Consider the following 57671-nt stretch of genomic DNA (forward strand, 5'->3'; position numbering starts at 1 on the left):
ACCTTGCTCTAGGTGTGTTTTTGGGACAGAATTTATTTGATTTTTTTCGCTTTGGCGAAAATAGATAGCAATGTATCTCTTAAGCATCCGCTAAAGCCGCATGCGGAGGCAGCAGTGCCGGGAGCATGCGAGCGCTTTGCTTGAGAGATGAGGTTTTTTGTCTACTTTTTTGCCGGAACAAAAAAGTAGGTATAGTTATTAGTTCCCGAAAAGCGCTTCGAGTGAACTAAGTCCCTCTTTCTTCTCTTCCTGAGCTTTTTCACCCATTTGAGCCGTTCCGCCCACTTCATTGAGCTCGATGGTATACCCTGTCAACATCGATGCAAGACGGATGTTGATACCGCTTTTCCCGATCGCTTTGGATTTTTGGTCGCTCGGGAGGGTGACGATCGCTTTTTTCTCATCGCCCTCTTCAGAAACTACAACGGCACTGATGATCGCCGGTGACATGGCACGGGAGATAAACAGTTCGGGAGAGGCGCTGTATTCGACACAGTCGATGTTTTCGCCGCAAAGCTCTTCGCTGACCGCATTGATACGGACGCCGCGTACCCCGACGGTTGCACCGATCGGATCGATCTGAGGGCGGTTGGTGTAGAGGGCGATTTTCGCACGCTCACCCGGGATACGGGCACATTTTTCAATGACCACGATCCCGTCTTTGATCTCCGGAACTTCGAGAGCAAGAAGCTCTTCGAGGAATTTGGGAGCCGTACGGGAAAGTTCCATGGTAATGCCGTTAGCTTTGTCCACATGGACACGGCGAACGATGGCGCTGACCATATCACCCACTTTGAATTTTTCACCTTTGATACGGCTTTTCATCGGGAGAATCGCCCGGATCTCATCGATTTCGATCGTCGTGTTTTGATCGCTGTCTACGCGTGTAACACGGCCGGAGACAATTTGGTTGATTTTACTTTTGTATTTGTCGAAAAGAAGATTTTCAACCAGGCGCTGGATATGAAATTCGATTTCGCGGTGCAAGGCGGCAAATGCGCTCCGTCCGTAGCTTTCGATGTCATGTTCCATTTGGAGCTGATCGCCGATTTCGGCTTCGTCATCAATCTCCAAAGCATTCGTGATACCCATATAGGCACCCGCTTCTTCCCCTTCGAGTTCGGGGGCATCGTCGGCGACGACGGTAATGATTTGGCGCAGTTTGACCTGTTTGGTCCGGTCATCGATATCGGCTTCGAATGCGAAGGTCGGATTGATGATCCGCTTGGCAGTTTGGATAAATGAGGTTTTGATCGCCTCTTGGACGTTTTCTCGGCTAAGCCCTTTTTCATTGGCAATTGAATCAATAATATCTAAAATATTTTCCATAGAAATATCCTCTTGAGCGTTTGGTAAATCATAAAAAATCGGGTTGGTTGGGAAAGCTTTTTTTATGAAGAGAAGGTATTATACATAAATTTCTCTTAATAGGATATTTATCATATCACCGCTATAATCCCCCTAATATCACCGATGTTACCCACTTTTCGGGCAAAGCCCGCAAAGTGGCAGGGACAAATGTCCCTACAACCCCCTAAAGCTTCCCGCATCTTTCGGATGCGAGAGAAAAATAATATCAGATACAGAAGGACATATTCATGGAACTCAAAATCGCACGCAGCGAACACGACGCCAAACCAAAAAAAATCGACCTCAAAAAAATTACCGAAATGGTTGAAAAAAGCAATTCACTGATCCTCTATTTTGATCGTGAAAACTCCCATAAAGATCTCCTTGCGCTCCAAGACCATTTTGAAGGCGAAGGAAAAAGTTTTTACATGCGCGAAGTCCGTTACGGCCTTTCTGCGAATGAATATATGTACGAGGTTCACATTTTATAATGTCTAAAAAACTCTTTATCGAGACGCTCGGATGCGCCATGAATGTGCGTGATTCCGAACACATGATCGCCGAACTTAACGCGCACGAGGGGTATGAACTCACCGATGATGCCACATCGGCCGATTTAATCCTCATCAACACCTGTTCGGTCCGTGAAAAGCCGGTCCATAAACTCTTCTCCGAGCTGGGTGTCTTTAACAAGCTCAAAAAAGCGGATGCCAAAATCGGCGTGTGCGGATGTACCGCATCGCATTTGGGCAAAGAGATCATCAAGCGCGCGCCGTATGTCAACTTCGTCCTCGGTGCCCGAAATGTCTCTAAAATAGCCGATGTGCTGCATCGTGATAAAGCGGTTGAGATCGAAATTGATTACGATGAATCGCAGTTTGCCTTTAAAGATTTTCGTAGCAGCCCTTATAAAGCCTACATCAATATCTCTATCGGATGTGATAAGCAGTGTACGTTTTGTATCGTCCCGAAAACGCGGGGAGACGAGATCTCTATCCCTGCCGATCTGATTGTTGCCGAAGCGCGTAAAGCGGTAGAAAACGGAGCACGTGAGGTTTTCTTGCTCGGTCAAAACGTCAACAACTACGGTCGCCGATTTTCGGGTGAGAATGAAAAAATGAACTTTACTGAGCTTCTTCGCCGTGTGAGTGCAGTCGAGGGGCTGGAGCGTATCCGATTTACCTCTCCCCATCCGCTTCACATGGATGATGAGTTTATCGAAGAGTTCGCCCGCAACCCTAAAATCTGTAAATCGATGCACATGCCGCTTCAAAGCGGATCGACTGAGATCCTCAAAGCGATGAAGCGCGGGTATACCAAAGAGTGGTTTTTGAATCGCGCGCGCAAACTGCGCGAACTCGTTCCCGATGTGAGCATCAGTACCGATATCATTGTTGCTTTTCCGGGTGAGAGCGATGAAGATTTCGAAGATACGATGGATGTTTTGAATCAGGTTCGTTTCGAGCAGCTGTTTAGCTTTAAATACTCTCCACGTCCGTTGACCGAGGCTGAAAAGCTCGAAGAGATCGATTCCGAGGTAGGTTCAGAACGGTTGAATCGACTACAGGCACGACATGATGAGATCCTCGATGAGATGAAGTCGGTCAATTTAGGCAAGATTGTAGAGGTTTATTTCGAAGAGTTGCGCGAGAGCGGGCATATCGCGGGTCGCAGTGATAATAATCTCTCTATTAAAGTCAAGGGGAGCGAGGAGTGGCTGGGTAAAATCGCCCGGGTAAAAATCACGGAGGTTTCGCGTAACGTCCAGTATGGAGAGATTATTGCGTAAAAAGCTCCTTCGCAAACTTGCGTTGTGGTTTATCCCCCCTATCGGAACCTTGCTTATCCGCCTTATTTACCTTACAAACACTAAGCGGTTCCATCTTCCCAAAGTTATCCCCACCGAACCGGTCATTTTTGCCTTTTGGCATGGGGATCTGTTGATGCAGCCCTATCTCTACTATCAATTCCGCAAACATCCTAAAGCCAATGTTTTGATTTCCGATCATTTTGACGGGCAGATTATCGCCCGGATTATGCGCTATTTTAACCTCGGAACGATTCACGGCTCTACGACACGCGGCGGGGCAAAAGTCCTTATTCAAGGGCTTAAATCACTCAGCGAGGGGTATGATATCGGCATCACCCCTGATGGACCCAAAGGGCCGCGCCATGAGATGAGCGACGGGGTGGTGATTATGGCGCAAAAACGGCATGCGAAGGTCATCGTCTACAGCTGTGTCCCCTCAAAGTTCTGGCAATTGCCGAGCTGGGACCGCTTTAGTGTCCCCAAACCGTTCGGAACACTCAATTTTTACGCCTCAGAGCCGATTGATCTGGAAGGGCTGGAGATGGAAGCAGCAAAAACGGTGATTAAAGCGAAACTGATGGAGCATGCTCTCTAAAGTGCTGCGACGATGAATGAACTCTATCGCAGCAAAGAAGCATTTTTAAAATATCTTGACGCTATCCGGGGGTATTCGCCTCTGACGATACGAAGTTATCACGATGCCATCGATGAGATGCTTCGCTATGCGGAAATCAGCAATGAGGCGGATGAAATCGCCATCAATCTGATGCCGCTGCGTCTTCGGATCGCTTCGTTAAAATCCAAAACGATTGCGGCGAAGCTCAGCGCTGTTCGTAGTTATGTCAAGTATCTTCGAAGTGAGGGACAATCGGTAGAACTGCGGGGGGATGAGAGTGTGAAAATCCCCAAAACCCTCCCTAAACCGATTAGCCATGACCATATTCTTCATGCCCTTCAATACGCGGAACCGACAGCAAAATTGGCGATCACCTTGCTCTATACCCTGGGGCTTCGTATCTCTGAACTTACCCATCTGCGTCTTAGCGATATGGGCGACAGGTGGTGCCGTATTCGGGGAAAAGGGGATAAGGAACGGGATATTCCGATGTTGGAGCATATTGCCCTCATGGTAGAGGCGTATCAACGTATCCACCCCTCGAAAGAGTATGTTTTTGAGGCTTTGGGTGAAAAATTAAGCGAAAATAGTCTAAGATATACCATTATCAAGGCATTTGCAAAGGTTGGACTCAAAGTGACCCCTCATCAATTGCGTCATACGTATGCGACCGAACTGTTAAACAACGGGGCGCGGATTGCCGATGTTAGCGAATTATTAGGCCATGCAAGTATGGCTACTACTCAGATTTATACTAAATTGGGAAACGCTCTGAAAATGGATCATTACCGTCAATCACATCCGTTATGTCGTAGAGATGAGGCATCTGAGTGATAGCGTGGTTGTTCCAAAAAATATTTATCGCCATTATTCCCGATGGGGGAGCGCTTGATGTTCGGGTTGTTGCTCTTAAACAAAAAAAACTGCTGTATAAAAAGAGTCATCGTTTCGAAGGGGAATCCGCCCATCGGGAGATGAGTACTTACCTCCAACAATTTATCGAAGAGTCTCCCTACCATTATATTGCTGTTTTAAATCCGGACACGAACCAAGGGACTGTATTGGGGTGTTCATCGGATGAGGCAGGGGAGACTTTAAACGGTGTAAAATCCGTTTGCCGAAAGGGAAAATGGCTTCTGTATACCTCGATCAAAGAACTCGATTCTCTCAAAAAAACGTATGCTACCGTAGGGCTTGATTTTGTATTTTCACCTTTTTCGGTGATCGAACATTTTTTCGAAGATAAAATCGGTACGGGCTTTGCGTTGTATGCATTGGCACAGAAAGATTCGTTCAGTGTCGCGTTTTTTGATGAAGGAAAGCTTGAGTATTCGCACCATTATCTGATGCACCAACACGAAGAGAGAGTGGGTGAAGAAGAGGGATCTGCGGGTGGATTTTCAGTTGGTACCGAAGAGGCAGAAGAGGTTGAAAAAGGGATCAGTCTCGATGATATTGAAAGCTTGGATGATTTGGATATTATTGATGCGTTGGACGATTTGAGCGATATTGAGGATCTTGACGCACTCGAAGATATTATGGAGTTTAGCGAAGATGAGCCGACCCAGGAAGAAAAACGCTTCGTTGCTCCACAGGCAAATGAGATAAAGCTGGATATGGACCGTTTCAATGACGATTATGCCCGATTTGAATTTATACAAAAAATATTATCCCATTTTTACACGACGGAAGAGTGCAATAACCGCTTTGTTGAGACGGTTTATATTGCCGATGCCTATGGAAGCGGAACCGAGCTTAAGCGCTATCTTGAAGAGGAACTTTTTTTAAACGTTTTGATCCGTCGTATTGATTTGGGTGATGAGGTTATTTCCCTCGCAATCAGTGAAGAGGAGGGGCGGTGAAGCACAGTTTTATTGCCCCAAGACCCAAACGGATCATTAGCGGAGAATTGCGCCTTGTCCTCTTCTTTTTTATCGTCACCATCTTGATGCTGGTGGGAACCTACCTCTTTTTGGGGTACAAAACATTTCAGTTTTCCCATGAACGAAAATCGATCGCGCACAAAGAGATATCCTTGAGAGACTCTATCGTTCACATGGAAGAGCAGATCAAGACGATTGACGCTGAAGTCAAAATAGCCGAAAAGATAACGACAGACAACACCGTGATGAAAGAGAGTATCCGAAATCTATTCGATTTGGTTCCGGATGAAATTACCCTGGACCGAGCGGAATTAGAGGTTTCCTCCCTTATTCTCTACGGTACAACCCCCAATAAGGATACCTACGAATATATGCTTCATGCGCCGCTCAGGTCGATTTTTCACCGTACGTACACCAGTTTTTACCCTGTGGAAAACGGATGGTATCGTTTTGTATCGTCGAATTATTTGGATAATGAAAACAGTGAGGAGATGGAATGAATCGTCAAACACTTTTTATGATCATCCTCTCACTCCTCCTTTTAATCGGTGTGGTCGCTTTCTCCTTTTTCTTCCTGATCCCTAAAGGAAAAGAGTACCGTGCTCTGCGGCTTGAGAGCAAAAAAGAGTTTCAGAAGCTCGACCTTGCACAGCGTGAATACGATTTTACACTGAACCGTCTCAAGGAGCTGGAAGGGCAAAATAAACATACGATTACCGCTTTTAATACGCCGTTTAATCCGGACCGTTTTGAGAAGCTTTACAAAAAAGAGTTTTCTGATCTTTATTTGACCGAAGTGACCACGTTTGAAACTAACGGAACGTTTAAAATCTATGAAGTCAATGCGACATCAAAAATCAGATCACCGGAAAGTTTTTACAATTTTATTGACGGGGTGAACAAAAGCAAGTGGATTATCGGCGTTAATTTCCCTATCCATTTTGAGAGGGACGGTGAGAAGATCCGTGCATCGTTTACGATGAAGGTGCATAACAGTGAGGAGAAAAAAGAGGAGAAATAATATTATTTCATCCCTTTAGCCCGTTCGTGCGCAGCACGTATCGCTTCCATACACCCATCACGCACTTTCCCTTTTTCCATAGCCCCATACCCTGCAGCCGTGGTTCCGCCCGGACTCATCACATTGTCTTTTAAGAGGGCAGGATGGAGCGTTTGGATGAGTTTTCCGAACCCATCAAAAAGTCCCCGCATCAAAATCATTGCATCATCCCGCTTGAGCCCTTCGCGTACCGCTCCGTCTGTGAGTGCTTCAGCGATGAGGGCCAGATAAGCGGGTCCACTTCCCGCCAGTGCTGTGGCAATATCGAGCTCTTTTTCACTGCTCAGCCACAAGGTTGTTCCGATGGTTCCAAACAAGGCTATGGCTTGGAGTGAAATATCGCTATCTCCGACCAGGGAAGTCATCGAGGCACCTGCTTCAGCGGCAAGATTGGGCATAGCGCGGCAGTAGGCACGTGCAGGGATAATCGTAAGGGCAGCTAACGGGGTCCCTGCCAAAACCGAGTAGAGTGTTTGTGCGCTCCCTTGCAGATAGGGGGCTACTTCCTCCAGATTGGAAGGTTTTACGCAGAGAATAACGGTTTTATTTGTGATGTCGGCATCCGCATAGAGGGTTTTTTTGAGGGGAACCTTCAACGACTGCTCAAAACGCTCCATTGCGGCCATGCTTCGGCCGATCACCTCAATCGCATGCGTTTCGCACAGCCCTTTGGCAAGGGCCAGAGCCATTTTACCATTCCCGACGAAGGTGATCGATTTAGTCATTCTCACTCTCTTTGAGGTATTTTTTGATTGGTTCGGCAATCCCGAAATCAGCACGGTTATCGACGATGATTTGGGCCATTGTTTGGTTATCGGTATTGAAAATCAGGGGTGCGACAAAATTGATGGTTGAATGCTCGATCGGTGTTTGCAAAATCATAATATTGTAGATGAGCAGATTGCTCTCAGGGACAATGCCCAAGAGTGCTTGTAGCGAGGAGGGGATATCGAATGCATACTCACGCAATACGAAAGGGTTGACCAACGTAAAGGAGGGCCCCTCCCCAACACTTTCAAGGCGTAAAAAAATATCATCGATTTTGTGAAGTTCCATTTTCGAAACGGTTTCAAAACCGAGGATCGGAAGTTTTAAATCAAACTGCATAACAACCTTCTTGTATCATATGTAATCTGATTTTAACACATCAAACTAAAAAGTTTCAACGGTTTGCAGGGGTGTTTAATCTCTTTACGGTAAAATAGCCGATAATTTCAAAATAGCGTAGGTTTTATCAATGATTAGAACATGGTTCATCGCAATGACGGCCCTCATCCTATTGACCGGATGCGGCAGCAAAGAACTCGAAGAGTTTAATAAACCCGCAGAATATTGGTATGAAAAAATGGTTACTGCCGTTTCCAATGGTAATCTGGAAAAAGCGGACAGCTATTTTAGTTCTCTTCAAAGCGAACACATCAGCTCTCCTTTTTTGGCAGAGGCAACGATGATCATGGCGCAAGCGCACATGGCCCATGATGAATATTTACTCTCAGAGCATTTTCTGAATGAATACATACGTCGGTATGCTACCCCTGCGGGGCGCGAATATGCCGAATTTTTGAAAATTAAAGCAAAATTTTTGGCATTACCGAATCCGGGACGGGATCAAGGACTGATTGATGATACGTTAAAAGGGGTAGAAACGTTTAAACTAAACTATCCCTCTTCCACCTATCTTCCGATTGTCAATACGATGGAAACACAATTGCAACTCGCAAAGGGTGGGTTGAATGAGCGGATCGCTCAGCTTTATGAACGTTTGGGAAAACCCAAAGGGGCAGAATTTTATCGTGCGATGGCTCCGGTGACGTGGGTTAAATCAGAGGAAGTGGTGAATGCAAATGTCCCTTGGTATCGTGAAATTTTCGAAGGTGACGGCAGCAGCAGTTGGTACGATTTTCTCATTCCGCAAACACGCAATGTTGTTTCGATGGATGACAATGAAAGTAAATAGACCATTTGGTTTTGAACGCCAAAGGGATAAAATCCCTTTGGCTACGCTCGCCGCTAAGGCACTGAAGCCAGCCTCACTTGAGGCAGAATTTTAAGAAGGATTTTTGTCGATGCAACTTAGTAATTACAGCTCTTTTCCAACTACTTTACCGGTTATTTCGGAGGATGAACTTTTCCTCTATCCGTTTATGATTTCCCCCCTCTTTTTGAATGATGAAAGAAACATTTCGGCGGCAGCGGAAGCAATCGAGAACAATTCTCTTGTCATCGTCTGCCCTGTTAAACCTGAGCACGAAGGGGAACGGGAAGGAGATGCGGTCTATGATGCCGGAGTCATCGGTTCGATTATGCGTAAGGTTGTCCTCCCTGATGGCCGGATCAAAGTCCTGTTTCAAGGATTGGCCCGCGGACATGTTATCGATTTTATCCCGGGAGATCCTTTGCGGGCCCATGTCGATTTGATCCAGTCGACGAGCGTCAACGAGCTCAAAATGGACGCTATTTTGGAGGTACTCCGTGAGAAAGTGCGTGCCCTCTCGCAGGTAAGCAACTATTTTCCTCCCGATCTGCTCCGTACGATTGAGGAAAACCACGAGTACAACCGGATTGTCGATCTCATCTGCAGCTCGATCAAAATCAAAAAAGAGAATGCCTACAAACTCTTTATCGAGCGCGATCCCGAAAAACGGTTTTTGATGCTGATCGATGAATTGATCGAAGAGACCGAAGCCAACAAACTCCAAAAAGAGATCCGCTCGAAAGTGCACACCCGTATCGAGAAAGTGAACAAAGAGTATTTTCTCAAAGAGCAGCTCAAACAGATTCAAAAAGAGTTGGGAACCGATACCCACCGTGAAGAAGAGATCGAAGAGTTTAGAAAAAAGCTCGAGGCTAAAAAAGAGAAAATGCACCCCGATGCCTACAAAGAGATCAATAAACAGCTGGAACGTTTCGCACGGATGCATCCCGACAGTGCTGATGCGGGGATGATCCAAACCTATCTTGAATGGGTACTCGAAATACCGTACGGCGAAGAGGCGAAAAAAGCACTCAATATCCACGATGTCGAAAATCAGCTCAACAAAGACCACTTCTCCCTCAAAAAGCCGAAAGAACGGATTTTAGAGTATTTTTCGGTTAAAGAGCTTCTCGAATTGCGCGGTATCGCGGATAAAGAGGGGCGCGGTGCAATACTCTGTTTCGCGGGCCCTCCGGGGGTCGGTAAAACCTCATTGGCCAACTCCATTGCTACGGCACTCAAACGTCCATTGGTACGGATCGCGCTGGGCGGTTTGGAAGATGTGAACGAACTGCGCGGACACCGCCGTACCTATATCGGTGCGATGCCCGGACGTATCGTGCAGGGGGTCATCGAAGCGAAAAAGATGAATCCCGTCATCGTCCTCGATGAGATCGACAAGGTGGCCAAATCGCACCGCGGTGATCCGACGGCGGTACTTTTAGAGATTCTTGATCCCGAACAAAATACCCATTTTAGAGATTATTATCTCAATTTCAACCTCGACCTCTCCAAAGCGATTTTTATCGCAACGGCGAATGATGTAGGGCAGATTCCAGGGCCGTTGCGCGATCGTATGGAGTTTATCTCGGTAAGCAGTTATACGCCGCAGGAGAAGTTTCAGATTGCCAAACAGTATTTGATCCCTCAAGAGTTGAAGAAACACGGTTTGAAAACTTCTGAACTCTCGATCTCAAAAACGGCATTGGCTGAAGTGATCGAAAAACATACCCGTGAAGCAGGTGTCCGTAACCTCCGCCGCCGTGTTGCTGATATTGTCCGCAAAGCGGCGAAGAAAATTCTCGAAGAGCCGAGCACCCAAAAAGTGTCTGTGAGTCTTAAAAATCTCAAAGACTTTTTGGAAAAAACGATTTTTGAAATCGACCGTACCGATCATATCGACCGGATCGGAGTGGTCAACGGTTTGGCGTGGACGGCAGTCGGCGGAGATGTTCTGAAAATCGAAGCGATTCGGATTAACGGAAAAGGGGTTCTTCAACTCACCGGAAGTTTGGGGGATGTGATGAAAGAGTCGGCCCGTATCGCCCTTTCTGTGGTGAAAACATTGATAGACGAGGGAAAAATCAGTGTCGATCATTCGATCATTCCCCTCAGCCCGAGTGAACGTGAGAGCGATATCCCTGTGGATGCGAGCGAAGTATATAAGCGCTTTGATTTGCATATCCATGTTCCGGACGGTGCAACGCCCAAAGACGGACCGAGTGCGGGGATCGCCATGTCGACCGTTATCGCCTCAATTTTGACCAACAAAAAAGTGCGTGCCGATATCGCAATGACGGGTGAAGTATCACTCACCGGGAATGTTCTCCCCATCGGCGGACTCAAAGAAAAGCTGATCGCCGCACACCGTGCGGGGATGAAACTGGCCCTCATCCCGCAGAAAAATTTTGACCGTGATCTCACCGATATCCCCGATGAGGTGAAAGCGGCGATCGAGATCGTCGGTGTCAGTCGAATCGAAGAGGTGTTGGAACGTCTTTTAATTGACGGATAACACCCATGGCTTCGGGTGAACCGTAAAGGTATCCCCGAAGTTTAGCCCCCATTTTTAGTTTTCTGCACTCTTCCCTGAACCCTTTATCCATGATAACGTTACGCTCATACGGAGCAATAAACGTATAATTCCCTTCGATCGATACAACGGTATGACGGGCAATAATATGTTCACCGCCACGCTTTAACGTTTCTTTGTCATGTTGGCTGAGTAAATATCCCCTATTTTTGAAAAAGGTGTCGATCCCAACCACTAACGAGCGGATATTTCTAGGATTTTGAGCGTAGGCAAACGTATTGATGGTAGTAAAATCCATCGGTTCAATCAGTGAGCCATTATCCTCTTCGAGGTAACGAAAGCTACGGCGAATGGCATCGCGGTATTCGCGCATCATGGGTGTACTGTAGCGATGCCTAAAAGCATTTCGGGTATACCGTTCATCCGTATTGGACTCGTCAATATGGTGAGGGATGTTATGAGTGTGTAAATACGCTTCGATTGATTCGCGATCCCATTCTAACAGAGGGCGGAGTATTTCAACCCCCTCACGTCTGTCATGGGAGCGGATTCCGAGCATCTCGGGTAAACCTGATCCGCGACACATCTGCATCATCAGCCACTCCAAACGATCATTCAGCTGATGGGCGGTGAGAAGATAGGTATATCCGTATTTTTTCATCAGATACCCGAAAAACCGGTAGCGCTCTTCGCGGGCACGATGTTCGAAATTGGCTCCTCCTAAACGGCAGGAGTGGGTATGGCATTGGAGGTTGTATTGTGTGGCGAGGGCCATCGCACTCTCTTCTTCGGCATTGCTGGATACGCGGGTATGGTAGTTGACGTGGGCAATGTCAAAGGCGATATTATCCTCGAGCAAGAGGTGAAAGAGAGCCGTTGAATCGACCCCTCCCGAGAAGGCGAGGAGAACTTTCCCCTCTTTTAAAAGCTCAAGATGGAGAAGCTTAGACATTTCCCGTTACGGTAGCCAGAGGCCGTTTTTCTGCGAGTTCCGTGATACGGGCACGGTAGATTTTTCCGAAGCTGAGTTCCCCTTCAATTTCGTGGTCATTGACGTAAATTTCACCGTCCACCTCGGGTGCCCAGTTCAGGGCACGGGCACTGAGGAGAAATTCGTGCTCGTCACTCTCCCCGTCGATGACGAGGGGAATCTCTTGACCTACCATTTTTGCTAAGCTTTTTTCTTCAACGGCGGAAGCAATTTTTCCCAGTTTTTTGGCACGGGCGTTGATCGTTTTGGAAGGGATTTTCTCCTCCATCGTATAGGCACTCGTCCCCTCTTCATCGGAGTAGCTGAAAACGTTGAGGCGATCAAACCCGAAACGGCCTGCGAACTCTGCCATCTCTTCGAACATGGCTTCGCTTTCTTGCGGATGACCGACAATAAAGCTGGTCCGGATAAACGCATTCGGCAACGCTTTCATCGCGTTAAGGAGCTCGAGGGTTTTTTCTTTTCCGAACCCCCGTTTCATAATGCGAAGCATCTCGTCATTGATGTGCTGAATCGGCATATCGAAATAGTTGTGGAATACCTTTGAATCACCGATGGTTTTGATGAGTTTCAGGGTTGTTGTGGAAGGGTAGAGATAAAGGATGCGGGCACTTTTCACCCCGTCAATCAGTTCGATCCGTTTGATGAGGTGGATGAGTCCGTCACTGATGTTTTGATCGCGCAGATACGAGCTTGAGTCTTGGGAGACGAAACTGAAATCATAATATCCTTTGGCCACCAATCCTTCGACCTCGCGTGCGATACTCTCCAAATCGCGTGAATGAAGCTTCCCTTTGAACGAGGGGATGGCGCAGAAACTGCACACTTGGTTACACCCCTCTGAGAGTTTGATATAGGCATGATAGGTCGAACCCGTCACGACTCGCTCTGCTCCGTCGATCAGATAGACTTCGGGGGTAAAACGGCTTTGTTTCGCGGCGAGAAGTTCGTCGATTTTATCGTAATCGCCCACCCCGGTGAAGATATCGACCTCGCTCAGTTCTTTTGAGAGCTCTTCTTTGTACCGCTCTGAGAGACACCCCGCCATGACGAGAACGGAGTCTTTTTTACGCCCTGCATCGAGATTAAGGACCGTGTTGAGCGATTCTTGTTTTGCCGCGTCGATGAATCCGCAGGTGTTGACGATAATAACATCCGCTTCAGTGCTCGCATCGGTCATCTCATAATTTTTGAGCCGTCCAAGCATTACCTCGGTATCGACGAGATTTTTGGTACAGCCGAGGGAAACGATATGAAGTTTTTTGGACATGATTTTCCTTATTTTGTCATTCCCGCGAAGGCGGGCATTGTGCCCCCCGCGGGTAAATCCAGCTGGATCCCCGGGTCAAGCCCGAGGATGACGATGTGTCATACGGGCAGAGGGTAATGTTAATTAAATGCAATTATATCCAAGAGAGATTTCGATACACTTTCAACATGAAATATATAATTGTCTTTTTATCTTTAATCCCAATGATGGCAATGGGGATTTTCTTTTTCTACGGAATCGGAATTGAGTGGTTTGATGAACTGGTTGTATGGGGTGAGAATACTTTTTCGTTTAGCCTTCCCGTGGTACAAAACAAACTCTATTTTCTCTCAAAAATGGCGGGGATCTCTGCTCTATGGCTACTCATCTTCGCATTTTGGGTTAATCCGCTTCGTACCTATGTACGATTCGATCTGGTCGAGTTCAAAAAACTGTTGGGTGCTTTTGCGATCGTTTACGTCCTGTTGCATCTGTTATTGTTTATCGCGGCGCACGGTTTTTCTCTCCCGATAATGGGGAGATTGTTTGTTACCCACCTCTTTTTAACGGTAGGATTGGCGGCTTTGCTGGTACTTTCCATCGCACCTCAGGTGAAGGCATGGTACAAACTCCTCTACATCGGGGTGGTGTTGGTCATTATCCATCTCCTGCTCGGATACCGTACATTAGAAACGACCCATATTATCGCGATTTCACTGTTGAGCTTGGGTCTTGCTCTTCGACTTATCAAGCGTTAAATGAAACATTACGATGTGATTATCCTCGGCGGCGGTGCAAGCGGACTGATGTGCGCCGCACAGCTGCGTCAAAACACCTCCCTTTCTATCGCTATTATTGAGGGAAACAACCGGCCGGCATTGAAGCTCAAAGCCAGCGGCGGGGGCAAGTGCAACTTAACGAATGTTGAGGTGGATGAGACCCATTTTTTAGGCTCTGAGGCGTTAGTCAAACAGGCTTTAAAAACATTTGGGCAAAAAGCTCTTCTGGACTATTTTCGAGACGGCGGATTACGTCCGGTAATCCGAAAAGAGCGCTATTATTTCTGCCCCAAAAGTTCCGATGAGGTGATTTCGATTTTGATGGGACGCTCCGGCGGATGCGATCTTGTTTTGGGGCATAAAATCCTCTCCGTTGAGGGGGAAACACCCTTTGTGATTGCGACGGATAAGGGAAAGTTCAGTGCGGATAAAGTCGTTATAGCCACCGGCGGAGCAAGCTATAAAGAGCTCGGAGCAACCGATATCGGCCTCAAAATAGCGCACCATTACGCCATTAAAACGGTTCCGTTTGCCCCCGCATTGGTCGGGTTGACCTTGCAGCCCAAAGAATTTTGGATGAAAGAACTCAGCGGAATCAGTTTTCCCGCTCGCATTCATGTAGCCGGGAAGAGACTGGATGAGGATCTCCTTTTTGCCCACAAAGGGATCAGCGGTCTTGTTGTCCTCTCGGCATCGTTGTATTGGCATAAGGGGGAAATAGTCATTGATTTTCTTCCCGATTTTGATCTGAAAAAGATTCAAAAAGAGAAAAAACTGCTCAGTACCGCATTGCCGCTGCCGAAACGGTTTATCAAAGCGTTTTTGGATGCGGTGGTGTTGGAAGACAAACCTTGCAACCGTTTACAGGATGACGAATGGGAAAAACTTTTATCCATCCGCCACTATGCGATGGCACCGTCCGGGACGTTTGGTCTCAGCAAAGCTGAGGCGTGCCGAGGGGGGATCGAGTGTGAAGAGATAGATGCGCAAACCATGGAGAGTATAAAAGTGCGCGGACTTTACTTTATTGGAGAGACGGTCGATGTGACGGGGGAACTGGGGGGATACAACTTCCAGTGGGCGTTTAGTTCGGCAGTCGTTGCCGCCAACGCGATTGGCTCAATGTCCTTTAAACGAAAATGAGTACAATATGACTAATAACTTATAGGAGCGTTTATGATCCTTCTTGCCGGACCGTGTGTCATCGAGAGCGAAGAGTCGATTTTTAAAATTGCTGCATCGCTCGAGCGTTACCAAAATGACCCGCGATTTGATTTCTATTTCAAATCGAGTTTTGATAAAGCCAACCGTACCTCGCTTGATAGCTATCGCGGCCCGGGGATCGAAGAGGGGCTTCGGATCTTGCAAAAGGTAAAAGAGGATTTCGGTTATAAAATCGTTACCGATGTGCATGAGAGCTATCAGGTTCCTATTGCGGCTGAAGTCGTTGATATGTTACAGATTCCCGCTTTTTTATGCCGTCAGACTGATTTGCTCGTTGCGGCAGCCAAAACGGATAAAATCGTCAACATCAAAAAAGGGCAGTTCATGACCCCCGCGGACATGCGCTTTTCGGTTGGAAAAGTATTGAAAACCCGCGGATGTGATGAGGTAAGCTATGAAGCTTCTCAAAAGCACGGTGTTTTACTGTGTGAACGGGGGTCTTCGTTCGGATATGGCAATCTTGTGGTCGATATGCGCTCCCTCGTCATTATGCGTGAATACGCTCCGGTGATCTTTGATGCGACCCACTCGGTTCAGATGCCGGGAACCGGAACGGGAAAAACCGGAGGGGACAGTTCGATGGTTCCCCACCTAGCACGTGCTGCGGCAGCAGTCGGCGTGGACGGATTTTTCTTCGAAACCCATTTCGATCCGATCTGTGCACTCAGCGACGGACCAAATATGCTAAAATTAGAACAATTAGAAGTTTTGAGCGAGCAGTTATTACGCCTAAACGAAATCAAATAACTTGTCATTCCCGCGAAGGCGGGAATCTAGCTGGATCCCCGCCTTCGCGGGGATGACGAAATTTAAAGAAAAGGATTTTTATGAATTTGATTGAAGGAAAACTACGCGTTATCCCCGGCAAGAAAGTGGCGATTGTTAGTACACGTTGGAACCATTTTATTGTGGATAGATTGGTTGAAGGGGCAAAAGACGCTTACGCACGACACGGCGGACAAGAAGAAGATGTTACCCACGTTTTGGCACCGGGTGCATTTGAGCTTCCGATGGTGATTGACCAACTTTTAAATACGGGAAAATACGATGCGATCTGTGCACTCGGTGCGGTTATCCGCGGTTCAACCCCTCATTTTGATTATGTTTCCGCAGAAGCGACCAAAGGGATTGCAACGGTGAGTTTGAAACACAAAAAACCGGTCTCTTTCGGGCTTTTGACCACCGATACGATTGAACAGGCGATTGAGCGTGCAGGGACAAAAGCGGGGAATAAAGGTTTTGAAGCAATGACCGTTGTGATTGAGTTGCTTGATCTTTATGAGGCAATCAACTAATGGCAACACGTCATCAAGCCCGCATGGCAGTAGTAAGTTTATTGTACGCATACGATTTGGGAAACCAGACGATCGCCGATTTTAGTGATGAGATTCTCGAAGAGAAAAAAATTCGTAACAAACAACGTGATTTCGCCCTTGACTTGTTCAAAGGGGTGACGGAGCATTTGGCACAGGTGGACGAGGCAATCGTTAAACATCTCAAAGACTGGGATTTTGACCGTTTGGGTTCCATTGAACGTGCGACACTCCGTTTGGGTGCGTATGAGATTATGTTCGGTGAGCTTGATTCTGCCGTTATTATCAACGAAGCGATCGAAGTGGCGAAAGCGTTCGGAAGCGAGCAGTCGCCAAAATTTATTAACGGTGTTCTTGACGCGATTTCAAGAGATAAATAAAACGATATGCGCCTTACTAAAGAACAAGCACTTGAACTGATTCGCCACGGTGATCTCAAAGAACTCGGCCGTATGGCGACGGCTCGTAAACGTGAGCTGCATCCTGAAGGGATTACGACTTTTGTCGTCGATCGCAACATCAACTATACCAACGTCTGCTGGGTCGATTGCAAATTTTGCGCTTTCTACCGACACGGAAAAGACGAAGATGCGTATGTTCTCACCTTTGATGAGATCGACCAAAAAATCGAAGAGCTTCTTGAAATCGGCGGAACGCAGATTTTGTTTCAGGGAGGTGTTCATCCCAAGCTCAAAATTGAGTGGTATGAAGATCTTGTCGAACACATTCATACGAAATATCCGCAAATTACGATTCATGGATTTTCTTCGATTGAACTCGATTACATTGCCAAAGTATCGCGAATCACGATCCAGGAGTGTCTATCACGTCTAAAAGCCAAAGGGCTTTCATCCATCCCCGGAGCAGGGGCTGAGATTTTGAGCGATCGTGTCCGCGATATTATCGCTCCGAAAAAAATGGATTCGTTAGAGTGGGTGGATGTTCATCGTCAAGCCCACAAACTCGGAATAAAATCGACGGCAACGATGATGTACGGGACCGTGGAAACCGATGAAGAGATTATCGAGCATTGGAACCTGATCCGCGATCTTCAAGACGAGACGGGGGGATTTCGGGCGTTTATTATGTGGTCGTTTCAGGGAATGAATACCCAGTTGATGGAAGAGCATCCCGAGATTGAGAAACAATCTTCGAACCGCTACCTCAGGCTTCTCGCAGTATCCCGTCTTTTTTTGGATAACTTCCCCAATATCCAAAGCTCATGGGTAACCCAGGGACCTTATATCGGTCAGATGGCACTTTTGTTCGGCGCAAACGATTTGGGGTCTACGATGATGGAAGAGAATGTGGTACGCAGTGCCGGGGCCGGATTTCGGATGGCGAAAGACGAGATGATCCGTCTTATCCGCGATGTTGGCGAAACCCCCGCAATTCGTAACACCGCGTATGAGATACTAGAAAAATTCGCATGAAAAAAGGAGTACCTAAAGCATTTTTTATCTTTCGCATTGATGCGAAAAGCTTTAGGGGGGTGCAGGGGACAAAGGTGTCCCCGCTATCCAAAACGGCTTTGCCGGTTTGGATACGTAATATTGTGGTAGCGATTTTATTATTAGGGCAAGCACTTATGGCAAGCACATTGGATTTTATAGAGGTTCAGGGGGTTAAAATCCCATTTATATTCGAAGAAGACAAACGCCTTCCGATTGTCTCGATGCAGTTGGTATTTACCGGCAGCGGAAGCATCGATGAGGGAAAAGTCGCAGGTTTGGCCCGTTTGAGTGCCAAAATGTTAAACGAAGGGTCACGCAAACGGGGTTCCGTCGGTTTTGCCGATGCCTTGGAGGCCCGCGCGATTCAGTTGAGTGCCCATGCAGGAAATGAGACGTTCGTCGTAGAACTCGGAAGTTTGAAAGAGGAGTTTGATACGGGACTTTCACTATTGAGTGAACAGTTGCGTGAACCTAACTTCACTGATAAAACGCTGGAAAAAATCAAAACAATAACCCTCAGCGAAATAGCGCGAAAAGAGGCTGATTTTGATACGGTAGCTTCCGATGAGCTCAAATCGGTACTGTTTGAGGGGACTCCTATGGCGGTACCTAATATCGGGACAAAAGCAAGTATCAAACAGATCAAACTCGAAAGTGTCAAATCGTTTGTCTCTTCCCATCTTGTCCTCTCGAATGCCCTGATTGTGATCGGCGGGGATATCTCCGATGCAGTAGCCAAAGAGAAAGTTATCAAACTTCTAAGTGGCTTGGAAATCGGAAAAACGGGAAGCCCACGCTATTATGAACCGCGAAAAACTCCCAAAGAGTCGATTCTAAAACGTCCTCAGACGGAGCAGGCGTATCTGTATTTCGGTTCCCCTTTTGAAATGCGTGAGGGTGATCCTGAGTTTTACAAAGCGCGTGTCGCCATGTTTATTCTCGGTTCCAGCGGATTTGGCAGTCGGTTGCTGGAAGAGATCCGTGTGAAACGGGGGCTGGCGTATTCTGCATATTCGCGTCTGAGCGTTGCGAAAACCAATACCTACTTCAGCGGATATCTCCAAACCAAGCTGGAATCGGGTGAAGAAGCAAAAAAAACGGTGGTAGAGGTTATCGATACCTTTGTCCGTGACGGGGTAACCCAGAGTGAGCTTGATCAGGCCCGCAAGTTTCTCCTCGGTTCCGAACCGCTTCGGGTCGAAACCCTCTCTCAGCGTTTGGGTCGAACCTTTAGCGAGTATTATCAAGGCAAACCGTTGGGATATTCCCTCCAAGAGCTGGAGTTTATCCGTAATTTGACGTTGGAAGATTTGAACGATTTTATCAAACGCCACAGTGAAATTAATAATCTCAGCTATGCGATTGTGACAAAATAACGTCATTGCGAGAAATGCAATGACGAAGCAATCTCAATTACCGCCCGAAGATATCGATAAATTTCATCGTTTGGGAGTCGGAAGTCTTACGGCACTCTCCCTCATTGCCCCCGCGTCATTCGAAGATCGCCGTTTAAGTATCGAAATCGTCCACAATGCTTCGTGTGTCATTGATGCAACAGTGGAACACGTAGTCCGCACCCCGAAATCTCTTAAAATCACTTTTTTTGCCCACAATCTCGATAGTGTAATAGAGGGGATAATCTTCCATCCCAAACCGTATATGATCCATCAGTTTTCACGGGGAGAAAGGGGGTTTTTCAGCGGAAAAGCGGTGCTGGAGCAGGGGAGATGGCAGCTCATTCATCCTCTCAAAATCTCCGCCGTCGGTTCTCTCGTTCCCATGTATAAAACCCCTCTGCGCGTCGATGTGATGCGCCGATTGGTTCAGAAAAACATCACTGTAGCAGGATTGATTTCAGAGGGGTTACCGGAAAAAATAGCCCGTGAACTTTTTTCCGTCCATTTTCCCGAGTTTCCCGGACCCCTCAGTGAACCGCAACTGTATGCCCTTAAGTTTGCCGAACTCTTTGAGTACATGCGCCGTCTTCGTCTCAAACGCCGCTATCATACGACACGCTACCGTGCCTCAGGAGATATTAGCGGTTGGATACAGAGCCTCCCGTTTGAACTGACGGAGGATCAAAAAAATGCGATTGGAGAGATCCGGCGCGATCTCTCGGGAAATTATGCGTCGCGACGGATGATCGTTGGTGATGTCGGATCGGGGAAAACGATGGTGATTTTAGCTTCGGTCGTCCTGATGCGTCCTTATCGATCCATTCTGATGGCACCGACGACGATCCTTGCCGCTCAATTGTACGAGGAGGCTCAAAAATTCCTCCCCGCTTTGCGCATTGCCCTTGTGACAAATGCAACAAAAAAAGGGTCATTGGAGGGGTATGATTTTATTATCGGTACTCACGCACTGCTTCATCGCGATCTTCCCGAAGCAGGGTTGGTGATGGTAGACGAACAGCACCGTTTCGGTACGGCGCAGCGCCATTCCCTCACCCGCCTCACCGATAACGAGACTTCACCCCATTATCTCCAGTTCTCGGCCACTCCGATCCCCCGTACGCAGGCGATGATTGATTCGGCTCATATCGATGTGAGCCTGATCGTCCAAACTCCGTTTACGAAAAACATTGCGACACGTGTGATCGGTAAAAGCGATTTCCCCCCCCTGCTGGAACATATCCGTTCCGAAATCGCGCTGCAGCATCAGGTCCTTATCGTCTATCCGCTGGTGGAACAAAGCGAGAGTATTAACTACCAAAGTATCGATGAAGCACGGGGATACTGGGAGAAAAATTTTGAGAATGTTTATGTCACCCACGGCAAAGACAAAGAAAAAGAGGCGGTATTAATGGCATTTCGTTCTCACGGATCCATTCTTCTCGCCACTACAGTCGTAGAGGTGGGTATTTCGCTTCCGAACCTCTCCACGGTCGTCATCGTCGGAGCCGAACGGTTGGGGCTCTCGACACTTCATCAGCTGCGCGGCCGGGTGAGCCGGACGGGGTTACAGGGATATTGTTATCTCTATACGAACAAAAGCGGTAAAAATGAGAGACTCGAAGCGTTTAGCAGCTGCACGAGCGGGTTTGAGATTGCGGCACTCGATCTTAAATTCCGATCAAGCGGCGATTTGCTGGAAGGGAGTATCCAAAGCGGTAGAGCGTTTCGGTGGGCGGATATCGCTGAAGATGAGGAAATCGTTCAAGAAGTAAAAAAGTGGTTAGATAATAATCTTGCCCTCACATCTCACCAAGAGCAAGGTCGCTTGCCGTAGGGCAAAAGCGTACCGCCGGCGTTTTGGTGTGAGGGCGATTTTCTTTTGTCTATTTTTCTTTCTAAAAAGAAAAGTAGGAATAGTTATTAATACAGCCCGAATTTACCGTCAGTGCGTTTATACATAACCCGCATTTTTCCGTCGTTATCGTAAAATACTTCAAAAACTTTGGTGCTCTCTTTGAGTTTCTCCAACACTTCGGCGACCTCTTGAGGTTTGTAGAGGACTAACTCTGTCGGAACGATCTCATCTTCTAACGCTTCATTCGCTGCATGCAGATCGATCGTCTGGGCAGCGGCAAGTTTTGCTTCGTTCATCCCCTCGTTTTTATGATCCGAGATTCGGTCGTGCAAACGGCGGAGCGCTTTTTGGGCACGATCGATCGCGATATCGATCGCGGCGTAAAGATCATCGTCTCGCTGGGTGATCACAATGGTATTTTTTCCGGCAACGTTGATCGTAAATTCGATCGTAACCCCTTTTTTACGTTCATTTGCGCTTGCAACCGCGTTGACACTGATAAGGTCGAGATGGTACTTGGATAATGTATCGATAGAGTGCATCAGATGATCTTTTATTGCATCGCTGAGCTCGATGTGGCGTCCGACGAGAGAGATATTCATAATTTGACCCACCTTGTAATGATATTGATGTGATTTCGATTATAACACACAAAAAACAAACGTCAAGTGTTTTTTTCTCTTAATCCCTCTTTAATCTACATAGCACTACAATCAAAAAATGGCGTCTCCTCTTATAATGTTTTAGAAAAGAGGGACAATGGTCGATACTAACCGATTAGGAAAAACGGGTCAGAGTGTAAATGCTACCGAGCCCTGAGTGTGTGTGCCGTAAAATCCCGAGGAGGATCAGATGAAAACCATAATGTTAGAAATAGAAGACAGTAAGTTTGAGCAATTTATGGCGATGATAGATTTACTCAAAAGTGATGTGGTAAAAAATTTTCAAGTACAAAAAACAGATGATGAATTTAAAATCGACGAAAAGCATTGTTTAGAAGTATTAGAGAAAATAAATCGTGGTGATTACAGCGGTATTGAGCCGATAGGTGATATCGATGATCATATTGCGGAATTGAAAAATGCGATTAGATAAAGAGAAAAGCTATCTCAAAAGAGAAGTCAAGTTCTTTAAAAAGCATCCGGATTTGCTTGACAAATATGGAACCCTTCTCAAAAAACTCCAAAACGATCCGTTTGAGCCTTCACTAAAACTGCACAAACTCCAAGGCAGTTTAGAGAAGTTTCATGCGGTTCGTTTGACCTACGAATACCGGATCATATTGATTTTAATGATCGTCGATGAGCAAATTATTCTTATCGATATCGGAACACACGATGAAGTGTATTAAAAATCCCTAGGAGGATCAGATGAAAACATTGACATTAAAAATTGAAGATTCAGCGGTAGAAAAGGTGATGTGGTTTTTGGAACAACTCAAAGATGTTGTCACGGTAGAGCCGCTTAAAACCGAAGAACACCTCCAGAAGGTTGATCTCGAAAACGATCCTTTTGCACAGGAGCTTAAAAGGCGAATCCAGGAGATCGATGATGGGACGATGCCATTGACTCCGTTCAAAGAGGGAATGGATGGAATGATGGAGAGAATAAGGCTCAAATATGCAAGTGCATAAAACGGATCGGTTCTTTGCGGAGTTAGAGGTGATTATTGACTTTATCGCCCAAGATTCTTTTAAAAGAGCTGAGAAATTTAACAGTGATTTGAGTGATCAAATTATAAATTTACCTCATTTTCCCTACAAATGCCGACAATCGTCCAGATCAAAAGATAAAGATCTCAGAGAGTTGGTTTTCAACGGATATGTGATTCCTTATCGGATCAATACGGCTAAAGATCGGATTGAGATACTCGGTATTTTTAGTGAAAATGAGTGGATGTTATGATAACAAGTAAATCAATCCCCAGGAGGATCAGATGAAAACCGTAAAAACTCCCGTCATTGCGAGCGTAGCGTGGCAATCCAATCTCTACAAAACGTTTTCGCGGATGTTTGCCGCTTTTGGTATGGTGATGATGTTTGCCGTGTCGGGATGGGGTGCAGATCAATGTAGTAATACAACCGATCATACTTTTACAGAATCTGGAGTAAATGCGACATTTTCAGATTCCTATTCAGGCAATCAATTTGATAGTGGTGATACAGAATTTTATTATTTTAATATCCCTTCAGCTGGGACATTAAACTTTACACGTGTCGCAGATGCTGACGTAGTCTATAAATATGATTTATCGAATTGTCCATCAGATGGGACAGGTACTATTATTAATAATGGAGGGAGTATAACGTTTAGCGGTGCTGCGGATTTTAACCTACGAATTAAAAGCAGTGCAAATAATCAAAGATACGATTTTACATTCAACTTTGTTTCATCGCTACCAAGCATATCGATTTCTCCGACAACCCTCAGCACGACCGAAGGGAATAGTGGAACAACCAATGCGATTTATACGGTAACGCTCAGTTCGTCATCGACAAGCACGGTAACGGTTAATTACACAACTGCTGATGGGACGGCGACAGCGGGAAGCGATTTTACAATAGCATCAGGGAGCCTTTCCTTTGCCCCCGGTGAAACAACGAAAACCATCGGCGTGCCCATTGTTGGGGATACAAATGGGGAACCAAGCGAAACCTATACACTGACTCTCTCTTCCCCTGTCAATGCGACGATTGTCACAGCGACAGCAACAGGGACAATCACAAATGATGACCCACCCTCGCTTTCGATCGGTGATATGAGCGTCACGGAGGGGAATAGCGGTACGAAAACAATGACATTCACGGTAGCTCTCAGTTCATCTCCCTCATCGGCTGTCGAATTTGATTGGGCCACAGCCAATGGAACGGCTACTACCGCAAATAACGATTACACTGCAGCAAACGGCCATATCCGTTTCAACCCGAACACAAGCACCTTGCAGCAAACGTTCAGCGTGACGGTACGTGGGGATGCTACCGCGGAACTGGATGAAACGTTTTACATCAATTTGACGAATATAACAGGGGTGAGCGTATTTGATTCGCAAGCGGTGGGTACGATTCTAGATGATGACATGAATTATGGAAGTAACAATCCACGTAGCTTTGAAATTATCCATCAATCAAATATTAAAGGGGACATTAAAATCATCGGTAACTCGATTCTCTGTAAGAATGACGGTACAAATCATTGTGCAGCAACTGTAGATGCTACACTTACAAATAATGAGTTAGATACGCTGTTTTATAAATTATCGAGTGATGAGAGTAATGCAAGTATAAAAAACTCTACGAGCTATACGTTTGCATTTCCGACTGGTGTTACAAAAAATGATGTAGTATGGGCAGGATTGTATTGGCAAGCTGGTATTAAAGGTACTCCTTCTACTACTCAAATTACAAATGCGAAAAAAGTTTTGTTAAAAGCGCAAGGAGATAGTACTTATCGGCAAATCGATGCTGAAACAACAAATAATCGTTTTAACTGGATGATCAGCCCGTCGTCTGGTGGTACTTTTGAGCTAGCTTGGTATTACCAGGGGATAAAAGATATCACTTCAATTGTACAAACAAAAGGTGCTGGAACGTATCAAGTAGCAAATATTGAAGCAACTTCTGGCGGTGCATATACACCAGGTCATTTTGGCGGATGGGCGATGGTCGTTGTTTACAAAGATACCAATACGACTTTGAAAAATATAACCGTGTATGATGGATTTAATGCTGTTAATAATAGTAATCCTACATCTGCAACTTTGACAGGATTTCTAACTCCGAGTGGTGGAACTGTTGATTCAAAATTCCTCTATTTCGGGAGCGAGGGTGATAGAAAAAATTCCTCACCTTATAATGGAGATAAAATCTCACTTACACAGTCATCTGCAACTGGAACGCCATATTATTTAAAAGCAGATGGAACTGCAACAACAACTAGTGGTCCTTATAACCCTATGAATTCTTCCATAACATCGATTTCAGGTGATACGAGAGTTCCGAATTACGATAATGTAATTGGAATTGATATCGATACATATAATGTTGGGACGAGTAACGGAGGATCAGGAATTATTACCAATAATCAAACAGGTACAAAAATCACGCTTTCAACAGCTGATGATGTTTTCAATCCTGGCGTTTTTGCTTTTTCGACGCAAATATATGCCCCAAGTATCGACATTACTAAAACACCCAGTACGAGTTCAAGCGGAGCATTAAGCGCAGGTCAGCAGATCGATTATACGGCATCGTTTACGAATGGCGGACGGGAAACGGCGAAAGAGATTACGATTTATGATGATTTCACCCAAAATCTCCTTAAGCGTACCGATGGAAATGATACCGATCCTGCGATTTATCTGAGCGATATGCTCGAACGCAATGCGACCAAGATCAAACAGTCGATCCGACTATCGAGTGTAGATTCGACTACAACTTGGCATTGTGCACAGGGGCTTTCTGGCGTACCGGGATGTACGGTATACGATGCCAACTGTAGTGTTGATTTTACGGGTGATGCGGGTACGACAGCGACCAAAGCATGGTGTTATGTTCCGACGATCGCTGTAGGTTCTACCTACACGATGAAATTCAGTGTAAACGTCGCCGCGGACCCGGATACTCAGGGTCAAAGTGTTTTGGTTGAAAACCAGATGTTCGCCAGCTACAAAGACAACGTAACCGGTATCTCCATGCCCAATGCTTCGTCGAATATTGCCAATGCCGGATCATATAACTATGCTCAAAATATTGCGGCGGTTGGTTTCGATGCCCGTGAAACATCCATACCGCTAGCCGATAACAATCGTTCCATTATGACAAAAGTCGCCAATAAACCGAGTTCACTCAGTGTGGTTTCATTGAATCCGAGTGGTCAATTGGCTCCTTATACGGGAATTGATAACAATCGTGTCTATTTATTTGTGGTGGACAGTACAACCTGTGCATTGCCGGAAACAGAGAGACTGGCAGCTATAGCGACTAAATCCAGAAATACGTATGTAACCTTTTTGCAGAATGATATGAACCATACAACTCCTACGTTTTCAGAAACTGCTGCGGGCAAAGATAAAAAAATCATGATGAATTTTATCAATTGGAATCAAGAGTTTATGGATGCCGCTTTTAATTGTTCAAACAGTAATACGCAAGCCGTTTTAAACGGTGTTCCTCAATGTTTGAATTCCGATTCGAAACTTGCGCAGGTTTTTCCAAATTTAGTGACAGAATGTTTATTAAGTGGGGCGAGACCTGCCTGTCAATCAAGTAGCTACGCAGCCAGCGGAGTTCCAAGCGCTCCATACGATAACGAATTTGGATGTTATCAATGTTTGGCGGGGGGAGCGGGAGCCGCTGTCTGTTCGACCGATAACTTTGCCATCCGTCCGGAAAAACTCGAAATCGTTTCGACCCATTATGACTGGTCTAATATTCTCCGATCGGGTGAAGAGTATAATACGACGATTAATGCGTATAACTTTAATTCGACGACGAATACTCCGGACTATAACGTGACGGATGCAAATTCGACGTATGTATTGACAACGACAAAATACATGAAAAACAACGAGGCCAATGCTTCGATGGCGGGGACAGCAGCCTTTGCAGCCGGTGGTTTTGATATGCAAAACGGGATATCGGCTAAAGCCGGTGTTACCGGTGAAATTGCCGGATTGTCTTTTAATGATGTGGGTAAAATCAACATTAATATCCAAGATCAAAATTGGTCAGCTGTGGATAACGATGATACTCCGATGAACTGTGATGCCAACGGAACGTATGTCTGCGGTGATGTAAACGTCACTTTTATCCCCCATCATTTCAACTTCAGTGCGCTGGGAATTACCAATAACAACGGTAATACAGATTCTTTTACCTACCTTGCGAATGAAGTAGCGCTAATGGCGGGACGGATCAATGCGCAGATGCAAGCACGGAACAAAGCGGGTGCAATCACGAGTAATTTCTCTGCTTCCCCTTTATGGGAAAATCCTGTAACCGTTGTCCCGGTGGTAACAAAATCGACCTATCTCTATCCTGATGCCAATGAAACGAACATTTCCAATCAATCGGTCGGATTTTCTTTTGGGGCAAAAACGATTGCATGGGATGAAGACAATGCTTCCCAGTATCTGCGGTTCAACTTCCGCCGGGATATTAATCTGATGCAAAATCCGTTTGATGTGAACGGAAGCAACCTTAATATCTCTATGACCTCTCGCTATACGGATGGGGTCAAGGTTGCCGATATTAACGGTTCTCGTTTAAGCAGCGGTACAAATGCCCTTCCTTATACGGTGGTTTCTCCTGCTGATGGAAATTCTACCTTTGTCTATGGCCGCATTATCCCCCGCGATATTCGTGTATTTGGAACCGTTCCGTTTAGCGCTAACGCGTGGTATGAAGTTTTCAATGCACCGCGTATCGGAACCACATCGTTGGCTTCAAGCCGAAATGAGAGTTCGTGGTTTATCAACGGTTTACATGATGACGCGGCGGATGGGGATGGTACGGTGACGTTTGTTAACAGCGGGGCAGTGAATATAGGGGGAACAGCAGTAGGGGGCGTCGAAACATACGGTTTCGCCGCGCAAACCCCTCCGTACAGCGCGAAAGCCCATATCAATACCGATCCATGGTTGTGGTATGGTGTGAGTGCATTGCCTTACAGTGATCCATCGGCACTCAATCTTGAGTGCATGACCCATCCGTGTTTCAACATCAATGTGGCTCCCGCAGTGGGTGCGACCGGAAGTGCAAAAAGCGGTTCAGAAGAGAACAAAGCAAGTAAATCATCAACCAGCGAAGGAACAGGATGGCACAGTACGACCGATTATGCTCCGGCGATCCGATGAGAAAACCGATGCGTCCTGCGATGGCGATGATTGAGCTGATTTTCGCTATCGTGATTATTGCCATCAGTGTTGTAACCATACCCAGCATGATGAGTGTGGCAAACAATGCGTCTAAGGTAATGGCGATCGATGAGGATGTCATGTCCCGTTTAAGCGGATGGACGATTGATAAATTTCAGGCGCGGTGGGATGGGAATTACAGCGCCTCCGGTTCCGGACCGCTCATGATCACTTCAATGGCGGATCTGAACTGTTCACGGGCGGGAGGGTACCGTATCGGTTCGGAGGAAAACGTCTCCTCTATGCAGTGTAACACCGATGCATGGAATGCGGCGATACCAACTCCCAGCACCGACGGTAATCTCACATTTGGGATTGAGCAGCTTAACGGCGGAGAGGAGAGCATAACCATTTCCCCCACCTCCGGACCCTCTTATTCCGTCACAGCGACGTATGAAGTGGATTATGTTTCATCAACGGTAGATCCACTAAGCGGGAGTAATACCCAAACAGCGACATGGACGCTGGGATCATCCGATACGATGAACAGTGGAGCTACGGGAACGACAAGCCATCTGAAACGGGTGGTAACACGGTTTAATGATCCAGATTCGGATGTGGATATTACACTGACCTTTTTCAAATCCAACAAAGGGAATTAGATGAGACGCGGTGCAAAGCGTAAAGCCTTTACGATGGTCGAACTTCTTTTTGTGATTGTCATTCTGGGGATAGTCGGGGGGATCGCCCTCGAAGCGGTACGCCAGTATTATGAGGGGATTTACCGTACCGGAGAGTACAGCAAGCGGGTAGCCGAGGCCGACCATATACTCGAACAGCTCTCCAAATATTTTGAAAATGCGATCAGCAGCTCCATCGTGAATCTTGAAGCAAGCGGCGGTGCACACTGTTACGGTCCTCCAACAGAGGGAGACACAAACGATTATACGGTGGCTTTTATCGGGGTGGATCACGACAGTATACGCGGGAACGGTGGTAACCGTCCGGGATGGAGTGAAGAGACCCTTTTAGGGGCTAATAATGTGATTACCGCAGCGGATGCAGATTATACGATGGCAGACGATATTATTACCGCCTTCGGCTCCACCTTAGCAAATTCGGCCATTTATGACGCCGACAGTGTTGACATAGAGGCCTGTGCTCGATTTCGATGGAGCGGTGCCGGTACGGCAGGATACCATACGATTGCCAATACGACCGCAACGTCTCTCACCCTCGGTACCGAGAACAATGCCACGAATGGCAAACGCAAATATCTCTTGCGTACCGGGTATGCTTTTCGGGTCAATGATGACGGTGAGTTTATTATGTACAGCGGCTTTCGACCATGGTTGGGGGAATATTATACGGCAGCAGCAAATCATAATGCGCTGGGTCGTAACGTTGCCCATTTTTATGCCGATTATGATGCCAGTGATTTTATGGCCAATCCCGGAGTGAGTGATCGAGGTTTGGTATGGAGGCTTAAGGTATGTATGAGAGGTATTGATGCTAATCTCAGCGTGAGTGAAAGTGAAAGCGAAGCGATTTGTCGTGAAAGGAGAGTTCATGTACGGTACTAAACGATCCGCTTTTGCGATGATATTGGCGATCTTTATCGTGGTTCTTGTAGCTCTTGGTGGGGTAATGCTCCTGAGCAATGCATCGACGGGGGCCAAATCGATCGGGGATAATTATCTCCGTGCGCAAGCGGAACTTTTGGCGATGAGTGCAACCGAGTTTGCGGTTATGCGTGCACAGGGGTTTGATATTTCTGCAGGCAACTGTCTTGAAAATCTAAATATTACGGTGAATGATGCAGCCGGTGCACCGGCGTATGATGTGAGTGTATCTTTGGCATATTCTTTTCGTGGAGCAGCGCCTTCTAACTGTACTGCTGCTCATGTCTTAGCATCGGGTACAGGCAAAGATACGATGATATTGATGGATGTGAGTGTTGAGGACCATAATCTCAGTACCGAGTCGATTCGGGTACATAAACGTTCCTGGCAGAAACTGTAAAAGAGAAAATGGATCCCCGGTCGAGCCCGAGGATGACGAATTGAATTGGTTGTTAAAGTGCGAGTTGGGAGATTTTAGCGAGGACGTCTTTTTCACGGACCGGTTTCATGAGAAAACCGTTTGCCCCACACTCTAATGCTTCCCCTTTTTTGGTTTCATCGGTTGTGAGAACGATGACCGGCAGTTGTCGAAGCGACTCATCGGCACGAATGACTTTGAGCATTTCTATCCCCCCCATGACCGGCATAATGATATCGAGCAGGATGATATCGATATCATCCTGACTTTTCAAAACACCGATAGCGTCAGCACCGTTTTTAGCTTCAACAACCTGAGAGACATTTGGGGTCTTCATCAACATGGTTTTGAGCAACTTGAGGTTGATCATATCATCATCAACTGCAAGTACTTTTAGTTTTTTCTCACCCATTTAGAGTTTCCCCAATCTTTAGATAAATTTTTCAAAAACAAGGCGGAGCAAGTCTTTGTTAATGATATTTTTGATGATCTCATGAACGTACATTGCATCATTCTCATCTTCCTTACTGTTTGGATCGATGAGCATCACAAGAGACGTATCACTAGTATTGGAACGGATTATATCATACAGATCCTTGAGATTTAGCTGGCTAAGCGTTTTGTCAAATAATGCAAGCTTATAGCGGCGCTCTTTGATCTCTTCCATTAGTTCTTCTGAGGTATTGACACTTTTATAGGTATACCCTAAATCATCGAGAATACGACTAAAGAGTTTCATCTCCAACGTGTTTTGTTTGGCAATCAAAATATCAGCATCATAGGCTGAACGGTGCTCTGGCTGGACAGCTTCAGGGATAACCGGAACACTCTCTTCTTCCGGTGCGGTGAATTCGCTCTCACTGACCGGTTCATTAACGGCTTCCTCCTCTACCACCGCGAGAGGCTCCTCGAGTGTTTGCGGCACCTCTTCGAATCTCTCTACACTGCTCTGCTTAGCCGCTTCATCGAGTGGAACGGTTGATTCTTCGGAAGGTGCTTCGATATCATGGATCGATTTCGGAACGACTTTAATATCGATAATCTTGTGCGATAAGAAATTATTGAGCAAGGAGATGATTTCTGCGCGAACCAGTGGTTTCGTCGTATATTCATCCATGCCGGCTGCCAAGAAACGTTCTCGGTCACCTTTGAGCGCATTTGCGGTGAGTGCAATGATCGGAATATGGTGCTGATTATAATCTTCTTCGAAATCGAGTATCTCCTGCGTTGCTTCGATACCGTCGAGTACCGGCATTTGAATATCCATAAAGATAACATCAAAATTGCCGTTTTTACGTTTTTCAAATGCTTCAAGTCCATTGTTGGCAAGGGTTATCTCAAGCCCGAGATCTTCGAGTGTTCGTCGGATCAGTTTTTGGTTGATGATATTGTCTTCCGCAACGAGGGCCGTAGCCGCGAAGCGGGAATTTTTCTCATCGAATTTTTTACGACGCGTCACTTTTTGTTTGCGGTTGCTAAATGCTTCGGCATCATAAGCATCCAACATGGAACGTATTTTTGAACTGTTCAACGGCTCGTAAAGGACTTTGAAAATATCGATTCCCATCGAGTCGATTTTTTTCATATAGTACGATTTGGTGATCAGGACAAGCTGCTCTTGAGCGGACGCATAGGCAATGATATCACTGTCATTGGTATAGTCGTTATCAATGAATAAGAGGTCATAATTGACCTGGCGCTCCAACATCTTAAGTTCATCGAGTTCATGGAAAGTGGTATAGCTGACACCGAAGTAATCCAAATACTCTTTAAGATAAGTATTTTGAAGTTTTTTCTTCGTCGTGCTCTCTAAAATAAGGGCATTGATATTTGAAAATGATCCTTTTACCGGTTCATTAAGGGTTTCAATCTCTTCAAATTCTATTGTGAAGAAGAAGGTCGTGCCGTTGCCCGGTTCACTCTCAATATCGAGTTTGGACCCCATAAGCTCAACAAAGCGGCTTGAAATCGTGAGACCAAGACCGGTACCGCCGTATTTACGGGTAATGGAAGTATCGGCTTGGGAAAACGCTTCGAAAATACGTGATTTTTGTTCACTGGTAACCCCGATACCGTTATCTTTGACCTCGAAACGGACACGTGCACGGTTAGGAGTTTCGCACTCTACGCGGCGAATATCGACACTGATGGCACCGCCGCTGTTGGTAAATTTAACCGCATTGCTGAGGAGATTGATAATAACCTCTTTGATTTTGGTCGGATCCCCTTTGAGAGGACGCTCAAGGCTTGGATCGACGTAACAGGCAAGGTCAATGTGTTTTTCGGAAGCACGAACGCCGTAGACTTCAACGGCACTTTCAAACTCATCCATCGGATTAAAGACGATCTCTTCGATTTCGAGTTTATTGCTTTCAATTTTAGAAAGGTCAAGAATATTATTGATAATTTCAAGGAGGTTTTCAGAACTTTTTTCGATGATGTCGATAAATTCACGCTGTTCATCATGCAGTTCGGTATCTTTGAGCAATTCGGTAAATCCGACAATACCGTTGAGGGGTGTACGGATCTCATGGGACATATTGGCCAGGAACATCGATTTGGCTTCGGATGCTTCCATCGCGAATTGTTTATCATTGAGGGTTTGTTCAATGATACGCTCCAAGAGTGCATACGCTTGAGCTGTTCCAGCCGTTGTATCGAGATTGATGGTATGGCTTAAAGCCTCAGCTTCGTTGTCGTGTGTATCTTCGGCAACCCGTTTTAAAACGGATTCGAGGTTTTTGATGTTGGTGGTGATCTCAGCAGAGAAGAGGTAGCCCAAAATGGCGACCAAGAGTCCTAAAATCCAAACAGCGATAGCAATAATAAGGATTTGAACGGCTTGGCTTTGAACCACATCGGCACGTTTGTCCATTGCTTCGATCAAAATCTGTTCAGCGGCATTGATAGCATCGATTTTTTCAGAAATCATCGCAAACCAAATACCTGATTGGGTTTCATAAGCACCGCTTGTGGCAGCTTGTAAAATGCCGGTTCGCTCCGTTGTAATATCGAGATAGAGCTCTGTATTGTCTTCACTGAACAAAGAGGTTTGCAGCGTTGTTTGGATCCCCTTGTTATTAATCCCTTCAAGATTAAAGGTATCGGCTTTTGCAATGAGGGAGATCCATTGGTTCAGTTCCTCTTCGGCAAGCGGAGTCGCACGAGAGAGAACGTAGGTGATATAGTCACGTTCAATACTGCTGTACTCATTCGCTCTGACCAAAGAGAGATAGCTTGAGGAGAGTGAATTGACCTCTTCATCAAAATGAAGCGTCGCAAGACCGGCAAGCTCATTGATCAATTTCTCTTCAGATTTTCCGTACAGATCGGTAAAAATTTTATTGAAATCAGCCGTTCCGTCATCGACCAGCGGTCGAGATTTAACGATCTCTTTTTGGAGATTGGCAATCAATTGGGATAATGAGTCCGCTTTTGAAGCCTCTTCAGCGTTTGCATGCGCAAGTTCAGCCAGATGTTTTTGGTAGCCGGCAACTTTTTGATCAACAATGGCCCGTTGCGCATGGAGTGATTTGAGGGTAGCTGCTGACGCATTACCCATATACATTACGGTCATACCCCGTTCGCGGGAGAGATTATTGATCAAATCATTAAGCTGTTTATTCCCTTCAAGACGTACTTGAAGCTGTTGAGCCCCTCTGTAGCTGTTGTACGCATTGTAAACGTAGTAACTCGCAAGGATAAAAAGAATCAGAATTGGTAAAAGACTGATCAGGCGAAGTCGATTTCTAAGTCCTAGTTGCATGGTATCTCCTCTATTCCCTTATTTCTATAGTTGTTCAAGAAAGTTATTGAGTCGTTTAGAAGCTTTGTTGGCTTCTTGGGCATCATTTGTCTGAGACAAGATCGCCAGTTCGTCGGAAATTTCGCTCAAGCGCAAATTGTCGCTGATTCCTTTGAGCTGACCGGCTGTCTTTTTCCATGCGTGAGTATCAAACGCACCAATGGCTGCCGTGATCTCTTGTCCGGCAACAAGGGCATCACGTTTGTACTCATCAATCAGTTCATCAAAAAAGTCGTGCTCAATCCCAAGCTGCCCTGCAATAAAGAGTTTATCATAATGCAGAGGTTGGACCGGTGGCTCCGGTGCAATGGCCGTTTCAACGGTTGACTTTAGACGCTCTTCGATCGATTCTAAATGCATTGGTTCGATTGCAGGCTCATTTTCCGCTGAATCAACCGATAAAGGTGTTTCGTCCCAAACCGTTAACGGCTCGCTTTCTTTCAAAGCGAAGGCATAAATGTCATCTTCTTCGATGGGAACCGTTTTTACCGGAATCTCTGTCTCGCGTACCTCAGGTTTGAAGAACATCGGAGCTTCGACCTCTACGGCTGCTTCCGCTTCTTTCCCTTCCAATTTGGTGACAATGGTATAAAAATATTTGAGATTCGCTTCAATTTCTATCGGATCGTCAGACGTATTGATCACACTGAGGGTTTCAAAAGCATCTTCGATCCGGAGATTGGCCGCAACCCCTTTGAGTTTGTGGGAAAGAATTTTTATATTATTGGTATCCCCTTTGAGGACCGCTTCAAAAAGTTCGGATTTGAACTCGTAGGCCTGCTGGATGAAATCACCGATGAACTCTTCAATCAAATCGACCGGAAGCCCCAGCTCATGGGCGGCGACATTCGGATCAAATCGGTACGACTTATCGACATGCAGATTTTCCAAAAACCCTTTTTCCGCACTGCTGTAACGGGTGTCTCCCAGCATCGGGCGTTCAATGCGCTCTTCGACAGGCGCGGTTGCTTGCGGAAGTTCAGGATAAAGTTCTTCATGAGTGAGAGGGAGGGTAAGTTTGGCGTAGAGATCCTCTGCAGGTTCTGCGGGTATTTCGATATCGGCTGCGGGGTAGGAAGGGATATCCAGTGTCCCCGGTTCACTCAGTGCCGTAGGGGTAAGATGCGCATAATCGGGAAGTATATCGGGGGTGGATACAGGAGGCGGCGTCGCTTTGCTCACCGTCGGTTTGACTGCCGGCTGCACTTTTGGGGTGATGGTATGGGGTTTGATTTCTTCGCCGCTAATGGTTTGGATATGGGTCATATCGACCATATAGCCGTTCAGCTCGGGTTCCGCGCACAAATAGAGGTTATGGAGACTCAATGTGCACGAAAAGGTCCGACCGTTTGCGTGAACGATAGCCGAGCGGGCATCGGAATCGGCATGGAGTATAAAATCGATCCAGGAGAAACTTTTAAAGTTATGGATGTATCCCGGCTCATTGGCAAAAAGGTCGGCTACATCTGCACATACTCCTAATAAATCGTCTAAAGAGGCGTAATTTAAAAGCTTAAGACCATCTTCATCGATTCCTATAAACTCGTGTTTATGATTATAAAATAACACTCATCTCCCCTTATTCTTGTTCAAGCATTTTTTTGTACAACGCCGCCGTTTCTTCGATATTCTTTCGTGATGCCGGTTTACGTGCGGCCATATACCCTTTGAGCTTCCCGTTTTCATCATACGTAGGGGTCACTTCGGTATCAACCCAATAGTAGCGTCCGTCTTTGCGGAGATTTTTGACTAATCCGTGCCACAAGGTACCTGCCTGAATCGTTTTCCACATTTGAGCGAATGCCGCTTTTGGCATATCCGGATGGCGGATAATATTGTGGGGCTTGCCAATGAGCTCATCGACACTGTACCCGGAAATCTCGCAAAATTTCCGGTTTGCAAAGGTTATAACCCCGTGTATATCAGTTTCGCTGACAATAGCGCGTCCGTCAAAAAGATACTCTTCATTTACTGGAATAGGTTTTTCCATTATTCGACCCCTTAACTAAAAAACTGCTGAAAACACAATGGATGGAATATGGCATAAAGTCCATAAAAGATTACTTAGAGTTGTATCCGCTGTAACAATTTTGGATATTTTTTGCATCTTTTTCACCGATAAGTTCACAAAGTGTCTCAAAATCACTTTTCCCGATGGCTTCGAAGGTTCCAAAATATTCGATTAACTTATGAATTTTTCCTTGAGATATCCCATGCACCATCAGAAGTTTGGAGTTTTGATCCTGTTTTAGCTTGGTTTTTTTGTGAAAGGTAATAGCACTTCGATGAGCTTCATCCCGGAGCATTTGGACAAACTGGAGACGTTTGTCGGAACTTTCCAGCCGCAAGGTCTCTTCATTGGTGTGGAGTATATCGCGTGCTGAACCTTTGGCTCTGTGAGAGGCACCGCCGATTTTCTCTTTGCTGATTGCGATAACATCGAGATGGATTCCATACGAATTCAGTAAATCGATTGCCAAGGCTCTTAGGGTGGCACCTCCATCCAGTATCCACAGATCGGGAGGAGGGTTGTCTGCAAATCCTTCGATTCGACGACGGAGCATTTCGGACATTTGGCCGTATTCATCGCGTGCATTCAGATGATAGGTGCGATACCCTTTTTTATCAAAATGGCCATCGTCATAAACGATCATCGCACCGACGGTGGCAGCACCGGCATGATGAGAATTGTCAAATACTTCGATCCGCCCGGGGAGGGTGTCGAGATGACAAAGGGTTTGAAGCTGTACTAAAAGCGTTTCATTGGTAGGCTGCGGAGTCCGAAGGAGCTCATGGGCATTAGTCATGGCAAGATCGATAAGCTCTTTTTTCCCGCCTCTGTGCGGTGTTTCTAGATGGGCTTTTTTCCCAAAAAGGGTTGTAAGATGCTCCGCTACCCACTCCCTGGATTCAAACGGGTGTGCGGTTAAAACAGGGGCAACAATCGGGGGCTTTTCACTGCCGTAAAATCCGATTAATGTCCGCTCGTACGCTTCATCAAGCGAAAAATAAGGGGTAATGGGGAGGAAGTCGTGGGTTGTGGAAGCGACTTTCCCCTCGCGTATGAAAAGGCGGAGGATACACGCACGGGTTTCGCTCAGTGCAATCGCGAATACATCGTAGTTTTCGGTAGAGGCCAGATCGATTTGGGAGGTCAGCTCACTCTTGGTGATCCGCTCGATCCTATCGCGCAGTACCAGTGCCTCCTCAAAACGGAGCGATTCCGCATAAAATTCCATTTTCGCTTCGAGTTGTTTGATGAGACGGTGTTTGTTTTGGATCCATTCGATCCCCTGCATTACTAGCGGAAGGTAGTTCTCACGGGGAATGGGAAATTCGCAGGGGGCGAGACACTGATCCATTTGATAAAAAAGACACCCTTTTTTCCCCTTAAGACAGCTTTTTTTCTGAACCAGCTTGAGCAGTTCGTAGAGTGAATCGAGAATATCACGTGCTCCTACTGAAAAAGGGCCGAAATAGCGGACCGATTTGCCTTTGATGATTTTGCGGGTGAGCTCAAAACGGGGGTAGGGCTCTTCGAGGTCGACATAGAGATACGGGTAAGTTTTATCATCACGAAGGAGAATGTTGTATTTGGGTTTGAGCTGTTTGATCAGGGAGTTTTCCAAAATCAGGGCATCGTGTTCGTTGACAACGATAATGTAATGAAGTCCCACGGTTTCGGAGAGCATTTTTTGAATCCGTAACGACAATGTTGTTTTTGGGGAGAGTTCCGGGGTGAGATTGAAATAGCTTTTAACCCGTTTGGAAAGATTTTTGGCTTTTCCGATGTAGAGGATTCTCCCCTTTTCATCAAGATACTGATAAATCCCTGCTTGGTGAGGCAGAGCACGAATCTGATTGACCATCACAACTCTTAATGAATAATTTATTGAAGCTATTATACCATCCAATAATAAGAACTTCGACCAGGGGATAAGATGGCAAAACAATGGATAATGATCTGCAGTGCGGCCTTTTTGATGGGGCTTATCAGCGGATGCGGCTATAAAGCTCCCCCCTATTATGAAAAACCTTTAGCGAAAGCAGGCTTTTGCGTTGCGCTATGATGTCGTCATAATAGGTTCCGGTGTGGCCGGTCTGTACACCGCAATCGCTTTGCCAAAGACGTTAAATGTTTTAATCATTAACAAATCGTATCCGTGGGAATGTAATACGTATTACGCGCAAGGTGGAGTAACGACGGCATATGATGATGACGATATCGCGCTTCATATCCAAGACACGCTCGACGCGGGTGCGGGAATGTGTGACCGAGAAGCGGTTAGTGTAATGAGTCAGAATTCTCAAGGGGTCATTCATGACCTGATCGATCGGGGATTTTTATTCGATAAAGATGACGAAGGGCATTTGCTTTATACAAAAGAGGCTGCTCACTCGCGCAGCCGGATCCTCCATGCTGGAGGAGATGCGACGGGGAGGCATCTGCATTTCTTTTTGTTGAACCAAAATCCTCATCTCATGCTGAGCGATGCGACGGTGGTTGATTTGCTGATCGAAAACAATCAGTGCTGCGGTGTGGAAGTATTCGTCGAGGGGAGCCGAAAAATTATTTTGGCCGATAATGTCGTTATCGCCAGCGGCGGAGTGGGGTCCTTGTATGAATACCATACGAATGCCTCGACCATCAGCGGCGACATTCACGGTATTTGTATCGAGAAGGGGATTTCACTCGAATCGATGGAGATGATGCAGTTTCATCCTACGGTTTTTGTTGCGAACAACTGGGCGCGTAAGCTTCTGCTGACCGAAGCACTGCGGGGAGAAGGGGCGCATGTCGTGGATGAGAACGGCTACCGCTTTTTATTCGAATACGATCCGAGGGGGGAGTTGGCACCGCGTGATATCGTCAGCCGCGCTATTTTTGACTACAAGCAGCGCACCGGAAAACAGGTTTATCTCTCCTGCGAGGATTTTGAGCCTGAGTATTTTAAAGAGCGTTTTCCCAACATTTATAAATCGCTGCATGATTTAGGATTCCAGTTGCCTAAAGAACGGGTTCCGATCTCTCCGGCTTTCCACTACGCAGTCGGGGGGATTAAAACCGAGCTCAATGGCCATGTTCCGGGGATCAAAGGGCTATATGCTGTGGGTGAAGCGGCCTCGACAGGAGTACACGGAGCCAACCGGCTGGCCAGCAATTCCTTGCTTGAGGGGTTGGTATTTTCCAAAAAAGCGGCCGAATCGATTTTGTTTCATCCGTTAAAAGGTTGCAGTGAACCTTTTCAGGCAGGGGATGAGCCGCTCGAAAGGGAGGGTGACAAAGAGAAAAAAGATCAGCTTCGCCGAATTATGTGGGACAATGTTTCGATTGTCCGTACCCCTGCAGGGCTGCAGATTGCACATGAAGCGATAGACAGGATGTTATCGGACGGCGTCGGAAGATTGTTGCGCTTGCGTTTGCTGACTGCGCTGAGTATCGTTGAATCCGCCCAGAAGCGCTCTGAATCGATCGGTGTTCATTACATGACAAAGAATTGAAGAGTGACAGCTTCAGCTGCACCTGTGAAGTGCCCTTTGGATTTGTATTAAGTTCATATTCAAAATTAAACTACAATAGGGTACCCTTTCATTAACGCAAAGGGTATTCATTCCCTTACCCGATTATCTCCAAGTAAAGGCTCTCCTTTGAAAGACGTCAATATTATCGTTCTTGATTTCGGTTCACAGTACACTCAGTTGATCGCTCGCCGTTTGCGCGAAGATAAAGTTTATTGTGAAGTACTTCCGTACCACACTAAAATTGATGCTATAAAAGCCAAAAATCCTAAAGGTATCATCCTCAGCGGCGGACCTTCATCGGTTTATAATAAAGATGCCTATGAGGTCGATCAGGGTGTATATGCCCTAGGAATTCCTGTTTTGGGTATTTGTTACGGTATGCAGCGTATTGCAGTCGATTTCGGCGGTTCAGTCATCCGAAGCGATCATCATGAATACGGTAAAGCAGAACTGACCATCGACATGACGCAGCACTCTGTCCTTTTTGAGGGGTGTGAAGATGAGCGCGCGGTATGGATGAGCCACTCGGATAAAGTAGATGTGTTGCCGGAAGGTTTTGTCCCGATCGCGTATTCGCCGAACTCTCCGTATGCAGCGATTGCCGATGAATCCAGAGGGGTGTATGCAATGCAGTATCACCCTGAAGTGAATCACTCGGAAGAGGGGTATTTGATGCTCCGAAATTTTGCCCGTAAAATCTGCGGGATTACCGAAAAATGGGATATGGGCCATTTCTTAAAAGAGCAAATTGTCAAAATCCGTGCTCAAGTGGGTGAGGGGAAAGTGCTTTGTGCCCTCAGCGGCGGAGTTGACTCTTCGGTTGTTGCGGCATTGTTGTATGAAGCGATCGGGGATCAGTTGATTCCGGTATTTGTCGACAACGGATTGCTTCGTAAAGGGGAGCGTGAATCGGTTGAAAATATTTTCAAAGTTCACTTGAAAGTTCCTCTTGTTGTCGCGGACGCATCGGAAGATTTCCTCGGTAAACTCGCAGGAGTTACCGATCCGGAAACCAAACGTAAAATTATCGGCCATACGTTTATCGAAGTATTCGAAGCGGAAGCAAAAAAACATGACGGGATCAAATTTTTGGCGCAGGGGACATTGTACCCGGATGTCATCGAATCGGTTTCGGTTAACGGTCCATCGGTAACCATTAAATCGCACCATAACGTCGGGGGTCTTCCTGACTGGATGGATTTCGAGTTGATTGAGCCGTTACGCGATTTGTTTAAAGATGAAGTACGCAAACTTGGCCTTGAGCTTGGGCTTCCTGATTCTCTTGTAAATCGCCATCCGTTCCCGGGACCGGGTCTTGGAATCCGCATTATGGGCGAAGTCAATAAAGCGGATTTGGATCTCCTTCGTGATGCCGATGCGATTTTACTCGATGAGCTGAAAGCAAGTGGCTATTATATGAAAACATGGCAAGCATTTGCGGTATTGCTTAATGTGAAAAGTGTTGGAGTCATGGGGGATAACCGTACCTATGACAATACCGTATGTGTACGTGTCGTCGAAGCGGTGGACGGTATGACGGCAACGTTTGCCCATTTGCCTCATACGTTACTTGAGCGTATCAGCCGCCGGATTATTAACGAAGTCGACGGGATTAACCGCGTTGTCTACGATATCAGCTCCAAACCCCCTGCAACGATCGAGTGGGAATAAGGCGCACTCTTTTGCGTCCTGTCTATCTCATCTCTAAAACTCCTTATCCGGGAGTGATCCATATTCCTATCCTTTCCATCCGTTTTTTAACCCCAAAAATTGATTTTTCTGCCTACGAAGGGGTCATTATCACCTCAAAGCAAACGGTTTTGGCATTGCAAAACTATCCTGTCGATTGGAACAGACTCAAATGTATCTGTGTATCCGAACCTACGGCACAATGTGCCCGTGAAGCAGGTGCCGTTGAGATCGAAGTAGCGGATGGATACGGAATGTCGATTCCGAATATTTTGGGTAATCAAAAGCGGAAGGGGAAATGGCTTTATCTGCGTCCGAAAGTAATTGCTTCTGATTGGGTTGCAACAGCCCGAAATGAGGGGCTTGAGATTGATGAAGCAGTGGTGTATGAGACGATGTGTAATGAAGAAGCGAGAGACGTTGCGATAGAAAAAGATGCCGTTTTGGTTTTTACGTCTCCCTCCTCCATCGAATGTTATTGTAGATTTTACCAAATCCTCCCAACCCACTCTGTGGTTGCGATCGGAAAAACGACCCGAGATGCGTTTAAAAATGCAAAAGAGGTACATATCAGTCCTGAAACGAGTATCGCTTCGGCTGTCGATTTAGCACGAAAAATCGCTCGATAAACATCTGCGTTTTAAGCATTTTGAGGATATAATTACCTTCTCTGGGCGCAGCGACTAATCGCACTATGAGGGTTCTACATATACAACTAGTCACATCTGTAGACGTTTCGGTGTGTCGGTGGTCTTGTTTGAGCGCATTGCGTGAGAGATTGCCGCCGGAAGAGACGCTCGATGTGGCGCAATTACAGCTTTGAAGAACCAAAGCTACTGCGAAACGCCCGCCTGGGCTTATTATATATGATTTGACGATTGAGGAATAAAATCCCTCCATCTACGTTAGCCAGTTGGGCTATATGCAGCGAAGCGAAAAGCTTAGCAGAAGGCGACAGCAAGCGAAGCAGGATTGTTTTTTTTGAGAAACGTTAGCGGGTTTCAAATAAGATAATTTTTTTTCAAGGTGATCTATGCGAGTAATGGTAATCGGCAGCGGCGGGCGTGAATTTTCAATCGGGCGGGTATTAAAACAAGACCCAGCGGTATCAGCACTCTATTTTGCTCCCGGTAACGGTGCGACTCCCATGTTGGGAACCAACGTTGATATCAAAGATTACGAAGAACTTGCCCAGTTCGCACTGGATAACGCTATCGATTTGACGATTGTAGGGCCTGAAGGTCCGCTCAGCGACGGTGTGGTCGATGTGTTTAAAGCCAAAGGATTGGTGATTTTCGGACCGAGTAGAGCCGCAGCACAGCTCGAGGGGTCAAAAGTCTATATGAAAAACTTTTTGGCTAAATATAACATCCCGACGGCTCGTTACATCGAAACCGATCATATCGGAGATGCGTTTAAATTTATCGATAGCCTTACCGCTCCGATCGTTGTTAAAGCGGATGGTTTGTGTGCGGGCAAGGGTGTCATTATCGCCGCTAGCCACGAGGAAGCAAAAGTTGCCGTCTCTGAGATGCTTAGCGGAAAATCGTTCGGAGATGCAGGTAAACGGGTTGTTGTCGAGGAGTTTTTAGACGGGTATGAACTCTCGATGTTTGCCCTATGTGACGGCAAAGATTTTATCCTCCTTCAAGCCGCGCAAGATCATAAACGACTTCTCGATAATGATGAGGGTCCCAACACCGGCGGGATGGGGGCCTACGCTCCGACACCACTCGTCGATGATGTGATTTACGAAAAAGTAAAAGATCGAATCGTCCGCCCGACTCTCACAGGGATGCAAGAAGAGGGAGCACCGTTTGAAGGTGTCCTTTTTATCGGATTGATGATCGTTAACGGCGAGCCGATTACGTTGGAGTTCAATGTCCGTTTCGGGGACCCTGAGTGCGAAATTTTGATGCCGCTTCTGAAAACTCCGGCCAGTGAGCTTTTTTACAAAGCGGCGACGAAGCAGCTCGATACGCTGAATGTTGAATTTCATAACCAATATGCAGTCGGAGTGGTAATGGCAAGCCGAAACTATCCGTATGACAACTCGGAGCCTGCAGAGATTCTTGTGGATGAAATCCATCACGATGAGATTGCTGCAAATACCCATATTGCGTATGCCGGCGTGAGTATGGAAGAGGGAAAACTCTATGCGACCGGAGGGCGCGTGTTGGTATGTGTCGGGGTCGGAGAGAGTATTCGCGAAGCACGTGATCGTGCCTATATGCTCTGTGGGCAAGTCCACTATGCAGGGAAAAAACTCCGTACCGATATTGCGTATCAGGCCCTTCGATAATGGATGAACAACTCGATTCGCTCATCCAGCGTGAGCGGCTCACCCTCTCGTCGGTACGCCAAAGAGCAGCTGCTTTCGGTATCGATGAACTGCTCTTGTCCGTCCTTATGGTTGTTATTCTTTGGGACTCGATTGCCCAGGCCAATACGATCGAGGCAATGATTGCCGTGACGAACAGTTTTTTACTGGAATATATGGCCATTAAGATTATTTATCACACTTTTTTTACGATGCAATACGGTGCCAGTATCGGAAAAATCGTTATGAAAATCCGTGTTATTGAAGTCTCTACCCTCTCCAACCCCAGTTTTCTAAGTGCATTTAACCGAAGTGTTTTTCGGGTAGTCAGTGAACTTCTTTTTTATCTTGGATTTGTCTGGGCAATGCTCGATCCGTATCGGCGGAGTTGGCATGACCGAACTGCTCGGACATTGGTAATCAATGCATAAGTTCTACTGGATCAGTTTGATCACATCCGCCCTATTGTTAGGGGATGAACGTGTAGAACTGTTGGGCACGGTTGTCGATGTGAACGGCTCGGTTATTACGGCTACAGGCAATCCGGTTGTATTGTATCAAGATCAGATTCTCAGTGCCGACGAACTCAGCTATGACCGTAATACAAGCGTTATAGAAGCGAAAGGTGCGATCAATGTATTTAAGGGACAACAATACCATGTGATCAGTGATTATACACGTGTCGATCTTCTGAATGAAACCCGCTATACCAGACCGTACTATATGTTCGATCAGGACTCCAGTGTATGGATGAGTACGGATGAAGCGCAATCGTGCAAAAATGAGATTGATTTGTCCAATGGGACTGTTTCGGGGTGTGACTCTCATGACCCATTGTGGAAAATACGTTTTAGCAGTGCCGATTATAACACCGAAAAGATGTGGGTTAATCTTTACAATGCGCGATTAGTTGTAGAGGACATCCCTGTGTTTTATCTCCCCTATTTTGGGTATCCGACCGACCGAAGCCGCCGAAGCGGGCTGTTGATTCCCTCTTTCGGAGTCTCAAATACAGAAGGATTTTATTATCAACAACCGGTCTATTTTGCACCGCAAAACTGGTGGGATGCGGAACTCCGTCCTCAAATTCGTACTTCACGCGGTTCGGGCATGTACGCCGATTTTCGCTTTGTGGATACCCCTTCCTCCCAAGGGTCGATTAAAATGGGATATTTCAAAGAGCAGGCTCAGTATGCGGCCGATTACGATTTAGCCAACAACAACCATTACGGGTATGATGTCAACTATCGTCACGCTGCCCCTTTACGCGAATGGTTCGATCTCGATCTGGACGGTGAATCAGGGCTTTATGTTGATGGATCCTGGATGAATGACGTTGATTATCTCAATCTTCAGCACACGGATCAAACACAAAATGTAACCTCAAATCAGATACTCTCCCGTATAAATTTCTTCTATAACAGTGAAGATAACTATTTTGGGACCTATTTAAAGCATTATCAGTATTTGGACCGCCCCAGCAATGAGCAGACCATTCAAACATTGCCCAGTTTGCATTATCATCGTTATTTAGAAAGTTTTTTCAGAGATCACATCATGATCAGTGCCGATGCAATGGTGACCAATTTTTACCGACCGGATGGTGAACGGGCTGTAAAAGGGGATTTTACGATTCCGTTGACCTTTCAAACACCCTTGGTGGATGAATATTTGGATTTGAGTTATACCGCTACTGCTTTTTCCAACGTGATTGGTTTTTACGGGAATCCGCAATCGGGAGACCCAACAGATTACCAAGAAGGGGTTTATGCGCATCTTGACCACACCCTTTCACTCTCATCGACATTAGTCCGCCCCTATGAATCGCTAACGCATGTGATTAACCCTTCTATCAGTTACACAGCAGCAGGTACTCGACTCTATAACGGATATTATGAAAATTATCATGATGTGTGTGCAGAGGATCCGACCAATATTTCATGCCAATATTATTCTCTCAATGAACCGAGCGATACCTTATCGTTGGGATTAAATAACTATCTTTTCGAAAGTGGAAAGCAATTTTTCGTTGATCGTCTTTCTCAAAATTTCCGCTATGACGATCAGAGGAATTATTACGGAGAGCTGCAAAATGAGCTGGAATGGGAGATTAGCAGTGCCGTTTCCTATTACAACCAAACCGCTTATAATCATGATCGCAACCGTATCACCAAAGAACAAAACACACTGCGCTATAATGATGGAATCGTAACCGCGGGTGTAAGCCATTATTATACCGACGAACTCAAGTATGACACTACGCAATTACGGGATGTTCCTGTTTATGCCAGTTATTGGACAGCTGATGCTGCCTATCAGTATAATCGACAGTATCGTTTTTTTGGCCTTCTAGCGTACGATTACCGCGAAGATTTGTGGAAACGGAGTGAAATCGGATTTTTACATTCGCAGAGATGTCTCGATTTTGGGATCCGGTACGTTCAAAACCGACGTCCTATGCTGACCAATCTAAATACGAGTAACTCCGTGGATGATTCGTACATTTTTATTACCATTATTCTCAAACCGCTCGGCGGTTCTGAGTTTAATTACAAACTGAACAATTAAAGAGGGTAGCACATGAAACTGGAAGCGAAAATCGGTCTCTTTGTCGTGATGGCATTGGGCGCTTTATTGTTGCTCTCTACTCAGGTAACCTCGCTGGGAAAATGGGGGAGTGAGGGGTACAAAGTTCAAGCCTATGTTGATGATGCCTCAGGTATCGAAAAGCATTCCCATGTCCTAATGAACGGTGTTACCGTCGGCGATGTAGATGAGATTACGATCGACGGGAAGCGTGTTAGGTTGAGCCTGATGATCGACAAAGGGGTTAAAATCCCCAAAGATTCATCGGTGAGCGTTGCACAAGAGTCCCTTTTGGGATCGAAAGTCCTCAATATCATCGTCGGGGATTCGGCAGAGCCGCTTCGGGCTGAAGGGGTTCTTTTACAATCCAGACGCTACGCCTCATTCGATCAAACGAGTGATTCGGTGAATGCCGCTGCGAAAGAGTTGGAGTTGCTTCTGAAAGATTTTCGCTCTACCCTGGATGATGAACATCGAGCGGCGATTCAAGACGCCATTATTGCTTTTCGCAATGTCGGTGTGAATCTCGATGGCGTCATTGTCGAAAATCGCGATGATTTGCACGCGGCCATTGCCAATTTCAGAACGATGAGTGCCGGGTTTAATCAAACCGCCGATACGGTAAACAAAGATCTCCCGGCGATTATGGCACGTATCAATTCACTGACCGCGCGGATGGACAATATCAGCGGTTCATTGGAACATAATCTCCCCGAAGCGGTCGATAAATTTGTCAAGATTGAAGATAATGTGACCGCTATTCTCACTGAAAATCGCTCTTCATTGAAGGAGACGGTCTCGGATGCAGGTTCATTTTTCAAAAGGGGTGAGGAAGCATTCGGGAAAATTGATTCGATGCTCTCCAATTTTACGGTTAGCGAGTTGCAGGTGGCAATGCATACGGATTATATGATCCGTGACGGATACGGCAAAGTGTATCTGGGAGTTAACTATCTCCCGAATCCTGAGACTTATTATATGTTTGATTTGATCAGTACGGATGATTATTCAAAATATCCAGAGGTAAAACCTGGGGTGAACAAAGAGGGTGAAACCTATTATTCCGCACAATACGGTAAACGATTTGACAATGCCTTGCTCCGATTTGGAGCGATTGAATCAACCGGAGGGGTTGGGGTCGATTATTTTATGAATCATGATCGCGTCAAATTCAGTGCCGAAGCATTTGATTTCAATGCCGTCAATGATGTTCGTGGAACCCGTGCCCATTTAAAAGCACAGGTGCGTTATCAAATGCTGAAACACCTCGAACTTTACGGCGGATGGGATAATTTCCTAAATCCACAATCGCAGAATATTTTCTTAGGGTTGGGACTTCGATTTATCGACAACGATCTCAAATACATGACGGGTGCCGCTTCGATGGCGCGATAGGTACTCAGATGAGATTGCAACGCTATTTGTTTAAAGATCGTTCTGAAGCTGCTGCAGCGCTTAAAGAACTCCTTCCTCTGGATAGGATGAAGAGCGAATCGTGGAATCTGATCGCTGTTTCTTCGGGAGGCTTGGTGATTGCATCACAGATCAATACCCGCCTGAAACTTCCGATCGATTTTATTTTTTCCGCCAGCATCACCGCACCCCAAAATCACGAATGTGAGCTGGCGCGAGTGAGTGAGACGGAAGAGATTGTTATCCATCAGGCACTTGTTGATGCGTTTGAGATTCAAGCCGATTTCATCTACGGTGAGGCGACCCGTAAGCATGAGGAAAAAATTCTTAGCGCCGTTTATCAATACCGTAAGGGAGAACATTTTAAATCGATGAAGGGAAAGACTATACTCCTCATCGACGAGGGGAGCGAAACGGGTTTGAAGCTCATGTGTGCAATCAAAACCGCATTCGCTCAAAAAGCGAAAGCGGTTTACGTCGCAGCCCCGATCATCCCCTCCAGTGTCGTTGAGACACTGGACCCGATCGTGGATGGTCTGTTTTGCATTCATGAGATCGATGACTACATCGATACGGGGCATTACTACCATGAGTTTGAAACAGTAGATGAAGAAACCATAGAGACTATTTTGGAGAAAAGAGATGAATTACAACGTTGAATTAGCATTAAAAAATAAAACCGAAGCCTACGCTTTTGGTCAAGTAGCGGCGCAAGCCAACGGGTGCGCGTGGCTTAAATGCGGAAATACCGTTATTTTGGCCACCGTCGTTGTCGATGAGACAGATTTTGTGGATGAGGATTTTCTACCCCTTACGGTCCAATATATTGAAAAAAGTTACGCTGCCGGGAAATTTCCGGGAGGGTTTATCAAGCGGGAAACCAAACCGAGTGATTTTGAAACCCTCACGTCACGGATTGTGGACCGATCATTGCGCCCGCTTTTTCCAAAAGGATTTGCCAACCCGATCCAAATTACCGTTATGGTTTTGAGTGCGGACAGTGAAGCCGATTTACAAGTTTTGGCACTGAACGCCGCATCTGCAGCGCTTTATATTTCGGATATCGATATTTTTAATTCGGTGAGTGCCGTTCGCGTCGGTAAAATTGACGGCGAGATCGTTTTCAACCCGACGCGGAGCCAACTGGATAAAAGCACCCTTGATTTGTATTTAGCGGGAAGCAAAGAAGATATGCTGATGATCGAGATGCAGACTCTCGGAAGCGATGAGATGGAAATACTCGACATGGGGATGATTGATCCTATGGTGGATCCTGCAATGAGCATACCGGCAATCCCGGTACGTGTTTCCAATGCAATGAACGAAGATGAACTGATCAATGTTCTCGCCGCAGCACAAGAAGCCTTGTTTGAGGCGAACAGTGCGTATGAAAGTGCATTTAAACCTTACGCATCCGCACCGTTTGAACTGCAGTATGTGATCAGTGAAATAAACAAAGAGATGATGGAGTATGTTCGTATCAATCACACGGAAGATCTTAAACGCGGGATCAGTCAAATGGCAAAAACAGAGCGAAGCACGGCCCTCCGTACCATTCGTAAAACCATTATGGGTGAAAAACCGGAGTGGAATGAACATGAGCTGAAAAAAGCGATCGAGACGGTAAAACGATCGATGGTGCGTACGCAGATCTTGGATGATAAAGTACGTGCGGACGGCCGTGCTTTAAACGAGGTGCGTCCGATTCGCATCGAGACGAATGTATTGCCAAATGCGCACGCTTCCGCACTCTTTACCCGCGGTCAAACACAAGCTTTGGTTGTTTTGACGCTGGGAGGGATGAAAGATGCGCAGATGTTCGAAAACCTCACCGACAGTGGTACCCAAAACGAAGGGTTTATGGTCCATTACAACTTTCCGGGATTCAGTGTCGGTGAACCTTCTCCGATCGGGGCGCCTCGCCGTCGTGAACTGGGACACGGTAACCTGGCAAAGCGGGCGTTGGAAGGGGGGTGCGTCCGTAACGGCCAAACCATCCGTTTGGTGTCTGAGATTCTTGAATCCAACGGATCCTCTTCGATGGCGACGGTATGCGGCGGCTATATGGCATTGCGCGCCGGCGATATCGAGATGGCGGATCCGATTGCCGGTGTGGCGATGGGGATGGTACAAGAAGGTGACCGTCACGCGATTTTGACCGATATTATGGGCTTGGAAGATCATGACGGCGATTTGGATTTCAAAGTAGCGGGCTCAAAAGAGGGGATTACCGCGATGCAGATGGATATCAAACTCGGCGGTATCCATTTGGATGTTCTCAAAGAGGCCCTCTATCAAGCGGCGGAGGCACGGGCGCATATCATCGACATTATGCTCAGCAGTGAAGATAAGATCGAATTGAACGAAGGGACCCTCCCAAGTACCGACCTTTTCCACATCGATCCGAGTTTCATCGGCGATATCATCGGACAAGCCGGAAAAACCATTCGTGAGATTATCGAGCGTTTCGACGTAACGATCGATATCGATAAGAAAAAAGGGTCTGTCAAACTGACCGGTAAAAACCGTGACGGATTACGCGGTGCACGCGATCATATCGAAGGGATAGTGAACGGATCGACTCCGGTTGAGAAAGTGGAATACAAAGTAGGCGACGTGGTCAAAGGGAAAGTGAAAAAAATCGTCGATTTTGGGGCATTTATCGAACTTCCCGGCGGAATTGACGGATTGATCCATATCTCAAAACTCTCGGACGGGCATATCAGCCGTGTGAGCGATGTGATCAGCGAAGGGGATGAATTGATGGTCGAGATTGTTGAATTCAAAGGCAATAAGATCGGGTTGGGGCGAGCTAAGTAATCTTTTAGCTCTCTATAACTATAATTCCACCCACAAAGTGATAAGTAGGGACACTATCCGAACGGACTTTGATTTAAACACGGAGATTACTCATGAAAAAAGTATTTTTTCTTATGCTTGCACTTGTTGCTTCAGTATTCGGTGCTGAAGAAGCAGTAGCAGCTGTTGAAACTGCAGTTGACGCTGCACCTGCTGTAGCTGCTGCTTCTGCAGACGTTGCTAACCAAACATTGAAAGCGTATTCTATGATCGCTGCGGGTGTTGGTCTTGGTTTGGCTGCTCTTGGTGGAGCAATCGGTATGGGTAGCACTGCTGCTGCAACTATCGCTGGTACAGCTCGTAACCCAGGTCTTGGCGGTAAATTGATGACAACTATGTTCATCGCTCTTGCTATGATCGAAGCACAAGTTATTTATACACTTGTTATCGCTCTTATCGCTCTTTACGCTAACCCATATTTGGCTGCGTAAGGCACGACTTTTCTTCCTCTCAAGCTTTAGCTTGAGAACTTTCTTTTTACGCGGACGTGGTGGAACGGTAGACACACTACCTTGAGGTGGTAGCGCATTACGTGTGTGGGGGTTCAAATCCCCCCGTCCGCACCATTTTTATCTTTCAATCTTCAAACACTCCAATTGCCATTCATCTAATCTTTTCTTTTCGTCCTCTTTATTGTCTTTGTCAATCATTCTTTGAATGGTGTATAATCATCTTAATTTAGTTTAGGACGAAGTGATGTTACTCAGTGACCTTGTTAGCTATAAAAATGATTGCATCTCTTCCGAAGCAACCTTATACGAAGCAATCGACAAAATGGGCTCAGAGGGGATTAATCACATAATATTGGTTGCCCATGATGCAGCGATCGGGGTATTGACCCTGAAAAATATTATTGAACTTTATCGCAATGGGATTGACGGAACGAAAAAGGCGAGTGAGTATGCGAACTACCCCGTAATATCGATTCATCTTGATCGGCCTGTTGAGATGGCGGTTGAGCTGATGATTGATTATGAAATACGTAGACTTGTTTTAATCGATGAGAATGAAAAATACATCTCTACCCTTACCCAAAGCGATATCCTCTCCTACTATGAAACTCAGACCCACAACCACGATGAAGTACACCAATATTTGAATCGCCGCAATCGTGCCGTAACGCTCCAGCAGGATGCAAGTGTATATGAGGTCATTACCCTCCTCCAAAATGAGAATCGGGATGTGTTGATCGTTTGCGATCAAGAAAATCCGGTCGGGATCGTGACGGAGCAGGATATTTTGGATTTGGCGTATCGCAATATCCCTAGCAGCGAATGTATTGCAGGTTATATGCATTCTCCGATTATTTCGGTCGGGATGAATGAGAAAATCGATCATGCCATAGAGATGATGAAAACGAAGGGGGTCCACCATCTAATGGTGAGAGGGGTCGATGAAGAGTTGTACCTTTTGAGTGAAAAAAATGTGGTGCTCAATTACAATACGGCGTTGGAAGTGAAACTCGAATCGAAATTACGGGATACCAAAGCAACTTATAATTTATTGGGACTTGCGTTTTGTGAAATCGTTGATATCGGTGACGACCAGATTATTAAATGGCTCAATGCCGAAGCGATGATGACGTTTCAGGTTCGGATTGATGAATCCGTATCGAAAATATTTCCATCCGGCATCTGGAACACTCTGATGCGCCGATTGCGGTTGCGTGGCGGTGTGGATAAAGAGCGGATCGAGATTGCTCATCGTGTTTATGAGGTGACGTTGATAGAAGCAGAGGTAAACGATCAGCCGATTATGAAGCTTTTTTTAAACGATATCAGTGAATTGATCCGGTTGGGTGAAGAGCTGCGTAAAACGTTGGAACATACGATCGAACTGGAACAAGAGAAAAGCAAACTCTATCTGGATGTCGCTTCCGTCATGTGTTTGGCACTCGACAATGAGGGGCGCATCGATCTGATCAATCCCAAAGGATGCCAAGTCCTGGGGATCCAACAGGAAGAGGCCGTCGGGGCGGATTGGTTTGAGACTTTTGTTGTCAAGGAACAGTTGGCAGAAGCAAAAGCGATTTTCCATGAGATCATCAGCGGTAAGCGGGAGATGATTGAGTATTTTGAAAATAAAATACGGACCAAAAACGGGGAAGAGCGGATTATTGCCTGGCATAATGCATTGATCAAAGACCGTGACGGTAAGGCGACGGGGACATTTTCATCAGGAGAAGACATTACCCGTATCCAGGAGTCGGAGCGTGAAATTGAACGGATGACCCACTATGACTTGCTCACCAATCTTCCCAATCGCTTATTGCTCAATGCCCGACTTAAGCATTCGATTGAACGTGCAGAACGAGAAAAGAAAAAATTGGCGGTTTTGTATCTTGACATCGACAATTTTAAAGACATTAATGAGTCATTCGGCTATATCGTCGGAGACACGGTTATCCGTGAACTCGCTTCGAAAATGGTACACATTATCCGCCGTGAAGATACTATCGGCCGGATCGGCGGGGATGAATTTATTATTGTGTTGGAGTCGCTTCAGGATTTGCATGAATGTGATCGTATACTTAAAGAGATTGTGCAGGTATTTGAAGAGAATATATCTACGGAAGAGGATGATTTTCAGCTCACTGCAAGTATCGGGATAACGATTTATCCGGATGATGGGGAAGATGCACAGTCGTTGCTCAAAAATGCGGATATTGCATTGCGACGTGCTAAAGAAGCGGGGCGCAGTAATTATTGTTATTTTGCCCAGGAGATGAGTGCTCAGCTGTTTGAGCGTGTCTTAATGGAAAGAGAGCTGCGCCGTGCGGTGGAGGGACGCGAATTTGTGGTTTATTATCAGCCGCAAATCGATCTTGCGTCGGGCAGGGTTATCGGTGCGGAGGCATTGGTACGATGGCAACACCCCTCACTGGGTATTATACGTCCCGATATGTTTGTTCCCTTGGCGGAGTCCAATCATCTGATTATCCCTATCGGAGAACAGGTGCTGGCTCAAGCGTGTGTCTTGACAAAGCGTTTGATCGAGGAGGGGATCTTTTCGGGGCGGATATCGGTGAATGTATCGGGAAAACAGTTTGAGCGTCCCGATGTGGTAGAGACAATCAACCGAATTATCAATGAGAGCGGCGTGGGACATCAGTATGTTGAATTGGAAATTACGGAGAGCGTCTTGATGAGCAATCCTAAAGTCTTGGGTGAAAAGCTCATTGCCCTGAAAGGATTGGGGATTGAAGTCGCCATTGATGATTTTGGGACGGGATATTCGAGTTTGAGCTATTTAAAAACGTTTCCGATCGATAAACTGAAAATCGATCAATCGTTTGTCCGCGGGATAGAGGAGGATGAACAGGATCGTGCGATTGTTAAAGCGATTATCGCAATGGCGGATGCTTTGGGGATTAAAACCATCGCTGAGGGGATCGAAGAAACAGCTCAGGCATTGTTATTAAAAGAGTACGGTTGTCAGCAGGGGCAGGGATATATGTACGCAAGACCGCTCAGTGAAGAAAAATTTGTCGAATTTTTGAAGTATAATGAGATATCTAAATCATAAAGGATGAAAAATGGCCTATATTACACAACTAAAACATTTGATTCAAAACGAATTGATTCCCGATGTCGAAGAACATATCGACGATATTTTTGAAGCGATCGCCTCTCAAAAAGATGCATCGCCGCAAGAACGTGCACAGCTTGAAGATATGCAAGCGCTGCGTGATGAGTACAAAGAACTTCTCGGTGAGCTCAATAGCGGTGATATCGACGAAGAAGAGGCGGAACAACTCTATACGGAACTTACCTCAATGCGAGAGGGCGGAGATGAAGACGAAGACGATCTTTATTACGATGAAGAAGATGATGAAGATGAAGATGACTATGATGAGTTCGATATCGATGCTGAAGATGATCAGTATTAATGGCTAAATTCGTACTTCTCGATACCGAGACGACGGGGGCAGGGGAGAGTGACCGGATTATCCAATTGGGATATATGGTTTTAGACGGTAAAAAGGTCGACGTCTATAACGATCTGTGTACCGCCGAAGTTCCTATCGGCTTCGGGGCGATGGAAGTGCACGGTATTACTCCCGACATGATCGAGGGGAAACCGGCGTGTACCCAAACCAGTGCTTTTCAAACCCTGTGTGAGCTTAATACTCCCGATAATGTCCTCATTATTCACAATGCCCCATTTGATTTAGGGATGCTGGCCAAAGAGAGTTTCACTTCCCAAATGCGACTGATCGACACCTTGCGTTGTGCGCGTCATCTCTTTGAGGATGAGGAAGCCCATCGGTTGCAGTATTTTCGCTACCGTTTGGGGTTATATAAAATCGAACAAGCCGAAGCCGATGCGCTGGGGATCGTTGTTAAAGCGCACGATGCGATCGGGGATGTTTTGGTCCTCAAACTTTTTCTCACTGAGCTTCGGAAACGGTTACAAGAGCGGTTTGAGGGGGTAAACCCGATCGATAAAATGGTCGAGTTGACCCAAACACCGGTATTTTATACCCGCCCTTTGAAGTTTGGCAAGTACAAAGGGAAAACCCTCACCGAGATTGCTGAAGCAGATCGTGGCTATTTGACGTGGATGTTGGGTAACATGGATACCCTCGATGAGGATATGCGTTACAGTATCAGACGGGTATTGGAATAAATCTGCCTCGTAGAGGCAAGCGTTTGCCTGCACTTTGCTAGGCTTTTCGCTTCGCTGCATGTGCCATAGCGGCTAGCATCACCAAAGGGATTTGATTCCTTTGGTGTTCAAAATAAAATAGCTTAAAACGTCGTTTTGGTTGACGTAGCGATTTCGCTGAGGCGATAAGCGGCGTCGACGTGGCCGTTTCGCATCGCTTTTTTCCACCACTCCATCGCTTTATCGACATCTTTGTCCACACCCTCTCCGTAGAAATAAAGCATTCCCATGTGAAATTGTGCTTCAGGATCACGTTTGTAAGCGGCCAGCGGGTAAAGAATCTCATGCGCTTTTATAAAATCTCCCGCATCGTAGGCGGCAATACCTTCGTAGAGTTCTTCCATCGAATATCCTTTTTTTTCTGCCCCAAAAGAGGCAAGCTTTAGTGCCATAGCGGCAAACGATAGGTGAAGGGATTTTATTCCTTTACCGTTATATAAAAATAATACTGACATTATAGCGTTGCGTGATTTTTTTAGGCTGATGGATTATAATGCGCGGTATGAACTATGAAGAACTTTGCGGAAAATCGATTTTATTGTTGGGAAAAACCCGTGCATTGAACATGGAAGAGTTTGATACCCTTTTGAAATTGCATAAAATCGTGCGTCTCAGCAGTTATACGGATGATGTTTCTCTCATTATCGAGGGGCGGATGATGAATCCCTATGAGCAAGGTGAATCGGCACGTCTGTATGAAACACAAACTGTCCCCATCGTCGAACTTTCCAGCGTCGAGAAGTGGTTATGCCGCTCCATCGAACCCAATCGATTGCTGATGAGTCTGAAGCTTTCCCGTAATCAAGAACGTCTGGTCGATTTTCTCCAAAATCCCTATATCACCGATGAACTTTTTTTCAAACTTTTGAAACTGTATGATTGGCAGAACGAGGGACTCTTTGACAATGACTCCAATCGTGATGTGACTGCGGCGATTATCGGTCGGTTTTACATCGATTTGGATCGTAACCACAACGTTCAGTATGCGATGAGTGGATTAGCCCATTTGATCGAGCGGTATGGAAACAGAGAACTGATTAATGCCATTGTGGAACTCTCCCCTATCGCAAATGAAATCAAAAATCCCAAAGATCGCTCTTTAAACGGGGTGTTGGATGCGATTGCACTTCACCCCGATACGGACGAGGCTATTTTGCGTCTGCTATTACAGGAAAGAGCGGTATTGTTAGCTCATCGGGAACCGTTGTCATTAGAGAGCGAATTATTGGGATTGAATCGTGATGATGTCAACGAAATTCTCGCACAAAATCATTCCCTCTCACCCTATGGGGTTGTTCAGTTGGAATCAGCCTATCCCCATTTGATTGCTTCGAAAACGCTATTGGATGAGGATCGGTTTGCTCGATTGAAAGAACAGTATGCCCCGGATTTGGGATCAAATCCAAGCCTCTCTTCCGTGATGCAAGAAAAACTTTTTGCTCTAGGGGAAGATACGGTTTTAAAAGCGCTCGCTTCCAATCCAGTGACAAAAAAAGAAATTTTAGATCGCCTCTTCGAGAGCGGACAATTTTCTGCTTCTCTCGCTTCCAACCCCTCACTCTCTGGCGATAAACTCGGATCGCTTGCCGCTATCTCGGATGCAGAGGTATTATCGGCTCTTGCGGCCAATACTTCCACGCCAATCGAGACTCTGTATCAACTCTCATTGGATCGACGGTTTGAGAGGGCGGTAAAAACAAACCCGACTTTCGGAAAACACATACAAACTCATAACATAGGATGGTTCTGATGCGCAGCTCACAGGCGAAAATAACGATTGAATCGTTGATCGAATCGCAGATTCCGACCTTTCTCTGGGGGGCACCTGGGATCGGAAAATCCTCCATTATCAAACAGATTGCCAAAGAGAAAAACCTCGAATGCATCGATTTGCGCCTCTCCTTGCTCGATCCTACCGATCTTAAAGGGATTCCGTTTTACGAGAAAGATTCCCATACGGCACTCTGGGCACCGCCCTCTTTTTTGCCGCGTGAGGGGAGAGGAATCTTATTTCTTGACGAGCTTAACTCCGCCGCTCCGGCCGTACAGGCTTCGGCCTATCAGCTGATCCTCGACCGTAAAGTGGGGGAATATACCCTTCCTGAGGGGTGGGCGATTGTTGCCGCCGGAAATCGGGAGGGGGACCGGGGGGTTGTTTACCGTCTCCCATCACCTCTCGCGAACCGTTTTGTCCATATTGAGATGGAGGTCAATGTGAGCGATTGGCGCGATTGGGGGATAAAATCGCGGATCGATTCGCGTATCCTCGCCTATATCGGGTTTAAAAATAGCGCATTGTTTGGTTTTGACCCTCTAAAAAATGAGCGGAGTTTCGCGACACCGCGCAGTTGGGAAGCGGTTCATAAAATCCTCCAAAGCCCGCTGCCAAGCAATCTCCTTCTCGAAGCGATTAGCGGCGCAGTGGG

General features: G+C 46.2%; 53 protein-coding genes and 1 tRNA gene (1 of these 54 running past the window's edge). 42 read left to right on the forward strand and 12 right to left on the reverse strand.

The features are described 5' to 3' along the window. Positions 1 to 198 precede the first annotated feature (198 nt). Complete coding sequence (gene nusA / locus WB308_RS05340) at positions 199 to 1329, reverse strand: transcription termination factor NusA (RefSeq protein WP_424189729.1); 1131 nt, start codon at positions 1327 to 1329, stop codon at positions 199 to 201. Between the two features lie 269 nt (positions 1330 to 1598). Between nusA and WB308_RS05345 the strand changes: the two genes are divergently transcribed. Genes WB308_RS05345 through WB308_RS05375 form a run of 7 tightly spaced genes read left to right on the forward strand, consistent with a single transcriptional unit; the run spans position 1599 to position 6680 of the window. Beyond that, entirely contained in the window at positions 1599 to 1841 is a 243-nt protein-coding gene (locus WB308_RS05345) for an HP0268 family nuclease (protein ID WP_424189731.1), read from the forward strand. Further along, on the forward strand, positions 1838 to 3139 hold the full coding sequence (miaB, locus tag WB308_RS05350) for a tRNA (N6-isopentenyl adenosine(37)-C2)-methylthiotransferase MiaB (protein ID WP_424189859.1): 1302 nt from the start codon (positions 1838 to 1840) through the stop codon (positions 3137 to 3139). The genes WB308_RS05345 and miaB overlap by 4 nt, the downstream gene beginning before the upstream one ends. Beyond that, on the forward strand, positions 3132 to 3755 hold the full coding sequence (locus WB308_RS05355) for a lysophospholipid acyltransferase family protein (RefSeq protein WP_424189733.1): 624 nt from the start codon (positions 3132 to 3134) through the stop codon (positions 3753 to 3755). Before miaB ends, WB308_RS05355 begins: the two co-directional genes overlap by 8 nt. Positions 3756 to 3767: 12 nt before the next feature. Beyond that, positions 3768 to 4610, forward strand: a complete 843-nt coding sequence (locus WB308_RS05360; protein WP_424189735.1) for a tyrosine-type recombinase/integrase — start codon at positions 3768 to 3770, stop codon at positions 4608 to 4610. Beyond that, the gene (locus WB308_RS05365; RefSeq protein ID WP_424189737.1) at positions 4607 to 5638 is read left to right on the forward strand and encodes a hypothetical protein; all 1032 of its coding nucleotides are present in this window, start codon (positions 4607 to 4609) and stop codon (positions 5636 to 5638) included. Before WB308_RS05360 ends, WB308_RS05365 begins: the two co-directional genes overlap by 4 nt. Then, positions 5635 to 6159 (forward strand): hypothetical protein, encoded by a 525-nt coding sequence (locus WB308_RS05370; RefSeq protein WP_424189739.1) that lies wholly within the window; start codon positions 5635 to 5637, stop codon positions 6157 to 6159. Before WB308_RS05365 ends, WB308_RS05370 begins: the two co-directional genes overlap by 4 nt. Next, on the forward strand, positions 6156 to 6680 hold the full coding sequence (locus WB308_RS05375) for a hypothetical protein (RefSeq protein WP_424189741.1): 525 nt from the start codon (positions 6156 to 6158) through the stop codon (positions 6678 to 6680). Before WB308_RS05370 ends, WB308_RS05375 begins: the two co-directional genes overlap by 4 nt. Positions 6681 to 6682: 2 nt before the next feature. On the opposite strand, the gene WB308_RS05380 is transcribed toward WB308_RS05375, so the two are convergent. Next, positions 6683 to 7444 (reverse strand): pyrroline-5-carboxylate reductase, encoded by a 762-nt coding sequence (locus tag WB308_RS05380; protein ID WP_424189743.1) that lies wholly within the window; start codon positions 7442 to 7444, stop codon positions 6683 to 6685. Then, a complete protein-coding gene (gene fliW, locus WB308_RS05385; RefSeq protein WP_424189745.1) occupies positions 7437 to 7826 on the reverse strand; it encodes a flagellar assembly protein FliW in 390 nt (129 codons plus the stop codon). The genes WB308_RS05380 and fliW overlap by 8 nt, the downstream gene beginning before the upstream one ends. Before the next feature lie 130 nt (positions 7827 to 7956). On the opposite strand from fliW, the gene WB308_RS05390 reads away from it, so the two are divergent. After that, the gene (locus tag WB308_RS05390) at positions 7957 to 8676 is read left to right on the forward strand and encodes an outer membrane protein assembly factor BamD (RefSeq protein ID WP_424189746.1); all 720 of its coding nucleotides are present in this window, start codon (positions 7957 to 7959) and stop codon (positions 8674 to 8676) included. A gap of 109 nt (positions 8677 to 8785) precedes the next feature. Further along, positions 8786 to 11209, forward strand: coding sequence for an endopeptidase La (gene lon, locus WB308_RS05395; RefSeq protein WP_424189748.1), 2424 nt, complete (start codon positions 8786 to 8788; stop codon positions 11207 to 11209). Here the strand turns inward: lon and tilS are convergent. Both tilS and rimO read right to left on the reverse strand, forming a co-directional pair. Further along, positions 11163 to 12179 carry a tRNA lysidine(34) synthetase TilS gene (gene tilS / locus WB308_RS05400; RefSeq protein ID WP_424189749.1) on the reverse strand — a complete coding sequence of 339 codons (1017 nt, stop codon included), beginning with the start codon at positions 12177 to 12179 and terminating at the stop codon, positions 11163 to 11165. The genes lon and tilS overlap by 47 nt on opposite strands. After that, positions 12172 to 13488, reverse strand: coding sequence for a 30S ribosomal protein S12 methylthiotransferase RimO (rimO, locus tag WB308_RS05405; RefSeq protein ID WP_424189751.1), 1317 nt, complete (start codon positions 13486 to 13488; stop codon positions 12172 to 12174). Before rimO ends, tilS begins: the two co-directional genes overlap by 8 nt. Before the next feature lie 167 nt (positions 13489 to 13655). On the opposite strand from rimO, the gene WB308_RS05410 reads away from it, so the two are divergent. The 8 genes from WB308_RS05410 (at position 13656) to recG (ending at position 21468) form a co-directional block, all read left to right on the forward strand. Further along, positions 13656 to 14225: a hypothetical protein gene (locus WB308_RS05410; RefSeq protein ID WP_424189753.1), complete on the forward strand. Its 570-nt coding sequence runs from the start codon at positions 13656 to 13658 to the stop codon at positions 14223 to 14225. After that, positions 14226 to 15389: an NAD(P)/FAD-dependent oxidoreductase gene (locus WB308_RS05415; RefSeq protein ID WP_424189755.1), complete on the forward strand. Its 1164-nt coding sequence runs from the start codon at positions 14226 to 14228 to the stop codon at positions 15387 to 15389. 33 nt (positions 15390 to 15422) lie between these two features. Further along, positions 15423 to 16217 (forward strand): 3-deoxy-8-phosphooctulonate synthase, encoded by a 795-nt coding sequence (kdsA, locus tag WB308_RS05420; RefSeq protein ID WP_424189757.1) that lies wholly within the window; start codon positions 15423 to 15425, stop codon positions 16215 to 16217. 80 nt (positions 16218 to 16297) lie between these two features. Next, the gene (gene ribH / locus WB308_RS05425; protein ID WP_424189759.1) at positions 16298 to 16765 is read left to right on the forward strand and encodes a 6,7-dimethyl-8-ribityllumazine synthase; all 468 of its coding nucleotides are present in this window, start codon (positions 16298 to 16300) and stop codon (positions 16763 to 16765) included. Next, on the forward strand, positions 16765 to 17163 hold the full coding sequence (gene nusB, locus WB308_RS05430) for a transcription antitermination factor NusB (protein WP_424189761.1): 399 nt from the start codon (positions 16765 to 16767) through the stop codon (positions 17161 to 17163). The genes ribH and nusB overlap by 1 nt, the downstream gene beginning before the upstream one ends. Before the next feature lie 6 nt (positions 17164 to 17169). Continuing rightward, positions 17170 to 18216: a dehypoxanthine futalosine cyclase gene (locus WB308_RS05435; protein ID WP_424189763.1), complete on the forward strand. Its 1047-nt coding sequence runs from the start codon at positions 17170 to 17172 to the stop codon at positions 18214 to 18216. Next, positions 18213 to 19613: a M16 family metallopeptidase gene (locus WB308_RS05440; protein WP_424189765.1), complete on the forward strand. Its 1401-nt coding sequence runs from the start codon at positions 18213 to 18215 to the stop codon at positions 19611 to 19613. The genes WB308_RS05435 and WB308_RS05440 overlap by 4 nt, the downstream gene beginning before the upstream one ends. 19 nt (positions 19614 to 19632) lie before the next feature. After that, positions 19633 to 21468 carry an ATP-dependent DNA helicase RecG gene (recG, locus tag WB308_RS05445; RefSeq protein ID WP_424189767.1) on the forward strand — a complete coding sequence of 612 codons (1836 nt, stop codon included), beginning with the start codon at positions 19633 to 19635 and terminating at the stop codon, positions 21466 to 21468. Between the two features lie 86 nt (positions 21469 to 21554). On the opposite strand, the gene hpf is transcribed toward recG, so the two are convergent. Continuing rightward, positions 21555 to 22091: a ribosome hibernation-promoting factor, HPF/YfiA family gene (hpf, locus tag WB308_RS05450; protein ID WP_424189769.1), complete on the reverse strand. Its 537-nt coding sequence runs from the start codon at positions 22089 to 22091 to the stop codon at positions 21555 to 21557. A gap of 250 nt (positions 22092 to 22341) precedes the next feature. Between hpf and WB308_RS05455 the strand changes: the two genes are divergently transcribed. From WB308_RS05455 to WB308_RS05490, 8 genes are read left to right on the forward strand one after another with little or no spacing between them, the layout of a single operon-like run. Then, positions 22342 to 22584: a hypothetical protein gene (locus tag WB308_RS05455; protein WP_424189771.1), complete on the forward strand. Its 243-nt coding sequence runs from the start codon at positions 22342 to 22344 to the stop codon at positions 22582 to 22584. Further along, entirely contained in the window at positions 22571 to 22840 is a 270-nt protein-coding gene (locus WB308_RS05460) for a type II toxin-antitoxin system YafQ family toxin (protein WP_424189773.1), read from the forward strand. Before WB308_RS05455 ends, WB308_RS05460 begins: the two co-directional genes overlap by 14 nt. Positions 22841 to 22859: 19 nt before the next feature. After that, positions 22860 to 23123 carry a hypothetical protein gene (locus tag WB308_RS05465; RefSeq protein WP_424189775.1) on the forward strand — a complete coding sequence of 88 codons (264 nt, stop codon included), beginning with the start codon at positions 22860 to 22862 and terminating at the stop codon, positions 23121 to 23123. Further along, positions 23110 to 23394, forward strand: a complete 285-nt coding sequence (locus WB308_RS05470) for a type II toxin-antitoxin system RelE/ParE family toxin (RefSeq protein WP_424189777.1) — start codon at positions 23110 to 23112, stop codon at positions 23392 to 23394. The genes WB308_RS05465 and WB308_RS05470 overlap by 14 nt, the downstream gene beginning before the upstream one ends. A gap of 31 nt (positions 23395 to 23425) precedes the next feature. Continuing rightward, entirely contained in the window at positions 23426 to 28342 is a 4917-nt protein-coding gene (locus WB308_RS05475) for a Calx-beta domain-containing protein (RefSeq protein ID WP_424189779.1), read from the forward strand. Then, positions 28303 to 29004, forward strand: coding sequence for a hypothetical protein (locus WB308_RS05480; protein WP_424189781.1), 702 nt, complete (start codon positions 28303 to 28305; stop codon positions 29002 to 29004). The genes WB308_RS05475 and WB308_RS05480 overlap by 40 nt, the downstream gene beginning before the upstream one ends. Continuing rightward, a complete protein-coding gene (locus WB308_RS05485) occupies positions 29005 to 29925 on the forward strand; it encodes a type II secretion system protein (RefSeq protein WP_424189783.1) in 921 nt (306 codons plus the stop codon). Next, complete coding sequence (locus WB308_RS05490; RefSeq protein ID WP_424189785.1) at positions 29912 to 30364, forward strand: hypothetical protein; 453 nt, start codon at positions 29912 to 29914, stop codon at positions 30362 to 30364. Before WB308_RS05485 ends, WB308_RS05490 begins: the two co-directional genes overlap by 14 nt. A 52-nt stretch (positions 30365 to 30416) precedes the next feature. Here WB308_RS05490 and WB308_RS05495 read toward each other — a convergent pair whose 3' ends face one another. The 5 genes from WB308_RS05495 to uvrC form a co-directional block, all read right to left on the reverse strand. After that, positions 30417 to 30794: a response regulator gene (locus tag WB308_RS05495; protein WP_424189787.1), complete on the reverse strand. Its 378-nt coding sequence runs from the start codon at positions 30792 to 30794 to the stop codon at positions 30417 to 30419. Between the two features lie 18 nt (positions 30795 to 30812). After that, positions 30813 to 34148, reverse strand: coding sequence for an ATP-binding protein (locus WB308_RS05500; RefSeq protein WP_424189789.1), 3336 nt, complete (start codon positions 34146 to 34148; stop codon positions 30813 to 30815). A 24-nt stretch (positions 34149 to 34172) separates the two neighbouring features. Next, a complete protein-coding gene (locus WB308_RS05505; RefSeq protein ID WP_424189791.1) occupies positions 34173 to 35756 on the reverse strand; it encodes a hypothetical protein in 1584 nt (527 codons plus the stop codon). A 10-nt stretch (positions 35757 to 35766) separates the two neighbouring features. Beyond that, entirely contained in the window at positions 35767 to 36177 is a 411-nt protein-coding gene (locus tag WB308_RS05510; protein WP_424189793.1) for a PAS domain-containing protein, read from the reverse strand. A 70-nt stretch (positions 36178 to 36247) separates the two neighbouring features. Continuing rightward, complete coding sequence (gene uvrC, locus WB308_RS05515) at positions 36248 to 38056, reverse strand: excinuclease ABC subunit UvrC (protein WP_424189795.1); 1809 nt, start codon at positions 38054 to 38056, stop codon at positions 36248 to 36250. A 72-nt stretch (positions 38057 to 38128) separates the two neighbouring features. Here uvrC and WB308_RS05520 point away from each other — a divergent pair, with 72 nt between their 5' ends. The 15 genes from WB308_RS05520 (at position 38129) to WB308_RS05590 (ending at position 55206) form a co-directional block, all read left to right on the forward strand. Further along, positions 38129 to 38257 carry a hypothetical protein gene (locus tag WB308_RS05520; RefSeq protein WP_424189797.1) on the forward strand — a complete coding sequence of 43 codons (129 nt, stop codon included), beginning with the start codon at positions 38129 to 38131 and terminating at the stop codon, positions 38255 to 38257. Next, complete coding sequence (nadB, locus tag WB308_RS05525) at positions 38247 to 39689, forward strand: L-aspartate oxidase (protein WP_424189799.1); 1443 nt, start codon at positions 38247 to 38249, stop codon at positions 39687 to 39689. Before WB308_RS05520 ends, nadB begins: the two co-directional genes overlap by 11 nt. A gap of 147 nt (positions 39690 to 39836) precedes the next feature. Beyond that, positions 39837 to 41381 (forward strand): glutamine-hydrolyzing GMP synthase, encoded by a 1545-nt coding sequence (gene guaA / locus WB308_RS05530; protein ID WP_424189801.1) that lies wholly within the window; start codon positions 39837 to 39839, stop codon positions 41379 to 41381. 11 nt (positions 41382 to 41392) lie between these two features. After that, a complete protein-coding gene (locus WB308_RS05535; RefSeq protein ID WP_424189803.1) occupies positions 41393 to 42028 on the forward strand; it encodes a uroporphyrinogen-III synthase in 636 nt (211 codons plus the stop codon). Positions 42029 to 42432: 404 nt separating this feature from the next. Then, positions 42433 to 43701 (forward strand): phosphoribosylamine--glycine ligase, encoded by a 1269-nt coding sequence (gene purD / locus WB308_RS05540; RefSeq protein WP_424189805.1) that lies wholly within the window; start codon positions 42433 to 42435, stop codon positions 43699 to 43701. Beyond that, entirely contained in the window at positions 43701 to 44150 is a 450-nt protein-coding gene (locus tag WB308_RS05545) for an RDD family protein (RefSeq protein ID WP_424189807.1), read from the forward strand. The genes purD and WB308_RS05545 overlap by 1 nt, the downstream gene beginning before the upstream one ends. Then, positions 44143 to 46287: an LPS-assembly protein LptD gene (locus WB308_RS05550; protein ID WP_424189809.1), complete on the forward strand. Its 2145-nt coding sequence runs from the start codon at positions 44143 to 44145 to the stop codon at positions 46285 to 46287. Before WB308_RS05545 ends, WB308_RS05550 begins: the two co-directional genes overlap by 8 nt. Positions 46288 to 46299: 12 nt before the next feature. Further along, positions 46300 to 47700: an MlaD family protein gene (locus WB308_RS05555; RefSeq protein WP_424189811.1), complete on the forward strand. Its 1401-nt coding sequence runs from the start codon at positions 46300 to 46302 to the stop codon at positions 47698 to 47700. An 8-nt stretch (positions 47701 to 47708) separates the two neighbouring features. After that, a complete protein-coding gene (locus tag WB308_RS05560; RefSeq protein ID WP_424189813.1) occupies positions 47709 to 48377 on the forward strand; it encodes a phosphoribosyltransferase in 669 nt (222 codons plus the stop codon). Next, positions 48361 to 50538: a polyribonucleotide nucleotidyltransferase gene (locus tag WB308_RS05565; protein ID WP_424189815.1), complete on the forward strand. Its 2178-nt coding sequence runs from the start codon at positions 48361 to 48363 to the stop codon at positions 50536 to 50538. The genes WB308_RS05560 and WB308_RS05565 overlap by 17 nt, the downstream gene beginning before the upstream one ends. Positions 50539 to 50630: 92 nt before the next feature. Next, positions 50631 to 51008: a F0F1 ATP synthase subunit C gene (locus WB308_RS05570; RefSeq protein ID WP_424189817.1), complete on the forward strand. Its 378-nt coding sequence runs from the start codon at positions 50631 to 50633 to the stop codon at positions 51006 to 51008. A gap of 50 nt (positions 51009 to 51058) precedes the next feature. After that, a tRNA-Leu gene (locus tag WB308_RS05575) sits at positions 51059 to 51143 on the forward strand. Positions 51144 to 51273: 130 nt separating this feature from the next. Further along, positions 51274 to 54102 carry an EAL domain-containing protein gene (locus tag WB308_RS05580; RefSeq protein ID WP_424189819.1) on the forward strand — a complete coding sequence of 943 codons (2829 nt, stop codon included), beginning with the start codon at positions 51274 to 51276 and terminating at the stop codon, positions 54100 to 54102. A 10-nt stretch (positions 54103 to 54112) separates the two neighbouring features. After that, positions 54113 to 54466, forward strand: coding sequence for a hypothetical protein (locus WB308_RS05585; RefSeq protein WP_424189821.1), 354 nt, complete (start codon positions 54113 to 54115; stop codon positions 54464 to 54466). Then, positions 54466 to 55206 carry an exonuclease domain-containing protein gene (locus WB308_RS05590; protein WP_424189823.1) on the forward strand — a complete coding sequence of 247 codons (741 nt, stop codon included), beginning with the start codon at positions 54466 to 54468 and terminating at the stop codon, positions 55204 to 55206. The genes WB308_RS05585 and WB308_RS05590 overlap by 1 nt, the downstream gene beginning before the upstream one ends. Positions 55207 to 55328: 122 nt before the next feature. Here WB308_RS05590 and WB308_RS05595 read toward each other — a convergent pair whose 3' ends face one another. Next, positions 55329 to 55589, reverse strand: a complete 261-nt coding sequence (locus WB308_RS05595; protein WP_424189825.1) for a tetratricopeptide repeat protein — start codon at positions 55587 to 55589, stop codon at positions 55329 to 55331. Positions 55590 to 55747: 158 nt separating this feature from the next. Between WB308_RS05595 and WB308_RS05600 the strand changes: the two genes are divergently transcribed. Both WB308_RS05600 and WB308_RS05605 read left to right on the forward strand, forming a co-directional pair. Continuing rightward, positions 55748 to 56995, forward strand: a complete 1248-nt coding sequence (locus WB308_RS05600; RefSeq protein ID WP_424189827.1) for a hypothetical protein — start codon at positions 55748 to 55750, stop codon at positions 56993 to 56995. Beyond that, positions 56995 to 57671: the 5' portion of an AAA family ATPase gene (locus WB308_RS05605; RefSeq protein ID WP_424189829.1), read on the forward strand. 316 nt of this gene lie beyond the right edge of the window; only the first 677 of its 993 coding nucleotides appear in the window; its start codon is at positions 56995 to 56997; the stop codon falls past the right edge of the window. The genes WB308_RS05600 and WB308_RS05605 overlap by 1 nt, the downstream gene beginning before the upstream one ends.

Origin of the sequence: Sulfuricurvum sp. (genome assembly GCF_049587615.1) — a bacterium.
Classification (GTDB): domain Bacteria; phylum Campylobacterota; class Campylobacteria; order Campylobacterales; family Sulfurimonadaceae; genus Sulfuricurvum.

Coding starts and splice junctions, on each gene's coding strand:
- nusA (WP_424189729.1), bottom strand. CDS start 1,329: ATGGAAAATATTTTAGATATTATTGATTCAATTGCCAATGAAAAAGGG.
- WB308_RS05345 (WP_424189731.1), top strand. CDS start 1,599: ATGGAACTCAAAATCGCACGCAGCGAACACGACGCCAAACCAAAAAAA.
- WB308_RS05360 (WP_424189735.1), top strand. CDS start 3,768: ATGAATGAACTCTATCGCAGCAAAGAAGCATTTTTAAAATATCTTGAC.
- WB308_RS05375 (WP_424189741.1), top strand. CDS start 6,156: ATGAATCGTCAAACACTTTTTATGATCATCCTCTCACTCCTCCTTTTA.
- WB308_RS05380 (WP_424189743.1), bottom strand. CDS start 7,444: ATGACTAAATCGATCACCTTCGTCGGGAATGGTAAAATGGCTCTGGCC.
- fliW (WP_424189745.1), bottom strand. CDS start 7,826: ATGCAGTTTGATTTAAAACTTCCGATCCTCGGTTTTGAAACCGTTTCG.
- WB308_RS05390 (WP_424189746.1), top strand. CDS start 7,957: ATGATTAGAACATGGTTCATCGCAATGACGGCCCTCATCCTATTGACC.
- lon (WP_424189748.1), top strand. CDS start 8,786: ATGCAACTTAGTAATTACAGCTCTTTTCCAACTACTTTACCGGTTATT.
- tilS (WP_424189749.1), bottom strand. CDS start 12,179: ATGTCTAAGCTTCTCCATCTTGAGCTTTTAAAAGAGGGGAAAGTTCTC.
- rimO (WP_424189751.1), bottom strand. CDS start 13,488: ATGTCCAAAAAACTTCATATCGTTTCCCTCGGCTGTACCAAAAATCTC.
- WB308_RS05410 (WP_424189753.1), top strand. CDS start 13,656: ATGAAATATATAATTGTCTTTTTATCTTTAATCCCAATGATGGCAATG.
- WB308_RS05415 (WP_424189755.1), top strand. CDS start 14,226: ATGAAACATTACGATGTGATTATCCTCGGCGGCGGTGCAAGCGGACTG.
- kdsA (WP_424189757.1), top strand. CDS start 15,423: ATGATCCTTCTTGCCGGACCGTGTGTCATCGAGAGCGAAGAGTCGATT.
- ribH (WP_424189759.1), top strand. CDS start 16,298: ATGAATTTGATTGAAGGAAAACTACGCGTTATCCCCGGCAAGAAAGTG.
- nusB (WP_424189761.1), top strand. CDS start 16,765: ATGGCAACACGTCATCAAGCCCGCATGGCAGTAGTAAGTTTATTGTAC.
- WB308_RS05435 (WP_424189763.1), top strand. CDS start 17,170: ATGCGCCTTACTAAAGAACAAGCACTTGAACTGATTCGCCACGGTGAT.
- WB308_RS05440 (WP_424189765.1), top strand. CDS start 18,213: ATGAAAAAAGGAGTACCTAAAGCATTTTTTATCTTTCGCATTGATGCG.
- recG (WP_424189767.1), top strand. CDS start 19,633: ATGACGAAGCAATCTCAATTACCGCCCGAAGATATCGATAAATTTCAT.
- hpf (WP_424189769.1), bottom strand. CDS start 22,091: ATGAATATCTCTCTCGTCGGACGCCACATCGAGCTCAGCGATGCAATA.
- WB308_RS05455 (WP_424189771.1), top strand. CDS start 22,342: ATGAAAACCATAATGTTAGAAATAGAAGACAGTAAGTTTGAGCAATTT.
- WB308_RS05460 (WP_424189773.1), top strand. CDS start 22,571: ATGCGATTAGATAAAGAGAAAAGCTATCTCAAAAGAGAAGTCAAGTTC.
- WB308_RS05465 (WP_424189775.1), top strand. CDS start 22,860: ATGAAAACATTGACATTAAAAATTGAAGATTCAGCGGTAGAAAAGGTG.
- WB308_RS05470 (WP_424189777.1), top strand. CDS start 23,110: ATGCAAGTGCATAAAACGGATCGGTTCTTTGCGGAGTTAGAGGTGATT.
- WB308_RS05475 (WP_424189779.1), top strand. CDS start 23,426: ATGAAAACCGTAAAAACTCCCGTCATTGCGAGCGTAGCGTGGCAATCC.
- WB308_RS05480 (WP_424189781.1), top strand. CDS start 28,303: ATGGCACAGTACGACCGATTATGCTCCGGCGATCCGATGAGAAAACCG.
- WB308_RS05485 (WP_424189783.1), top strand. CDS start 29,005: ATGAGACGCGGTGCAAAGCGTAAAGCCTTTACGATGGTCGAACTTCTT.
- WB308_RS05490 (WP_424189785.1), top strand. CDS start 29,912: ATGTACGGTACTAAACGATCCGCTTTTGCGATGATATTGGCGATCTTT.
- WB308_RS05495 (WP_424189787.1), bottom strand. CDS start 30,794: ATGGGTGAGAAAAAACTAAAAGTACTTGCAGTTGATGATGATATGATC.
- WB308_RS05500 (WP_424189789.1), bottom strand. CDS start 34,148: ATGCAACTAGGACTTAGAAATCGACTTCGCCTGATCAGTCTTTTACCA.
- WB308_RS05510 (WP_424189793.1), bottom strand. CDS start 36,177: ATGGAAAAACCTATTCCAGTAAATGAAGAGTATCTTTTTGACGGACGC.
- uvrC (WP_424189795.1), bottom strand. CDS start 38,056: ATGGTCAATCAGATTCGTGCTCTGCCTCACCAAGCAGGGATTTATCAG.
- WB308_RS05520 (WP_424189797.1), top strand. CDS start 38,129: ATGGCAAAACAATGGATAATGATCTGCAGTGCGGCCTTTTTGATGGGG.
- purD (WP_424189805.1), top strand. CDS start 42,433: ATGCGAGTAATGGTAATCGGCAGCGGCGGGCGTGAATTTTCAATCGGG.
- WB308_RS05545 (WP_424189807.1), top strand. CDS start 43,701: ATGGATGAACAACTCGATTCGCTCATCCAGCGTGAGCGGCTCACCCTC.
- WB308_RS05550 (WP_424189809.1), top strand. CDS start 44,143: ATGCATAAGTTCTACTGGATCAGTTTGATCACATCCGCCCTATTGTTA.
- WB308_RS05555 (WP_424189811.1), top strand. CDS start 46,300: ATGAAACTGGAAGCGAAAATCGGTCTCTTTGTCGTGATGGCATTGGGC.
- WB308_RS05560 (WP_424189813.1), top strand. CDS start 47,709: ATGAGATTGCAACGCTATTTGTTTAAAGATCGTTCTGAAGCTGCTGCA.
- WB308_RS05565 (WP_424189815.1), top strand. CDS start 48,361: ATGAATTACAACGTTGAATTAGCATTAAAAAATAAAACCGAAGCCTAC.
- WB308_RS05570 (WP_424189817.1), top strand. CDS start 50,631: ATGAAAAAAGTATTTTTTCTTATGCTTGCACTTGTTGCTTCAGTATTC.
- WB308_RS05580 (WP_424189819.1), top strand. CDS start 51,274: ATGTTACTCAGTGACCTTGTTAGCTATAAAAATGATTGCATCTCTTCC.
- WB308_RS05585 (WP_424189821.1), top strand. CDS start 54,113: ATGGCCTATATTACACAACTAAAACATTTGATTCAAAACGAATTGATT.
- WB308_RS05590 (WP_424189823.1), top strand. CDS start 54,466: ATGGCTAAATTCGTACTTCTCGATACCGAGACGACGGGGGCAGGGGAG.
- WB308_RS05595 (WP_424189825.1), bottom strand. CDS start 55,589: ATGGAAGAACTCTACGAAGGTATTGCCGCCTACGATGCGGGAGATTTT.
- WB308_RS05600 (WP_424189827.1), top strand. CDS start 55,748: ATGAACTATGAAGAACTTTGCGGAAAATCGATTTTATTGTTGGGAAAA.